The following is a 57553-nucleotide window of genomic DNA, read 5'->3' as shown; positions in this document are numbered from 1 at the left end:
CAACCGTGATGCCGGAGCGGGTGGCCCAGTAGAAGCCTGCATCCTTAAGGTTGTCCAGCGTTGCCGCCACCACAACCTTCGGGTAGCGCTCGGCGAGGTCGTTGACGATCTCGGAGAGCTGGCCCTTGTCGGCAACCTTCTCAACCCACGGGTAGTCGGCGGGCAGGGTCTCGTTGAAGATGACCTGTCCCAGCGACGTCGCCACGATGGCCGGCTGGCCGGCCTCCCAGCCTTCGGGGGCTTCCCAGCCCGCGTACGGCACGAAGTTCTCCAGGCGGATCTTGACCTGCGAGTTCAAGTGCAGCTCGCCGGCGTCGTGCGCCATGACGGCCTCGGCCGGGGTGGAGAAAATCCGACCTTCGCCCACGGCGCCAATGCGCTTGGTGGTCAGGTGGTACAGGCCGATGATCATATCCTGCGAAGGCAGGGTGACCGGGCGGCCGTCCGAAGGCTTCAGGATGTTGTTGGAGGACAACATCAGGATGCGGGCTTCAGCCTGTGCCTCGGGGCTCAGCGGCAGGTGCACTGCCATCTGGTCACCGTCGAAGTCGGCGTTGAAGGCGCCACACACCAGCGGGTGAAGCTGGATGGCCTTGCCTTCAACCAGCTGCGGCTCGAACGCCTGGATGCCCAAACGGTGCAGGGTTGGTGCACGGTTCAGCAGCACCGGGTGCTCGGTGATGATCTCTTCGAGAACATCCCACACCTGCGGGCGGAAACGCTCCACCATACGCTTGGCGCTCTTGATGTTCTGGGCGTGGTTGAGGTCAACCAGGCGCTTCATCACGAACGGCTTGAAGAGCTCCAGGGCCATCTGCTTGGGCAGGCCGCACTGGTGCAGCTTCAGCTGCGGGCCGACAACGATGACCGAACGGCCGGAGTAGTCAACGCGCTTGCCAAGCAGGTTCTGGCGGAAGCGTCCCTGCTTGCCCTTGAGCATGTCGGAGAGCGACTTCAGCGGGCGGTTGCCCGGCCCGGTGACCGGACGGCCGCGGCGGCCGTTGTCGAACAGCGAGTCAACGGCTTCCTGCAGCATCCGCTTTTCGTTGTTGACGATGATCTCCGGAGCACCCAGGTCAAGCAGCCTCTTGAGGCGGTTGTTGCGGTTGATCACACGGCGGTACAGGTCGTTCAGGTCCGAGGTGGCGAAACGGCCACCGTCGAGCTGGACCATGGGGCGCAGTTCCGGGGGGATCACCGGGACGGCGTCCAGGACCATGCCGAGCGGACTGTTGTTGGTGGTCAGGAACGCGTTGACAACCTTCAGGCGCTTGAGGGCACGCGTCTTGCGCTGGCCCTTGCCGTTCTGGATGATGTCGCGCAGGATCTCCGCTTCAGCAGCCATGTCGAAGGTCTCCAGGCGCTTCTTGATCGCCTCGGCACCCATGGCACCTTCGAAAAACATGCCGTAGCGGTCACGCAGTTCGCGGTACAGCGCCTCGTCGCCTTCGAGGTCGGCGACCTTCAGGCCCTTGAAACGGTCCCAGACCTGCTCGAGGCGGTCGATGTCCGCATCGGCGCGCTTGCGCACGTTGGCCATCTGGCGGTCCGCGGAGTCGCGGGCCTTCTTCTTGTCGGCTGCCTTGGCACCCTCGCCCTCGAGGCGCGCAATCTCGTTTTCGAGGTCGCGGGCAATCGTGGCGATGTCGGAGTCGCGCGTGTCAACCATGCGCTTCTTCTCCAGGTCGTGCTCGATCTGGAGGTTCGGCAGCTCGTCGTGGCGGGCTTCCTCGTCGACGCTGGTGATCATGTAGGCGGCGAAGTAAATGACCTTTTCCAGGTCCTTCGGCGCCAGGTCCAGCAGGTAGCCCAGACGGGACGGGACGCCCTTGAAGTACCAGATGTGCGTGACGGGCGCAGCAAGTTCAATGTGGCCCATGCGTTCGCGGCGCACCTTGGCACGGGTGACCTCAACGCCACACCGCTCACAGATGATGCCCTTGAAGCGCACGCGCTTGTACTTGCCGCAGTAGCATTCCCAGTCGCGGGACGGGCCAAAGATCTTCTCGCAGAAGAGGCCGTCCTTCTCGGGCTTGAGGGTGCGGTAATTGATGGTTTCCGGCTTCTTGACTTCGCCGTGCGACCAGTCGCGGATGTCTTCCGCGGTGGCCAGGCCGATCTGCATGAGGCCGAAGGAGGATTCGCTGGACATATGGGTCCTGTTCTCTCTAATTCTCTAAGTCTGAATGTCTCTACAGGCCCGGGGTCGAGGTTTGCCCGACCACCGGGCCACGGGTACGGAAAGAGGGGGAACGGCGGCGGCACGGCTGGGTGCCGCCGCCGGCTTCGCTAAACCTCTTCGACGGAGTTCGGCTCGGCCCGTGAGAGGTCGATGCCCAGCTCCTCCGCGGCCCGGAAGACTTCTTCATCCGAGTCACGCATCTCAATCGTGGTGCCGTCGGTGGAAAGGACTTCCACGTTCAGGCACAGCGACTGCATTTCCTTGATGAGAACCTTGAAGGACTCCGGAATGCCCGGCTCCGGGATGTTCTCACCCTTGACGATGGCCTCATAGACCTTGACGCGGCCGTGGATGTCATCGGACTTGATCGTGAGCAGTTCCTGCAGCGTGTACGCGGCGCCATAGGCCTCCAGGGCCCACACTTCCATCTCACCGAAGCGCTGGCCGCCGAACTGTGCCTTACCACCCAGCGGCTGCTGGGTGATCATGGAGTACGGGCCGGTGGAGCGCGCGTGGATCTTGTCATCCACCAGGTGGTGGAGCTTGAGGATGTACATGTAGCCAACGGACACCGGATCCGGGAACGGCTCGCCGGAGCGGCCGTCGAACAGGCGCGTCTTGCCCGAGGAATCGATCAGGCGGTCGCCGTCACGGGTCACGTTCGTGGAGTCAAGCAGCCCGGTGATCTCCTGGTCGCGGGCGCCGTCGAACACGGGGGTCGCAACCTTCGTCTGGCCGATCTCGCGCGGAAGGTTCGGCAGGTTCTTGATCCAGTCCGGTTCGCCTTCAACCTTCCAGCCGGTCTTGGCAGCCCAGCCGAGGTGGATCTCCAGCACCTGGCCCACGTTCATGCGCCCCGGAACACCCAAGGGGTTCAGGACGATGTCCACGGGGGTGCCGTCGGCCAGGAACGGCATGTCCTCGATCGGCAGGATCTTGGAGATGACGCCCTTGTTTCCGTGGCGGCCGGCCAGCTTGTCACCGTCGGTGATCTTGCGCTTGTTGGCCACGTATACGCGGACCAGCTGGTTCACTCCGGGGGGCAGGTCGTCGTCGGAGTCGCGGTCAAAGACGCGGACACCGATGACGGTGCCGGACTCGCCGTGGGGCACCTTCAGGGAGGTGTCACGCACTTCGCGGGACTTCTCACCGAAGATGGCGCGCAGCAGGCGTTCTTCCGGGGTCAGCTCGGTCTCGCCCTTGGGGGTGACCTTGCCGACCAGGATGTCCCCGGCCTCAACCTCGGCACCGATGTGGATGATGCCGCGTTCGTCCAGGCCGGCCAGGATTTCCTCGGAAACGTTCGGGATGTCCCGGGTGATTTCCTCGGCACCGAGCTTGGTGTCGCGGGCGTCGATCTCGTGCTCCTCGATGTGGATCGAGGACAGCACGTCTTCGGCAACGATGCGCTGGGAGAGGATGATGGCATCCTCGTAGTTGTGGCCTTCCCAGGACATGAACGCCACGAGCAGGTTCTTGCCCAGGGCGAGCTCGCCCATGTCCGTTGCGGGACCGTCGGCGATGATGCCGCCGACTTCCAGACGCTGGCCCTCGGAGGCGAGGACCCGCTGGTTGTAGGCGGTGCCCTGGTTGGAACGCTGGTACTTGGCGATCGGGTAGCTGGTCTCCGTGCCGTCGTCGTTCAACATCACCACGACGTCGGCGGAAACCTCGGAGACCACACCGGCCTTCTTGGCGATGACCACGTCACCGGCGTCAACAGCCGTGGGGCGCTCCATGCCGGTGCCCACGAACGGGGCCTCGGACTGGACCAGCGGCACGGCCTGGCGCTGCATGTTCGCACCCATGAGGGCACGGTTGGCGTCGTCGTGCTCCAGGAACGGGATCAGGGCGGTTGCCACGGACACCATCTGGCGCGGGGAAACGTCCATGTACTCGACCTCGTCGGCCGGGACCAGGACGGGCTCGCCGCCACCGCCGCGCTGGCGGACCAGGACGGTTTCCTCGGTGAAGCGGTTGTCGTCATCCAGCGGCGCGTTGGCCTGGGCGATGACAACGTCAACTTCGTCGTCAGCCGTCAGGTAGTCAACCTCGTTGGAGACGACGCCGTCCTTGACCCGGCGGTACGGGGTCTCGATGAAACCGAACGGGTTGATGCGGCCGTAGGAGGCCAGCGAACCGATGAGGCCGATGTTCGGGCCCTCAGGGGTTTCAATGGGACACATGCGGCCGTAGTGCGACGGGTGGACGTCACGGACTTCCATGCCCGCGCGGTCGCGGGACAGACCACCCGGGCCCAGCGCGGACAGGCGGCGCTTGTGCGTCAGGCCGGCGAGCGGGTTGTTCTGGTCCATGAACTGCGACAGCTGGGAGGTTCCGAAGAACTCCTTGATCGCAGCCACGACGGGGCGGATGTTGATCAGCGTCTGCGGCGTGATGGCCTCGACGTCCTGGGTGGTCATGCGCTCGCGCACAACGCGCTCCATGCGGGACAGGCCGGTGCGGACCTGGTTCTCGATGAGCTCGCCCACGGCGCGGATGCGGCGGTTGCCGAAGTGGTCGATGTCATCCACGTCAACGCGGAGGTCGACTTCGGCGCCGTCGCGGATGCCCTTGGTGGTCTTGCCGCCGGCATGCAGGGTGACGAGGTACTTGATCATCGCAACGATGTCATCGACGCTGAGGACGGAGGACGCCGGGTTGCTCAGCGGCATGTCGATGCCCAGCTTGCGGTTGATCTTGTAGCGGCCGACCTTGGCCAGGTCGTAGCGCTTGGCGTTGAAGTAGAGGTTGTTCAGCAACGCGTCGGCTGCGTCAACCGTCGGCGGCTCGCCCGGGCGCAGCTTGCGGTAGATGTCCAGCAGCGCATCTTCGCGGCCGGTGGTCGCGTCCTTTTCCAGCGTGGCGCGGATGGAGTCGAACTCGCCGAACTCCTCCAGGATCTGGCCCTCGGTCCAGCCCAGTGCCTTGAGCAGCACGGTGACGGACTGCTTGCGCTTGCGGTCAAGGCGCACGCCGACCTGGTCCCGCTTGTCGATTTCCAGCTCGAACCAGGCACCACGCGAGGGGATGATCTTGGCGGTGAAGATTTCCTTGTCGCTGGTCTTGTCTGCCGTGCGCTCAAAGTAGGCGCCCGGGGAACGGACCAGCTGGGACACAACAACACGTTCGGTGCCGTTGATAACGAAGGTGCCCTTGTCGGTCATGAGCGGGAAATCGCCCATGAACACGGTCTGTTGCTTGATTTCGCCCGTGAGGTTGTTCATGAATTCAGCCTTGACGTACAGGGGCGCCGCGTACGTGGCGTCGCGGTCCTTGCATTCGTCAACGGTGAACTTGGGATCGGCGAACTCCGGTTCCGTGAAGGACAGGGACATGGTGCCCTGGAAGTCTTCAATCGGGGAGATCTCTTCGAAGATGTCAGACAGCCCGGACGTGACGGCCACGCTGTCATCACCGGCGTTCACGGCGGCTTCCATGCGGCCCTGCCAGCGCTCGTTGCCGACGAGCCAGTCAAAGCTCTCGGTCTGGAGTGCGAGCAGATTCGGCACGTCAAGCGGCTCGTGAATCTTGGCGAATGAGAGGCGACTCTTTGCACCGTCAGTGCTGTTTGAATCGATAGCGGTTGCAGCGTTATTTACATTAGAGGTGCTCGAGGCGACCAAGAGGGATCCTTCCACAGACCTGCAGGCTAGTTCTTGTGAACCCTCACCCGATTCGCCGATTGGTCATCAAACCAAGACGAACGCTGGACAAAAGTTGCAAAAGCACCCGTGTTGGGAGTTGAATCTTCCCAAGACGCGAGCCGTTCCAACCTTTGACCGAAGCAAAGCCCACCGCTATATGAAGGCTGAAGGTTAAGAGGGATACGCAAAGATCTACACTACAGGCATATCTCCCGCGTGTCTACCTCACGCCGCGCAAATGCGCAAGTATGGATGTTCCGCTCCTCACACCGGCGCCGTCCCGGACCTCTCCGGCCAGGGCGGCGGCGGAAATTTCCGGCCCGCCCAAACTGTTAGATTCAATGTAAGGCCCGGCACAGGTCAAGGGTGATCTGTGCGGACAATGTGTAAGGAGCGCCTGCCATGACAGCACAAGAGAACCCGAACAATGTGGACAAAGCGGCCGAGGTCGTGATCCTGGCCGGGGCCCGCACCCCGCAGGGCCGGCTGAACGGGCAGCTGGCCGGGTTCACCGCCGTCGAACTGGGTGCCAAGGCCATTGCCGCAGCCCTTGAACGTTCCGGGGCCAGCGCCGCGGACGTGGACCAGGTGATCATGGGCCAGGTGCTGCAGGCCGGTGCCGGCCAGAACCCCGCGCGCCAGAGCGCGATTGGTGCCGGGATCAGCTGGAACGTGCCGGCGGTGACCATCAACAAGGTCTGCCTTTCGGGCCTGACGGCCGTGATTGATGCGGCCCGGCTGATCCGCAGCGGCGATGCCGAGGTGGTGGTGGCCGGCGGGCAGGAATCCATGACCCGGGCCCCGCACCTGCTCCCCGGTTCGCGCCAGGGCTGGAGCTACGGTGCTGTCCAGGCCCTGGACGTGGCCGCACATGACGGCCTCACCGACGCCTTTGACGGCGAATCCATGGGCCTTTCCACGGAGCGCGGCAACATCCGCCTGAACATAGGCCGCGCGGTCCAGGACGAAGTGGCGGTGGCATCCCACACGCGGGCCGCGGCGGCGCAGGACTCCGGCGTCTTCGACAACGAGATCGTGCCGGTCGCCGTTCCCCAGCGCAAGGGCGAGCCCGTGGTGCTGACGCGTGACGAAGGCATCCGGCCCCAGACCACCCTGGAAACCCTTGCCCCGCTCCGTCCGGCATTTTCGGCCGACGGCGCCATCACGGCCGGCAACTCCTCCCCCTTGTCCGACGGCGCATCCGCCATGGTGCTGTCCAGCCGGTCCTATGCCGAAGCCCACGGCCTCCCCTGGCTGGCGGTTGTCGGCGCACCGGGGCAGGTGGCCGGGCCGGACAACTCGCTGCATTCCCAACCCTCACACGCCATCCAGAGCGCACTAAAAAGGGCCGGCTGGAGCACCGAGCAGCTCGACTTCATTGAGATCAACGAGGCCTTTGGCTCGGTGGCAGTGCAGTCGCTGCAGGACCTGGACTACCCGTTGGAGAAGTGCAACATCCACGGTGGCGCCATCGCCCTGGGGCATCCGATTGGTGCGTCCGGCGCCCGCCTGGCCCTGCATGCCGCCACTGAGCTGGCCCGCCGTGGCACGGGACGGGCTGCCGTGGCGCTGTGCGGCGGCGGCGGGCAGGGCGAGGCGCTGTTGCTGTTCCGGGACGCCGAGTGAGCGCCGCCGGGGACGCTGAAACGCCGACCGGCCGGGCCCGGGTTGCCGCCGACGCGGCCGCCCGCGGCCTTGCCGTGGAGATCATCCCGCGCCCGGCCGCCGGTTCACTGGCCGAGGCCGCCGCGCTGATTGGCGTCGATCCGTCCGACATCGTCAAGTCGCTGGTGGTCAAGCGCAGCGACGACACCTTCCTGTTTGCGCTGGTGCCGGGCGGGCGCGCCATTTCCTGGCCCAAGCTGCGAGCCGTGGTGGGCGTCAACAAGCTGCAGATGCCCAAGCCCGACGTCGCACTGGCCGCCACGGGCCATGAGCGCGGCACCATCACTCCCCTGGGCAGCACGACGCCGTGGCCCGTGTTTGTGGACGAGAGCGTGGCCGGGCGCCGCGTCGCCCTGGGCGCCGGCGAACACGGCTACAGCATGTTCGTCGAGGCTGACGCCCTTATTTCCGCCCTGGACGCCACGGTCGCGGACATTTCAGCCCCTGAGTAGCCCCACCCCAACGACGGGGGCGTGCCATGCTGGCGGCGGCGTAGGAAATTTCACACGCCCTCGGCAGCATGGCACGCCCTCAGTGGGTCCGGTGAGTGTTTGGCACGCCCCGGGAATCAGGAAGGCCCCGCACCGTAGGGTGCGGGGCCTTCCTTGGAATGCGTCGGTGATTACTTGACGGTAACCGTGGCGCCGGCAGCTTCGAGGGCTTCCTTGGCCTTCTCGGCAGCTTCCTTGGTGGCGCCTTCGAGGACAGCCTTGGGAGCGGAGTCAACGACGTCCTTGGCTTCCTTCAGGCCGAGGGAGGTCAGGGCGCGCACCTCCTTGATGACTGCAATCTTCTTGTCGCCAGCAGCTTCGAGGATGACGTCGAACTCGGTCTTCTCTTCCTCAGCCTCGGCAGCTGCGCCGCCGGCCGGGCCGGCAACTGCAACAGCAGCAGCGGTAACTTCAAAGACCTCTTCGAACTTCTTCACGAACTCGGAGAGTTCAATGATGGTCAGTTCCTTGAAAGCTTCAATGAGCTCGTCGTTGGTGAGCTTAGCCATGGGTGGCGCTCCTTCTTTGTGTTCTTGCCCGGTGACGGGCGGATCTAAAAACCTAAGTCCTCATGGATTTAGGGAAAAACATGCGGGAGACAAGCCCCCATGAGGACTAGGCCTCGGTGGTCTCAGCTTCAGCAACCGGAGCCTCGTCAGCGGCGGGAGCCTCTTCGGCGGCCGGTGCTTCCTCAGCGGCGGGAGCCTCTTCGGCAGGTGCACCTTCGGCAAGCTTGAGGCGCAGGGCGTCGATGGTGCGCGCAGCGGCGGCCATCGGTGCCTTCAGCACGCCGGCAACCCTGGCCAGCTGCAGCTCGCGCGATTCCAGGGCGGCCAGTGCGGCAACCTCGGAAGCGTCAAGGGCCTTGCCTTCGAAGATGCCGGTCTTGATGATCAGCGCCTTGTTGGCCTTTGCAAAATCCGTCAGGCTCTTGGCTGCTGCAACAGCATCACCCTTGATGAAGGCAATGGCGGTAGGGCCGGAAAGCTGACCTTCGAAAGCGTCAACACCGGCTTCCTTGGCCGCAATGGCAGTCAGGGTGTTCTTGACGACCGAGAACTTGGTGTCCTGGCCGAGAGAAACGCGCAGCTCCTTGAGCTGGGCAACGGTGAGCCCACGGTATTCGGTTAGGACTGCTGCAGTGGAATCGCTGAAATCCTGCTTGATTTCTGCAACCGCAGCCACCTTTGTTGGCGTTGCCATAACCCTCCTTCCGGGAATTAATGCCGGTCCTTCCGGTCCTGCCCGCTGCCGTTTCCGGGAAGGAAGGCAAGTGGAAAACAAAACGCCCCGCACAGATGTACGGGGCGTTCGGGCAGCGGTTCCATGGACTTTCGTCCGGATCATTCGCTGCCTAAGCTTTGTGCACCTGCGCTGGCCGTCCTGGTTCAGGACTTTCGGATGAAAACCTTCCCGCTTCCACGCTGCACGACACATGATGCGCCTGGCACGTGGGGGTGGTTTCCATCGACCGACGGTCTTTGGTCCTCCCAGCCTACAGGAGCGGCGCCGCCCCTTCCAAATCGCGGGTCAGTCAGTCGCCGGGGTCAAAGGATTTCCGCCACTGCCCGGTCACGCCCGCCACGGTGAAGCCCATGCGGGCGTTGATCTCTATCAGGTGGGTGTCCTCGGCGGAGTTCCAGGTATAGATGGCATGCGGGTTCGGGTAGTCACGCGCCAGCAGTTGCAGGTTGGCCAGCTTCATGCGCAGCCCCAGCTCCCTGCCGCGGTGCCCGTCTTCCATGACGGTGTCGTCCTGGAAGACGACATCGTCGCGTTTGCCCAGCACGGAGATGGACGTGTAGCCGACCAGGCGGCCCGAGGCGCGGCTCTCGGCCGCTGTGACCAGCGTGTGCCGGCCTGTCGACTGGGAAATTTCCTCCGCTTCACGCATGTGTGCCACGTCCCAGGGCCCCTCGCCGGCCGGTTGGCCCATTTCTGCTTCCAGGCGGGCCACGTCCGCAGCCCATTCCTCGGGGCAGCTGTCCGTCCACTGGTGCACGGCATATTCGTCCCCGTGGGAGGCTGTGGCGGATTCCAGGAGTTCCGCCGCCCGTTCCGCCGGGAACGGCAGGGCACAGGAACTGAAGTGCTCCACCCGCTCCAGCTGGTAGCCGGCGTTGTGGGCAAAACGGGCCTGGCGGTTTTCCAGCGTCAGCGCGCCAGGCCCGGCGGCGGGATGCAGCAGCCGTTCGTCACCGCCGCCCTCCTGCTCCGACTGCAGCTCGGTGGCCGAGTGGTTCGTCTCCACCACCACAACCCGACGGTTTTCCCCGCGCACAAACGATTCAGCGGCTTCCAGCAGGCGCCTGCCCAGGCTGCGTCCTTCCGCGGAAGGCAGGACGTCGAGCGTGACGTGCGCCAGTTCGGTGTGGTCGTCCAGCGGCATGGCGATGCCCGCACGCCCCACGATCTGCCCATCCAGCCGGGCCACCAGCATCACGTACCACTCGTAGGGGTCGTGGCACAGCGCAAGCAGTTCCTCGCCCGTGTACGCAAGGTCGTCGTTGCCCCACGTGCCCACCCGCACCTGCCGGGAGACTTCCACGGCGCGCAGGAAGTCCGCGGCCCCCTCGCCGTCGAGGTTGTCGGGCACGTGCAACTGTTCGATCCGGATGTCAGTCATGTCCTGTTGCTCCTGAAACTAGCTTTGTACCGGCCGCACCATGACGTGGTCATGCTCCACCCGGTTCCCCAATTGAAATCTTTTGCTTCCAGCCACCCTGAAGCCATGCTTTTCGTAGAATTTCCTGGCCCTGGCATTTTCACCGTTGACGCCCAGCCACACCTGCTCCGCACCCCGCGTCGCCGCCCATGCCAGGCTGGCGGCCATCAGGCCGGCCGTCAGGCCCGTGCCATGGACGTGCGGGCGGGCATAGCACTTGCTCAGTTCCACGGCCGCACCGCCACCCACTGCGGCTGCCACATCCGCGTCCGACGGCGGGGCGTCCACCAACATGCTGTAGCCGGCCAGGCGTGCCCCTCGCCGTGCGGAACCACCGGGCGTGGCTGCTGCCGCGGGTCCGTGTTCCTCCGCGACAAACACGGCCCGTGACGGATCACCCAGGTAGCGGGCAAAACTTTCGGCCGTGAGATGGGTGGCGATGAACGCGGCAATGTCTTCCGGCGCGCTGCCGGGAGGGCAGGCCAGCGCGAACGTGACGGACGCAAGTTCCGCCAGGGCCGCGGCCTCTTCACTTGCCGCCTGCCGGATGGTGGTTCCCATGTGCTGCTCCCCACGGCCAACTGCGGCCTGTGTGCCGTTCAACGATATAAAAAAGGAGGGCCCCGCGTAGCAGATCGCTACACCGGGCCCTCCGATCAGGCAGCGTTCAAACGCATCGCCTATGCCTCGATGACAACCTTGGTCACGGCCGGGTCCACGGGGATGCCGGGACCGAAGGTGGTGGCCACGGTGGCCTTCTGCACGTAGCGGCCCTTGGAAGCGGACGGCTTCAGGCGAAGCACCTCTTCCAGTGCTGCCGCGTAGTTCTCCGCCAGCTTGGCCGCGTCGAAGGAGACCTTGCCGATGATGAAGTGCAGGTTGGCGTGCTTGTCGACCCGGAAGTCGATCTTGCCGCCCTTGATGTCGTTGACGGCCTTGGCGACGTCGTTCGTGACGGTGCCGGTCTTCGGGTTCGGCATCAGGTTGCGGGGTCCGAGGATCTTGCCCAGGCGGCCCACCTTGCCCATGAGGTCGGGGGTGGCAACGGCTGCGTCAAAGTCGGTCCAGCCGCCCTGGATCTTTTCGATCAGGTCGTCCGTGCCGACAAAGTCGGCGCCGGCGGCGATGGCGGCCTCGGCGCGGTCGCCGGTTGCGAAAACCAGGACGCGGGCGGTCTTGCCGGTGCCGTGGGGGAGGTTGACGGTGCCGCGGATCATCTGGTCCGCCTTGCGGGGGTCAACACCCAGGCGGAACGCAACCTCAACGGTGGCGTCGAACTTGGACGGGTTGGTGTCCTTGGCGAGCTTGATGGCCTCGAACGGTGCGTAAACCTTGTCCGCATCGATCTTGGCTACGGCTGCCTCATATGCTTTGCTGCGCTTTGCCATGCTGCTTGTTTCTCCTTGTGCAGTTGTGGTCGTAAGGACCGCGCGGGCCCTGCCACTACGTCCGCCGCCAGGCACCCGGGGGGCCGGCCGGCGTCGTTCTTGATGATGTTGGTGATGCTGTGGGGTCTCGACAGGCTCGACCCCAGGGTGTCCGAAGCCTAGGCCTCGACGGTGATGCCCATGGAGCGGGCGGTGCCGGCGATGATCTTCTCGGCGCCTTCGATGCTCGTGGCGTTGAGGTCGACCAGCTTCTGCGTGGCGATCTCGGTGACCTGTGCCTTGGTCAGCTGGGCAACCTTGACGGTGTGGGGGGTGGCTGAACCCTTGGCGACGCCGGCAGCCTTCTTGATCAGCTCGGCAGCCGGCGGGGTCTTGGTGATGAAGGTGAAGGAGCGGTCCTCGTAAACCGTGATTTCAACCGGGATGACGTTTCCGCGCTGGGATTCCGTGGCGGCGTTGTAGGCCTTGCAGAATTCCATGATGTTGACACCGTGCTGGCCAAGCGCGGGACCGATCGGAGGTGCCGGGTTGGCGGCGCCTGCCTGGATCTGCAGCTTGATAAGGCCGGTGACCTTTTTCTTGGGAGCCAATGTAGGGTCCTTCTCTCAATAACTTTCCTTCGACGACGGAGCGCGTCCAAGGTGGGTGGCCGGATGGCGTCCGGCCGGACACTGCGCGGCCGCCAAGCAAGCGGCCGTCCAGCGAAATCAGTGGTCCAACTAGATCTTGGTGACCTGGTTGAAGGCGAGCGTGACAGGGGTTTCGCGCTCGAAGATGGAGACCAGCACAACCAGCTGCTGGGATTCGGGCTTGATCTCGGAGATCGTGGCGGAGAGGGTCTCGAACGGGCCGTCCTTGACGATGACGGCCTCGCCGACCTCAAAGTCGATTTCCGCGTCGGCAGGGAGGTGGCGCAGCGGAACGCCGGTTTCCTCGGCCTGCTGCTCCTCGAAGACGGGGGCCAGCATGGAGAAGACCTCGTCCAGGCGCAGCGGGACCGGGTTGTGGGCGTTTCCCACGAAGCCGGTGACGCCGGGGGTGTGGCGGACAACGCCCCAGGAGGCGTCCGTCAGGTCCATGCGGACCAGGACATAGCCGGGAATGCGCACGCGGTTGACAACCTTTCGCTGGGCATTCTTGATCTCCACGACTTCTTCCATGGGGACCTGGACTTCGAAGATGTAATCTTCCATGTTCAGCGACAGGCTGCGGGACTCGAGGTTGACCTTCACGCGGTTTTCGTAGCCGGCGTAGGAGTGGATGACGTACCAGTCACCCTCCTGGCGGCGCAGCTTGGCCTTGAATTCCTCGGCGGGGTCCACTTCCGGTTCGGCCGCCACCGCGTCCCCGTCCGCTTCGGACACGGCAGCCCCGTCCTCGGATTCGGCTGCTTCTTCGGCTGCCGGGGTGTCCGTGGCTTCTGCGGGATCCGCAGCGGCGGCGTCGTCCATGGATGCATCAAGGTCAGCACTGATGGCAGCATCAGCAACCACAGTGTCCTGGTCCTGCTCACTGTACGTTGCCTCGGGCTCCTGCTCAGACACGAATTTCCTGCTTTCCTGGTGCGTTACTTAAATGGCTCAAACCGTCCCCCGTGTTCCAAGACACTATCGGGGCCGGCCAAAGTTGAGCGTTTAGTGCTCGACGTTTACGTTTCCGCCAAAGACCCAAAGCACGAGCTTTCCGAATCCCAGGTCCAGGACGGTAACAATACCCATCACGATGATAACGAACACGAGCACAACCGCGGTGTAGTTGAGCAACTCCTTGCGAGTGGGGGTGACAACCTTCTTCATTTCGCCGATGACCTGGCGCAGGAAAATGGCTATGCGTGCAAAGATGCCGGGACCCTTCGGCTTGGCGTTCTTCTTGGCGGGGCGGCCATTGGAGCGGCTTGCCGCGGTTTCGGTCACCATTGCCTCACTCATCATTAGTTGAAAAACACGCGAGCCCGCGCGGGCGGACCGTGTCATGTGCTTGTGTTCGCCAGGCTGGGCGGGACTTGTCCGCGGCCATTCCCGTTATCCCGGAATTGCCGCGGACCAACCCCGCTGCGCCTTGACGCAGGGCAGACAGGACTCGAACCTGCAACCTGCGGTTTTGGAGACCGCTGCGCTACCAATTGCGCCACTACCCTATGAAACTAACTGTTGTGCAACCCGGTGGATCGCACCGGAGCCGAAGGCCATGAAATAACTTACAGTCTTGGGCGGCCGTTTCCAAACCGTCGCAAGGCGTGCACCATCATGGTGTTTCAACACCGGTTGTCCATTCTACGCATTGTTGCCCGCCACGTCGAACCGGGGGCCGGATGCGCCTAAAGTAGGGGGTGGGGCCTGCACACGTCAACGGCCCCGCCGTGTCCCCGATGAGTTCCCGTCGAGTCCCGCCACCAAGGACCCCTGCGGGCCCGCCTTTCGAGAGAGAGTACAGAAGATGTCTGCCAACGTGAGCGCCGACCAAGCCGCCGCACGCCGGGTTTCGGCCCGCGTCGCCGCCATTGCCGAATCCGCCACCCTGGCAGTGGATGCCAAGGCCAAGGCCCTCAAGGCTGCCGGCCGCCCCGTCATCGGCTTCGGCGCCGGCGAACCGGACTTCCCCACCCCGGACTACATTGTGGAAGCTGCCATCGTCGCGGCCCGCCAGCCCAAGTTCCACCGCTACTCCCCCGCGTCGGGGCTGCCCGAGCTGAAGTCGGCCATCGCCGCCAAGACGCTGCGTGATTCCGGCTATGCCGTGGAGCCTTCCCAGGTGGTGGTCACCAACGGCGGCAAGCAGGCGGTGTACGAATCCTTCGCCACGCTGTTGGACCCGGGGGACGAGGTCATTGTCCCCACCCCGTACTGGACCACCTACCCCGAGGCGATCCGGCTTGCCGGCGGCGTGCCCGTGGAGGTCTTCGCCGGCCCCGAACAGGGCTACCTGGTCACCGTGGACCAGCTCGAGGCGGCGCTCACCCCGCGCACCAAGGTCCTGCTGTTCGTCTCCCCGTCGAACCCCACCGGCGCCGTGTATTCCCCGGAACAGACCCGCGAGATCGGCCAGTGGGCGGCCGCCAAGGGGCTGTGGGTCATCACGGATGAAATCTACGAACACCTGACCTACGACGGCGTGCCGTTCACCTCGATTGCCACCGCCGCCCCGGAGCTGGGCGACCGCGTGGTGGTCCTGAACGGTGTGGCCAAGACCTATGCCATGACCGGATGGCGGGTGGGCTGGATGATTGCCCCGGCCGACGTGGCCAAGGCCGCCACCAACATGCAGTCCCATGCCACCTCCAACGTGGCCAATGTCTCCCAGATGGCCGCCCTGGCCGCCGTCTCCGGCCCGCTAACGGCCGTGGAGGACATGAAGGTGGCCTTTGACCGCCGCCGCAAGGCCATGGTTTCGGCCCTCAACACGATAGACGGCGTGGAGTGCCCCACCCCGCACGGCGCGTTCTACGCCTACGCCGACGTCCGCGCCCTGCTCGGCCGTGACATTGGCGGCGTCCGCCCGGCCACGTCCGCCGAACTGGCCGCGCTCATCCTGGACAAGGCCGAGGTTGCCGTGGTTCCCGGCGAGGCGTTCGGCCCCAGCGGCTACCTCCGCCTCTCCTACGCCCTGGGCGACGACGACCTGGCCACCGGCGTCGGACGTCTCCAGGAATTCCTCGGCACCGCCAAGTAGGCGGGCCGGACTAGAGCAGGCGGCGGTCGGCGGCCCAGCGGGTGAGTTCGTGGCGGGAGGAGAGCTGCAGCTTGCGCAGCACGGCGGAGACGTGGGTTTCCACCGTCTTGATGGAGATGAACAGCGCCTTTGCCACCTCCTTGTAGGAGTATCCGCGGGCGATCAGGCGCATGACCTCCAATTCGCGGGCGGAGAGCTTGTCCAGCTCGTCCTCCACGGCCACCTCGGCGGTGCCGAAGGCATCCAGGACGAAGCCGGCCAGCCGGGGCGAGAAGACGGCGTCTCCCCCGGCGACCCGCCGGACGGCGTCGGAAATTTCGTGCCCGGAAATGGACTTGGTGACGTAGCCGCGGGCGCCGGCACGGATCACCGAGACCACATCCTCGGCGGAGTCGGAGACGCTCAGCGCCAGGAACTTCACCTGCCCCGGCAGCCCCGAACAGCCCGCAATCACCTCACGTCCGCCCTGGCCGCGGCCGCCGGGCAGGTGGACGTCCAGCAGCACCACGTCCGGGGTGTGGGCGGAGACCGCGGCAATGGCCTGTTCCACCGTGGCCGCCTCCGCCAGCACGTGGATGTCCGCGGCAAGATCGGCCTTCAGCCCCGAGCGGAAGATCGCGTGGTCGTCCACCACCACAACCCTGATGGGCTGTCCTGTCCCCGTCATTTCACGTCCTTTGTCATTTCTTGTCCCCACCGTTGGTGGCCTTGCCGTTTCCGGCCGGCGCGTCGGCCTGCGCCGGCCTGGCCGGCAGGTGCAGGCGCACCTCCGTGCCTTCCGTTGAGCTAATGATCGCAGCCGTGCCGCCGTTGCGCTGCATCCGGCCGACGACGGACTCCCTGACTCCCAGCCTGTCCGGCGGCACGGCGCCGGGATCGAAGCCGGCGCCCCTGTCCTTGACGAAAACGTCGACGCCGGACCCGGCCGCCTCCACGTACACGGACACCGCCGTTCCGCCGTGCCGGACTCCGTTGAGCACGGCCTCGCGGGTGGCCTGGGCCAGGGCCCGCGTGGCCTCGTCCAGTTCGGCGTCGCCCACGCTCACCACCTCCACGGGCAGCCCGTGCAGGTCTTCCACCTCTGCACAGGCGGCTTGGATGCCAGCCACGAGCTTCCCCGGGTCCTTGCCTTCGTCCTGGTAGATCCAGCTGCGTAGTTCCCGCTCCTGGGCCCGGGCCAGCCGGCTGACATCCTGCGGTGAGTCGGCCCGCTTTTGGATCAGGGCCAGGGTCTGGAGGACGGAGTCGTGGAGGTGCGCGGCAATTTCGGCCCGCTGGGTTTCGCGGATGCGCCCGGCCCGTTCATTTTGAAAGTCACGCCAAAATTTGAGCGCCCACGGGGCCAGCACCAGCCCGACGCCGGCCAGGACCGCCAGGGAGGCGACCACGGAGGCCCACACCAGCGCCCATGACCCCGAGCCCGTCACGATGATCAGGACGCCTGCCACCACCAGGACAATTCCTGCGGCGAACCGGGCGATCGACCAGGGCGTGTCCATCTTGGCCGCGTTGAGCAGGCCCACGCGGCGGGTGGCATCGAGCTGCATCCAGGCCAGGACGGCGCCGGCGGAAATCACGCCGAGGGGCACCACGGTCCCCAGGTCAAGGTTCACGCCTGTCCTCGCGCTGAACAGGACCAAGGCGAGGACCACCAGGGCTCCGCCGATGAGGATTTCCCGCAGTCCCACCGAAGCGCCTCTCGGCGCCGAAGCACTCCCGGCCGCGGGGGCTCCCCCGCCGGCACGGATCCCCCCGGCCGGTGCCGGGCGGAACAGCTTCAGGCGGGGGGCGCCGTCGTCGGCCGGCTGCGGCGTACCGGAAGGGTCGTCGTCGCCGGCCAGAGGGACCAGGATCCACAGCCACGCGTAGAAGACCAGACCGGCGCCGAACAGGAAGCAGGAGCCGGCCATGACGGCCCGGACCGTGCCCACGCGCAGGCCGAGGTGCCCGGCCAGGCCCGCACAGACCCCTGCCACCATGCGCTCCGGGGACCGGTACATCTTTACGCTCATGGTTCAATCCAAGCACGGCCCGGCCCCGGCGGCGGGATTGCAAGGGTTGCTTCAGGGTTGATTCAGGGTCACCCCGGATGGCGGGCGCCTGCCCTGGCACGACACGATTGAACCATGAATGACAGCCATGAAGACCAACAGCCCGGGCCGGCACCTGAACCGGCCCCCAACGACAAGCCTGGGCCGGCCGCCGGGTCCGAGGCCGGACACGACCGGCAGCAGCCGCCACCCAATGAACCGACATTTGGCCCGGGGCCCGAACCGCAGCGCAGCGCCCGCCCCTTCGTCTGGCTGCGGTCCCTCGGCGTCCGCCGCGGGAGCAGCCGCTGGGTGGGCGGGGTGTGCAGCGGCCTGGCGGACAAGTGGGGCATCGACCCGGTGATCGTGCGCGGACTGGCCGTGGTCCTGACGCTCATTTTCGGCATCGGCCTGCTGGCCTATGGCGTCGCCTGGGCGCTCCTCCCCGAGCCCGACGGCCGCATCCACGTGGAGCAGGTGGCCCGCGGCCACTGGTCCACGGGCATGACGGGCGCGGCGATTGCAACCTTCTTCGGATTGGCGGGCCCCGGGCAGAGCGTCGCCTGGAACTGGCATGGCGGCTGGTTCCCCTGGCCCGTGCTGTGGGTGGCGGCGATCGTTTGCTGCGTGGTCTGGGCCATAAACCGCGGCAAGGAAGGCCGGTCCGCCACGGGCCGGCCCCCGCGGCAGCAGTACTTCGGCGCACCCGCTGCACCGGGCGTGGCCGGCCATTCCCAAGACCATGTGCCGGCCCCCGCGGCAGGTCCGTACGGTCCGGTGCCGTTCCCCGCCGGCCGGCCCGGCTCCGGCGACCATCCCGCGGAACCGCTTGACAGCCGCACAGCCGCCTGGACCGGGCCGCTCGGCGCCCCCGGCCCCGTGGCCCTTCACGCCAGGCCGCGCCTGGGCGCCGCGGCCAGCCTGCTCTCGCTCGGCCTGGCCGTCATGGTCGGCGCCCTGGTGCTGATCCTCAATGCATCCGGCGTCCTGGACCTGCACGGCTACCAGGCCCCCGCGGCCGCCGCCGCAGCAGCGATCACGGCAGGCCTGGCCATCATGGCTTCCGGCCTCCGCGGCCGCACGGCGGATGGCGTGGGCACCTTTGCCGCGGCTGCCCTCGTGTTTGCCGGACTGCTGAGCATGGTCCCCCTGCATGCGCCGTGGACGTCCATGGCACATCAGTCCTGGGCCCCCGCCACCGCCAGCGCGGCCCAGGACGGCTTGTCCGTGGCCATGGCTGACGCCAGCATCGACCTGACCGGACTCGACGCCGGCACCGCACCGGGCGGCGACCTCCAGATCCCGGTGAACGTGATTGCCGCCAAGGCCGTGGTCAAGGTCCCCGAAAGCATCCCCGTCACGATCAAGAGCGAGCTTGTGGCCTCCAGCCTTGAAGTGCAGGGGCAGCCTGGCACCGACGGCAAGGCCGTGGTGCAGGCAACCACGACCCAGGTCAATCCCGGCAAGACAGGCAACGGGCTGGTGGTCACCCTGCAAGGCGCGGCCGCCAAGATCACCATCGTCCCCGTGGCCGGCAAGTAGCCGGCCGAAACGGTCCAACAGAGCAATGGGAGAAAACAGCATGAACAACCCAACGGAATCACTGGAATTTCCCGACGCGCCGAAGGGCGGAGCCGGGGACGCCGGCCCCGGCGCCTCCCGCGCAATGGACACGGCGCCGGCCGCAACGCGCCTCCCGGTGAGAGTAGGCACCGTGGTGTGGGGTGCCGTCGTTGTCGCCATTGGGCTGCTGGTCCTGGCCACGCGGCAGGCGGGCCTTCACCTGGACACCGGCCAGGCCGCCATGTGGCTGCTCTTGGGCGCAGGCCTGGCCATGGTGGCCGGCGGGGCGGTCAACGTACTGCGCAAAAAGTAGGGCAAAAAGTAGGGCCCGGGCCGCCTGTCCAGGGGCGGCCCGAAGTTGCCCCCGTCACACGAGCGTCTAGAATGTCCAAGAGAGGAGCTCAACGGTGCGCTCAAACCACACTGACTCCACTCCCCGAAGGACCCATACCCATGAAGATTGGAATTCTGACCAGCGGCGGCGACTGCCCCGGACTCAACGCGGTGATCCGCGGCGTCGTACTCAAGGGCATCAAGAGCTACGGCCACGAATTCGTCGGCTTCCGTGACGGCTGGCGCGGCGTGGTGGAGGGCGACATCATGGACCTGCCCCGCCAGATGGTCCGGGGCATCTCCAAGCAGGGCGGGACCATCCTGGGCACCTCCCGCACCAACCCCTTTGAGGGCAAAGGCGGCCCCGAGGTCATCAAGGCGCACCTGGACCGGCTGGGCATTGAGGCAATGATCGCCATTGGCGGGGAAGGCACGCTGGCTGCGGCCCGCCGCCTCACCGACGCCGGGCTGAAGATCGTGGGTGTGCCGAAGACGGTGGACAACGACCTCGACGCCACCGACTACACCTTCGGTTTTGACACGGCCGTCCAAATCGCCACGGAGGCCATCGACCGCCTGCGGACCACGGGCGAATCGCACCACCGTTGCATGATCGCCGAGGTCATGGGACGCCATGTCGGCTGGATTGCCCTGCACGCCGGCATGTCCACGGGAGCCCACGCCATCCTGATCCCGGAGCAAAAGACCAGCATGGACCAGATTGTTGAATGGGTGCAGGAAGCCCATGACCGCGGCCGCGCACCCCTCGTGGTGGTGGCTGAGGGCTTTGTGCCGGACCACCAGGACTCCGCGCACTCCGAACGCGGCCTGGACACGTTCGGCCGCCCCCGGCTCGGCGGCATCGGCGAGCAGCTGGCCCCCGAGATCGAGGCCCGCACCGGCATTGAAACCCGGGCCACGATCCTGGGCCACATCCAGCGCGGCGGCGTCCCCTCCAGCTTCGACCGCGTGCTGGCCACCCGGCTGGGCATGGCCGCCGTCGACTCCGTCGTGGAAGGGCGCTGGGGCACCATGGTCTCCCTAAAGGGGACGGAAATCGAGCATGTCCCGTTTGAGGCGGCGCTGGGCAACCTGAAGACCGTCCCGCAGCACCGCTATGACGAGGCCGCCATCCTGTTCGGCTGAGCCCACGCGCCCGAGGGGCCACGGCCGGCGCCCCGGCGCCGGGCGGGGAGGGCGTGGGTGGGGCCACGCGCCCGAGGGGCCACGGCCGGCGCCACGGCCGGCGCCCCGGCGCCGGGCGGGGAGGGCGTGGGGACTAGCCTTGATGCATGACCTTTGACCTGAGTTCGGCGCCCATCGTCCGGCTGGCCTGGGAACGGCACCTGGGCTTGCCCGCCGATTCACTTGTGGCCGGTTCGTCCGGCGGACGCATCACACAATCCGACGATTCGGGCTCGCTTTCCTTCCTGCGGCTCTGGGACCAGGGGGTCCTGACCGGCCCCGCCGAACTGCTCCGGGCTGCGGAAGCCTACAGCGACGACGAACTAAGCGACCACGCCACCATGCTCCGTCTCAGCCGTGGCCTTGGCGGGCGCGGCTGCGGCACGCAGGCGCTCTACTACGCCGACGACCTCCGCCTGAAGCAGCCGGAAGGAACCGTCATGGTCTCCCACGGCAATCCGGAGGCCGTGGCACTCGAGGCGCTGTGCCCGCCCGACGACGTCAACGACGTCGGGCTCTCCGGCCTCCCGCACAAGTTCACGGTGATGGATTCCGAAGAGCCCGGTGGCGGCCCGCTCGCCTGCGCCGCCTACGCCGAGTTCGCCGGGATGTTGGCGCAGCTGGGCACGCTGGTGCCGCCGAAGTTCCGGCGCAGGGGCCTGGGCAGGCGGGCCACCGAAATCGCCGCCCACGAGGCACTGGCCACCGGCCTGATTGCCCAGTGGCGCGCGGACGTCAACAACGCAGGCGCCCACGCACTGGCCATCTCAACCGGCTTTAGTGTGGCCGGCTTACAGACTTCGGTTGCCCTTCAGCCCCGTCAAAGTCCGCATAAATAGCGTCCACGGCCCGCGGCTTGGCGAAGAGGATTGCCATCACGCCGCCCACCAGGACCACCAGGGCCGGCAGGACCATGGACTGCCCCATGGCCGTAGAGAAGCCTGCACGAAGGAATTCGGGAAGCTGGCCGCTGGCACCGGCGGCACCCTGCGGGGCACCAGCGGGCATCTCGGCAGCCAGCCGTGCACCGATCAGGGCGGCTATGGCTGCCGAACCCAGCACCGAGCCGATCTGCCGGGTCGTGTTGTAGATTCCGGCGCCGGCGCCCGCCTCCCGCGGACCAAGGTTTCGGGTGGCTGTTGTTGACAGCGGCGCCCAAATCCCGGAGCTGGCAATGCCAAGCAGTCCGCTGGGCAGCAGGAACAGCCAGATCGGCGTGTCGGCATTCATCAGGGACGACGTCCACAGCAGGGAAACCGCCATCAGGATGAAGCCCGTCAGTGCCACGTAGCGCGGGTTGACGATGTCCACCAGCCTGCCCACAAACGGTGCCAGGACGCCGGAAAACAGTGCCATGGGGACCATCATCAGGGCCGATTGCGTCGGCGAGATGCCACGCACCAGCTGGTAGTAGAAGAACAGCGGCAGGCTCATGGCAGTGACCGTGAAACCCATGGTGGTGATGGCTGCGTTGGCGAGGGAGAAGTTGCGCACCTTGAACAGGTGCAGCGGCACCAGCGCCTCCCCCTTCGTCACTGCCTGCCAGACAATGAACAGGCCAAGGAACACGATCCCGGCGATGATCAGCCCCCACACCGAGATGGGGCCGGCAATGGTCCCCCAGTTGTACTTTTCGCCTTCCTGGATGCCGAAGACCAGCATGAACAGGCCGATGGAACTCAGCGCCACGCCCAGGAGGTCAAACTTGTGGTCGTGCGTCGCCAGGGTCGGCACAAGGCGCCAGGCCATGATGAACGCCACCACGCCCACCGGCACGTTGACAAAGAAGATCCATTCCCAGCCCAGCCCGTCCACCAGCACGCCGCCCAGGATGGGGCCCACCAGCATGGCGACGCCGGCCGTGGCGCCCCACAGGCCCATGGCGGGCCCGCGCTTGTCGGGGGCGAAGATGCGGGTGATCACGGCCATGGTCTGCGGCGTCATCAATGCCGCACCGAAACCCTGCACCGCGCGGGCCAGGATCAGCATGCCGATGCTGCCGGAGAGCCCGCACCACAGCGAGGCCAGGGTGAACACGCTCAGGCCGATCAGGTACAGGTTCTTGGGGCCGTACTTGTCACCGAGCCGGCCGGTGACAAGCAGCGGCACGGCGTAGGCCAGCAGGTAGGCGCTGGTCACCCAGATGACGGAGTTGATGTCCGTGTGCAGGCCTTCCATGATCTTCGGGTTGGCCACCGAGACGATGGTCGAGTCGACCAGGATCATGAAGAAGCCCAACACGAGCGCCCATAACGCGGGCCACGGTTTTGCGACGGTTTCCATGCAATGTTCCTTAAGGTTCGGTTGAAGCCGTTGTGTTGAAGGTTTCGGCCAGCCGCCAGGGCAGCGCACCGGCGGCGATGTCTGCGGACAGCTGGCGGATCCAGGCCAGTTCCGCTTCCGTCATGGCCTGCTGATACAAAAGTTCCAGCCAATACTGTTCCGGCACGCCCTTGGCCTGTGCCCCCTGCACGTCCGCCGCCAGCTCGGCGAGGCGGGCAGCCAGCGCCTCCATGCGTGTGCCCAGCAGTTCAAGCACGACGGCGGCCGGCAGGTTGTGTGCCTCGGCCACCGCCTGGGGGAAGCTGGGGTACTCGGCAGCCGGGCGTCCCAGCAGTTCCTTGAGCCGGGCTTCCAGGGCCTCACGCCCCGCCGGCAGGATCGCATAAGTGGTGCGTTCCGGGCGGTTGCCCTCCCGCTCGGTGCCAACCGCCTTGACAAGGTCGGCCGCGGCGAGCCTGCCCACCGTGTGGTACAGGGTGCCCGGCTTGACCTTCACCAGCCGGTCTTCGCGCCGGTGGATGAGCAGCTGGTACATCTCGTAGGGGTGCATGGGACGTTCGGCCAGCAGCCCCAGTGCCGCCACGCCGAGGGGTGTGAGGTGCTTCTCTCCCGTCATGCCTGCCGTCCTTCGCCCATTTAGTCCCCAAGAATTATTCCACGTGGACTATATGGAGAACAACATCGTCCCCCGGTTTGTTCCGTGGTGGTGTCCGGGGCCGGGAACGGCCCGCCCTACCTCGGTGCGCGCAGGAAACCGGTGGCGCGACCGACCACCTGGCCGGCGTCGGTGGCCACAATGGTTTCCTGGGCGGCCGTGTACTTTTCGCCGGCGTCGTCCACCACGAGCGCGGCGTCGGGGTCCACGGTGCGCTTGATCAAGGCCAGGGCGATGGGACCCATTTCATAGTGTTGTGCCACGCTGGTCACGACGCCCACCTTGCGCTCGCCCGCGAACACCCCGCTGCCCGGGGCCGGGATGGTGTGCTGGGATCCGTCCAGCTGGAGGAAGACGAGGCGGCGCGGCGGGTGGCCCAGGTTGTGGACGCGCGCCACCGTTTCCTGGCCCTTGTAGCACCCCTTGGCCAGGTGCACCGCCGTGCGCAGCAGGTCCAGTTCGTGGGGAATGGATTTGTCGTCGGTCTCTGCCCCGCGGCGCGGGCGCCAGGCGGCAATTCGCAAAGCCTCCGCCGCCCAGGCACCGGCCAGCGGCCGGGTGCCCACCGTGGCAACCAGGTCCGCGGCAGGGACCAGGTATTCGTGCCAGGGACGTTCCAGCCCGGGGTGGGCACCCTCTTCGACGGCGGCGTAACTCCAGCCGCCGGCGCCGATGTGCGGCCAGGGGTCGGTCCACACCACGAGTCCGTCCCATTCGGGGACCTCCACCACGGATCCCAGCACGGCCCAGCCTGCCGAGACATCCGTCACGTCGACCCGCAGCATGAACTTCATGGAGGTCAGCCATTCGGCCAGCGGCGCAGCCTCCCCGGCCTCCACAACCAGCCACGTGGTCCCCCCGTCGTCCACCACGCGGGCGTCGAATTCGATCCGCCCCTGCACGCTCAGCAGCAACAGCTCCGTGCCGGCCCCGGGGGCCAGGTGGGTGAGGCTTTGCGAGGAGAGCGTGTTCAGCCAGCTCAGCCGGTCCGGACCGGACACGGTGACCACGCCGCGGTGGGAAAGGTCCACGACGGCGGTCCCGGGCTTGCCAAGGTAGCCGGCCAGGAGGCGCTGTTCACGGAGGGGATCCCCGTAGTGTGCCGCCACCCCGGCATCCAGGCCGCCGGCCTGCACGGCGCCATGGCGGTTCAGCAGGGGACTCAAATAACTCATAACGTTTCCAACGCCTTCCGTGATACGCCTATTCCAGCCACCCTCGACGCCGGCGGTCGCCGATGCAGCCCACAGCGGGGCCGGGATTTATTACGCTGTTAAGCGACCTTGTGCAGGGCTGCGGAGGCGTGGGCTTCGAGGGACTTGCCCTGGGCGGCAACATCCCAGCGCCAGAAAAGGTCGCCGTTGACCAGGCCGAAGATGCGGGTGGCCGCCGTGTAGGCCTTGGCCCCGGCGTGCCGCATGACGGCGTCGGTGGAGAGCTGGATCTGCGGTCCCTTGATGCTGCCGTAGTACAGCTCGGAGATGCCGCCGGGGTGGACAATGCCAGCCATGATGTCAAAGCCGCCGTCGGCATTGCGCAGGGCCTCGACGTCGTCGGCCGTCCGCAGTGCGGGCACAATGTCGGCGGGGACCATGCCGGGGCCGCCGTCGGCGTCGTTCATGGGGCGGTCAAGCTGCCAAAAGCCCATTTCCACGGACAGGGGGCGCAGGATGGTGCCGTCCTCGTCCGTGAGCCAGGATTCGGCCGTGTACCGCAGGTACGGCAGCCCGTTGGCGCTGAACGTGGCGGTTTGGGTGAAGTGTTCGTCGTCCGCCTCACCGGATCCCAGCCGGCCGCGTCCCGTCCAGGTGCCCAGCAGCCAGGACAGCGGGACCAGTTCGGGTGTCAGGTCCGTGGGGATTTCAATGGCCATGGCGGCCTACTGCTGGCCCTTGAAGAGGCGCCACACCACCATGACGGCGAACCAGGCCATGGTGAGTCCGGCGAGGACCAGCAGGCAGATGAAGAAAATTTCCAGGGAAAGTACGCTCATGGAGCCATCCTATCGTGATCTTTTGGCGCTCAGGTCAACAGCAGTTTTTCCATGAAATACACCAGGGCGCCGAGCGCAAGGACCGGTGCCGCCGCCGCGGCCAGGCCTCCCGCAACATTGGGAACAGGCCCCGAGAGGGTGCGCAGGCGGTGGAAGCTGGCAATCACGGCCGCCACGAGCGCCCCGATCACGGCGGCAGGCACAATCCGCAGCTCGGAGACGAGCAGTGCCGCGAGCGGGCCGGCCAAGGCGGCCAGGACAATGGCCAGCGGCGCCAGGACCCTGTCCGGCCAGGGCAGCATGCCAATGACCAGGGCCACCCCCGCACCCGTGGCGGCAACCACGGTCATGCCGGGCTCGCCAAGGAAGCGGTAGGAGGAGACCCAGCCGGCGGCAAACCCGGCGATCAGGACGCCGGCCCCCGCACCCAGGGTGGACTCGAGCCGGTGTTCCTGGCCCGCGCCCCTCAGGAGCTGCACCACCATGACCGCGCCGAAGCCGAAGGCAATGAACACCGGCGTCCAGACCAGAAAGTTGGCATCGCGGGTCAGCCCGCCGGCCAGGGCCGCCCCTGCGCCGCTGAGGGCGATCACGGCACCCAGGGTCTTCTTCGCCGGAATGCCCAAATACTGCGGCCAGCCGTAGCCAAAACCAACGGAAAGCACCACGGCCACACCCACTGTCCAGCCCAGCCCCAAGGAGTGCCCGGCGACGATGGCTGCGAGCGCAACGATTCCAACAAGTCCGGCTATTGATGACTTCACACATCAATCCTGCCCTACTCTGGCGGTACACTGTGGAACAACCCCTGCCCCGGTGCGTTGTGCCACTGGCGCCGCTGCCCTGGCCCACGGTGCGATCAACCGGTCCCGGGGGTGACCGGTGGTTCATCGCTCAAAGATGCGCTTATCTACGCACTTTGGAGGAAGTCATGTCGCAGATCTTAATGCTGACCAACAACCAGGGCAGTTCCGTGGACGTCCTGCCTGCCTTGGAACTGCTCAGCCACTCGATCCACATCCTGCCCGCCGTCCCCACTGCCCTGCTGGACGCCAGGCCGACCGACCTGATCATGGTCGACGCACGCAAGGACCTGGCCGGCTCCCGGTCCCTGACCCAGTTGCTGCGTGCGACAGGCATCAGCGTGCCCCTGCTGCTGGTCCTGACGGAAGGCGGCATGGCCGCCGTCACGGCGTCGTGGGCGGCGGATGACGTCATTCTCGATTCAGCCGGTCCCGCGGAGGTGGAGGCGCGCATCCGGCTGGCCCTGACGCGGGTCTCCGACGCCGAGGACTCGGTGCACCAGGAAATCCAGGCCGCCGGCGTGGTGATTGACGAGGACAGCTACACGGCACGGGTCCATGGCAAGGCGCTGAACCTGACCTACAAGGAATTTGAGCTGCTGAAGTACCTGGCGCAGCATCCGGGCCGCGTCTTCACCCGTGCGCAGCTGTTGAATGAAGTCTGGGGCTATGACTATTACGGGGGCACCCGCACCGTCGATGTCCACGTCAGGCGCCTGCGTGCCAAGCTCGGCTCGGACCACGAGAGCCTGATCAGCACGGTCCGCAACGTCGGCTACCGCCTCACCATTGCCAACATGCCCGACGACGAACTGGCCGGGGCGTAACACAACACGCCACTCCGGGGCCGCGGCCGGCGGCGCCCCGGACGGCTGGCGCCAACATGAAAAAGGCCCGCTCCGTCATGGAGCGGGCCTTCGCCGTGGTGGAGGACATACGGGTCGAACGTATCGAGGACACCCCACTGGTGCATCCCCCTCGCAGTTGCTGCCCTCAAACTCTAGGGCAGCACCGGCGCCCATGGCAAACCGCCACACCCGTCCGGGCACCGGCTGGAGCGGATGCATGCCGGGTGCCCGCCGGATGGCCGTCGCCTGTCCACGGTGTGGCACCGGCATCCCGCAGGCGTCCGCAGCGCACGGGACATAAACCCAGCCGCCCCCACCCCATATCGTCTAGGCTGTGGTCATGAGCCCCGCAAAGACTGGCAGCTGGCCCGTGACAGTGGTCCCGGGCACCCCCGAACCCGACGTCCTGCACGACATCCTCGACCTGGTCGGCGATGCCGAGGACGAGGACGGCAATCCGCCGTTTTCCGAGCAGACCCTGGTGGAATTGAAGGCCCGGCAGGCCGGCCCGCATTCCGTCCTGGTCCTGCTGACCTATGCCCCAGAGGAGAATTCACCAACGGAAGGCGAAGACCTGGCGGGCGTGGCCGTCGTCGTGCTTGACGGCGGTGAGGGCGTCCTGGAGATTGCCGTGCACCCCAACTACCGCAACGAGGGCGTCGGCTCGATGCTGCTGGACAAGCTGGTGGAGGTCCGCGGGCTTCAGGGCATCCGGGCGTGGTCGCATGGGGACCACGAGGCGGCGGCGGACCTGGCCGCCAGCTACGGCTACCGTGCCATCCGTGAACTGTGGCGCATGCGCCTGGTGCGCCGGGCACCGGAGCCCGCCGCGGAGCCGCACCGCCCCCAGCTGCCCGACGGCGTGACCTTGCGGACCTTTGTGCCCCACCAGGACGAGGCCGCCTGGCTGTCGGCCAACGCCGCAGCCTTCGCCCACCACCCCGAACAGGGCGCGCTGACCCTTGAGGACCTCCAGGCCCGCATGGCCGAGCCGTGGTTTGATCCGGCCGGCTTCTTCCTGGCCGTGGACGGCTCCGGGGCGATCCTGGGCTTCCACTGGACCAAGGTCCATCCGGGGCGCGCGGGGCAGTCCCCCATGGGCGAGGTCTATGTCGTGGGTGTGACGCCGGCCGCCCAGGGCATGGGCCTGGGCAGGGTGCTGACCAGCCAGGGGATCGACTACCTGCAGGCGCAGGGGCTGCGGGCCATCATGCTGTACGTGGACGCCGACAACGAGGCAGCCGTGGCGCTGTACCGGAAGCTGGGCTTCACCAAGTGGGATTCCGACGTCATGTACGGCCCCGTCTCCCCCTCCTGACCGGCACATGGAACCTTGCTGCGCGCACTGCCCAGGCCCGCCGGGGGCTTGTAGTGTTGGAACAAAGCAGCACCAACTTTGAGGATTTATCGATGAAGCGCGAATACAAGGGACCGGTGCAGACCTCGGCGTCGCTGAACGGGGAACGTTTCGGTTCCGGCGAGATGCCCGCCGTGCGCGCCACGCAGGACCGGATCGACATCCCCGAGTTTGAGCCGAACCTTCTGCCGGCGGGCGACATCAGCCCCGACCGCTTCCTGGACCGGGAGCTGAGCTGGCTGGCGTTCAACGCCCGCGTCCTGGAACTGGCCGAGGATCCGGAGCTTTACCTGCTCGAACGGGTGAATTTCCTGTCCATCTTCGCCTCCAACCTCGATGAATTCTTCATGGTTCGGGTGGCCGGGCTGAAGCGGCGCATCGCCGCCGGCCTGGCCGTGCCGTCCCCCGCCGGGCTGAGCCCCATCGAGGTCCTGGAACACATCAGCGAGGAAGCGCACAAGCTGCAGGCGCGCCACGCCCATGTCTTTGCCAGCCAAATCCGCCCCGCCCTCGCCTACGAACACCTGCACCTGGTGCACTGGAACGAACTGGACGAGGCCGCCAAGGACCGGCTGAGCAAGATGTTCGCCGAAAAGATCTTCCCCATCCTCACCCCGCTGGCCGTGGACCCGGCCCACCCGTTCCCGTACATCTCCGGGCTCTCGCTGAACCTGGCCGTGGTGGTGCGCAACCCCGTCAGCGACAAGGAACTCTTTGCCCGCCTGAAGGTCCCGGACCTGCTCGAACGGCTGGTCTCCGTGGACGGCCCCCGCGCCGGGACCGTGCCCGGGCGCGTGGCCCGCTTCATTTCGCTCGAAGAAGTCATCGCCGAGCACCTCGACCAGCTCTTCCCCGGCATGGAGGTCATTGAGCACCACACCTTCCGGGTCACCCGCAACGAGGACCTTGAGGTGGAGGAGGACGACGCCGAGAACCTCCTCCAGGCGCTGGAGAAGGAACTGCTCCGCCGCCGGTTCGGCACGCCCGTCCGCCTGGAAGTGGCCACGGACATCGACCCGAACGTCCTGGCGCTGCTGGTGCGCGAACTCGACGTCGACGAGGCCGAGGTCTACAAGCTCCCGGCCCCGCTGGACCTGCGCGGGCTCTCCGTCATTGGGCACATTGACCGCAGCGACCTGCGCTACCCCAAGCACGTGGCCCACACCTCGCGGGACCTGAATGAATCAGAGACGGCGAAGGCCGCCAACGTGTTCGCTGCCATGCGCCGGCGCGACATCCTGCTCCACCACCCCTACGACTCCTTCTCCACCTCGGTGCAGGCGTTCCTGGAGCAGGCGGCCTCGGACCCCAAGGTCCGGGCCATCAAGCAGACCCTGTACCGCACCTCCGGAGACTCCCCCATCGTGGACGCCCTGGTCGACGCGGCGGAGGCCGGCAAGCAGGTGCTGGCCCTCGTGGAGATCAAGGCCCGCTTTGACGAGCAGGCCAACATCTCCTGGGCCAGGAAGCTGGAACAGGCGGGCGTGCACGTGGTGTACGGCATCGTGGGCCTGAAAACCCACTGCAAGCTGTCCCTGGTGGTGCGCCAGGAGCAGGACGGGCTGCGCCGCTACTGCCACATCGGCACCGGCAACTACCACCCGCGCACGGCCCGGTACTACGAGGACCTGGGCCTGCTGACGGCCGACAACCAGGTGGGCGAGGACCTGTCCAAGCTGTTCAACCAGCTCTCCGGCTACGCCCCCAAGTCCGAGTTTGAACGCCTGCTCGTGGCGCCGCGTTCGGTGCGTTCGGGCCTGATTGCCCGCATCGATGCCGAAATTGCCCACAAGAAGGCGGGCCTGCCGGCGCAGGTGCGCTTCAAGGTCAATTCCATGGTGGACGAGGCCATCATCGATTCGCTGTACCGCGCCTCCCAGGCCGGGGTGGACGTGGGCGTGGTGGTGCGCGGCATCTGCTCGCTGCGCCCGGGCGTTCCGGGGCTTAGCGAGAACATCACGGTCCGCTCCATTTTGGGCCGCTTCCTGGAGCATTCACGCGTGTTTACCTTTGCCAACGGCGGGAAGCCGGTGGTCTACATCGGTTCGGCGGACATGATGCACCGCAACCTGGACCGCCGCGTGGAGGCCCTGGTGCAGCTGTCCAACCCCGACCACATCGTGGAGGTCAACTCCCTCCTGGACCGCTACCTCGACGACCGCACATCCAGCTGGCACCTGGGCGAGGACGGCGAATGGACGCGCCACCACCTCGACGCCCAAGGCGATCCGCTCAGCGACGTCCAGTCCTGGCTGCTCGCCAGCCGTTCCCGACAGCGCTCCACCCTCCACCGTTGATGCGCAGCAGCGAGCATTTGGAGGACGTGGCAACCGACGGCACGGAAATTTCCGTGTACGCCGCCGGGGCGCTGTGCTGGCGGGTGAAGAAAAGGAAGCTGGAGCTCCTGCTCATCCACCGGCAGCGCTACGACGACTGGTCCTGGCCCAAGGGCAAGCTGGACAAGGGCGAAACGCTCGCGGAATGCGCGGTGCGCGAAGTCTATGAGGAAGTGGGGCTGCCCATCACCCTCGGCATCCCCCTGCCGTTCATCCGCTACGCCGTCAAGCCCGGCATCAAGGAAGTGCACTACTGGGCCTCCGAAGTGGACGACATGCCGCCCCTGCCCGACGGCAAGGAGGTGGACACGGCCGTCTGGTGCTCCCCCACCAAGGCGAGGGGCCTGCTGTCCAACCCGTCCGACGTCGAACCCCTGGACGCGCTGCTCGCCGCCCATGAGGCGGGTAGCCTGCAGACCTGGCCCCTGGTGGTGATCCGGCACGCCAAGGCCAAGCCCCGCTCGGCGTGGACCCGGGCCGAAGGCGAGCGGCCGCTGGCGGCCACCGGCAAGCGGCAGGCGCTCTACCTCCAGCGGCTGCTGATGGCCTGGCACCCGGGAAAGGTCATCACCAGCGGCTGGATGCGCTGCATTGCCACCATCTCCCCCTACGCCCAGGCCACAAAGGCCAAGGTCAAGGTGGTGCCGGCACTGACGGAAGCGGACCATAAGCGGAATCCGGACAAGGCCGCCGCAGCCGTTGAAAAGCTGCTCGCCAAGTCCAAGGCCGCGGCGCTCTGCACCCACCGGCCCGTGCTGCCGACTGTCCTGAAGACGCTGGCCACGCACATGGACGCACCGCTGGCGGCCACCCTCCCGCTGGGCGACCCGCACCTGGCCCCGGGCGAGGTCCTGGTGGCGCACGTGTCCGTCAGCGAGCCTGGACGCATCGTGGCCCTGGAGCAGCACCGGCCCTACGAGGACTGACGGCCGGGCACGTAGACTGGTGGGCGTGACTATCCTGACCCCGTATGAGGACATGCTCCGGGACGTGCTGGCCAACGGCACCCATAAATCGGACCGCACCGGCACCGGGACCCGCAGCGTTTTTGGCCGGCAGCTGCGCTTCGACCTTTCCGAGGGCTTCCCCCTCATCACCACCAAGCGGGTGCACTTCAAGTCCGTGGCCCTGGAGCTGCTGTGGTTCCTGCGCGGCGATTCGAACGTGCGCTGGCTGCAGGAGAACGGCGTGAAGATCTGGAACGAATGGGCGGACGACGACGGCGAGCTGGGCCCCGTTTATGGCGTCCAGTGGCGCTCGTGGCCCACGCCGGACGGCGAACACATCGACCAGATTGCCGCCGTGATGGAGTCGCTGCGCAGCAACCCCGATTCCCGCCGGCACATGGTCTCCGCCTGGAACGTGGGCGAGCTGAAAAACATGGCGCTGCCGCCGTGCCACGCGTTCTTCCAGTTTTACGTCGCCCCCACGGAAGACGGCCGCGGGAAACTCAGCTGCCAGCTGTACCAGCGCTCGGCCGACTCCTTCCTGGGTGTCCCGTTCAACATTGCCTCCTACGCCCTGCTGACCATGATGGTGGCGCAGCAGCTGGACATGGAGCCGGGCGAGTTCATCTGGACCGGCGGCGACGTGCATATTTACGACGACCACATCCAGCAGGTGGCCGAACAGCTTTCGCGTGAGCCGTACCCGTATCCGCGGCTGCGGTTTACGCGTACGCCGGATTCGATCCTCGACTACAAGTTCGAGGACTTTGAGCTGGTCGACTACCGCCACCACCCGACGATTAAGGCACCGATCGCCGTATGAACCCTAAGCCAGCTTCCCCCGAACAGCCCGGGTACTACCGCTTCACCGAACCGATCATCGGCATGATCTGGGCGCAGACCAACCAGGGCGTCATTGGCGCCGACGGCGGCATGCCCTGGCACCTGCCCGAGGACCTGGCCCACTTCAAGCGCGTCACCTCCGGCCACCCGGTGGTCATGGGCCGCAAGACCTGGGACTCGTTCCCGGCGAAGTACCGGCCGCTGCCGGGGCGCACCAACATCGTGGTGACCCGGCAGGAAGGGTGGGGCTCAACGCCGGGGGCGGGCGGCGCCGTCGTGCTTGACTCCGTGGAACACGCACTCGTGGAGGCCCAGCTCTCCCCCGGTGGCAACGAGGTGTGGGTCATTGGCGGCGCGCAGGTCTTTGGGGAACTGCTCGAGGACTGCAACGTGGCCGTCATCACCGTTATTAACACGGACGTGCCAGGTGACACGCAGGCGCCCGTGCTCGGTGCGGAGTGGTCGTTCCGCGGGGCCACACCGGGCGAAGGCTGGAACACCGCAAAGAACGGCACCGAATACCGCTTCACGCTGTGGGCCAGGGGCGCAACGGAGTTTCAGGCGCCGGAGTAGGCCTGCCAAAAGCGGCCCGGCAGCGTTCACGCAGTGAAACGGACTTCGGCCGATTTGCCTCCCCGCCCTAAACTGGACTCATGACTTCTCACAGCGTTCCCCCCGCCGGCGTTCCTTCAGTTGGCCTGGTTGGCTGGCGCGGCATGGTCGGTTCCGTCCTGATGCAGCGCATGCAGGACGAAGGCGACTTCGCAGGCATCAACCCCGTCTTCTTCTCCACCTCCAACGCCGGCGGCAGCGCCCCCGCGTTCGCGCCGGGGGCCGGCAGGCTCGAAGATGCCTTTGACATTGACACGCTGGCAAAGCTGCCAATCATTGTCACGGCCCAGGGCGGGGACTACACCAAGCGTGTGCACACCGAACTGCGCGGCCGCGGGTGGGACGGGCTGTGGCTGGATGCGGCCTCCACGCTGCGCATGAACGACGACTCGATCATCGTCCTGGACCCGATCAACCGCGACGTCATCGACAAGGGCCTGGCCAACGGCACCCGCGACTTCATCGGCGGCAACTGCACCGTCTCCTGCATGCTCATGGGCCTGGGCGGCCTGTTCAAGAACAACCTGGTGGAGTGGGGCACGGCCATGACGTACCAGGCTGCCTCCGGCGGCGGCGCCCGCCACATGCGCGAGCTCCTCACCCAGTTCGGCACGCTCAACTCCGAGGTGTCCAGCGAACTGGACGACCCGGCGTCGGCCATCCTGGACATTGACCGCAAGGTCCTCGCCCACCAGCGCGAGGGCATCGACTCCAGCCAGTTCGGCGTGCCGCTGGCCGGCTCGCTGATCCCCTGGATCGATTCCGACCTCGGCAACGGGCAGTCCCGCGAGGAGTGGAAGGCCGGGGTGGAGACCAACAAGATCCTGGGCACCGGCGCCGACAACCGCGTCATCATGGACGGGCTGTGCGTGCGCATCGGCGCCATGCGCTCCCACTCCCAGGCACTCACGCTCAAGCTGCGCGAGGACCTCCCCGTGGCCGAGATCGAGTCACTGCTGGCCAACGACAACGAGTGGGCGAAGGTGGTGCCGAACACGAAGGAGGCATCCATGGCGGACCTCACCCCGGTGGCCGCCTCCGGCACGCTGGACGTGCCCGTGGGCCGCATCCGCAAGATGGAGATGGGCCCGGAGTACATCAGTGCGTTCACGGTGGGCGACCAGCTCCTCTGGGGCGCCGCGGAGCCGCTGCGCCGCATGCTGAACATCGCCACCGGCACGCTCTAGCCCCGGCGGCCGGGCCCGTCGAGACCCCTTGCTAGGTGCCGATGAATTTGGCGTACGCCTTCGCCGACTTTTCCAGCGACTTGTGCTGGTTGGGGCCAAGGTCCGTAAAGCATTCCGGGACCACGATGCCGGCCGGCGGCCGTTGCTGCCCGGCAGCGCCGCGGGCTTTCCGCCAGGTTCCGGCCACCTGGCCGCCGGCCACCACGGTCGCCTTGAACATTCCGTTGTTGCCGGGCACTGTAAGCGGTGCGTGTCGCGGCGCCAGGGCCGCGCTCCTGTCCGTGTAGCCGAGCAGGTATTCATCAAAGCCCGGCAGCAGGAGCACCGAGCGCGCCCCGGGCGGCCCGCCGGGCGTGCTGCCGCCCAGCAGGTCCGCGGTTTCGGGGGCAAGCCAGTACGTGTCGCCGCCACATTCCACCGCTTCGAGCTGTTCCTTCGCGTATTCCAGGCCGGCCTTGATGTCCGCGAGGGTCAGCTTGGACCACCACTGGAAGTCCCGGACGGTGGACGGGCCGTGGCCGCGGAAGTAGCGCAGGGCCAGTTCGGCGAGGGCCTCCCGGCGGTCCAGGGTGCGGGGATTCCTGATCCACTGCGCGGAGTTGACATAAAACTGGCTGTTGCCATTGCCGGCGCTCCCGTTGACGGGGCCCTGGACCAGCGTTCCGTCCAGGGACAGCAGGAACAAAAGGTGATAGCCGCGCTGGGCCCTGGTCCCCTGGCCCGCCTGTTCAAAGGCGGCGAACAGTTCCTCGCGCGTGGCCCTGCCGCCCGACTGTTCCAGCAGCGCAAGGGCGAGGCCGCGCACCTGCTCCACGTCCGGCGTCGTAATGTCCAGCTGGCGGTGCCGGGCGGCCTGGCCCGCCATCATGCGCTCCGCGGTCAGTGACAGGATCCAGCCAAGGTCCTGCGCCACGGTGACGTGGAGCGTGCCGCGCAGGGGGCAGGAGCGCACCAGCTCGCCGCGGTTGAAGGCGGCCTCGACATCCGAGCGGGTGGTGCCGGGCGCACGCAGGCCGATGGACCACAGGGCGCCGGGAAAGTCCTGTCCCTGCAGGGCCGTCAGCCGGCGCACCGCGTCCACCGGCCCGGGGGCGGGGGCGGAGGACGCGGGCAGGATCCATTGTGCTGCGAGGCGGAGCCGGGCCAGCTTGGCTGGTGTGAGGCTGGGGGTCATGGACCCAATCTAGTGCCCACGTCCCGGCAGCGTCGACGCTTTAGCGGGCGGATCGGAGCTGGGCGGTGATGGGGCACTCGAAGGGGTCGCGCTGGCCCAGGCCCACGCGGTTCAGGTAGCGCATAACGATCATGTACGACCGGCCCAGTGTGGTTTCCGTGTACGTGATGTTCCGCTCGGCGCAATAGGCCCGGACCATGGGCTGGACGGCCTTGAGGTTCTTGGAGGACATGGTGGGGAAGAGGTGGTGCTCGATCTGGTAGTTCAGCCCGCCCATGCCGGCGTCCACCCACCACCCTCCGGAGATGTTGCGGCTCATCAGGGTCTGGCGGCGCATGAAGTCGATCTTGACGTCCTTGGGAACCAGCGGCATGCCCTTGTGGTTGGGGGCGAAGGAGCCGCCCATGTAGAGGCCCAGCGCCATGACCTGCACGGCGATGAAAGCCAGCCCGAGGCCCCAGCCAAGGAACCAGACGGTAAACGCCGGGAGGATCACGAGGCGGACCACCAGCATGGCGATCTCGGCCTTGCGTTCGGGCACAATCTGCTTGCGGTCCACCACGCGGCGGACGGCGGAGATGTGCAGGTCCAGCATGGCCAGCGTCAGCAGGGGGAAGAAGAACGCGCCCTGGCGGCGGGCGAACCACTTGGCAAAGCCGGTGCGCTTGGCGGCGTTTTCCGGGTCAAACACGAGGGCGCCGGGGTCGATGTCGCCGTCAACGCCGATCTTGTTCGGGTTCAGGTGGTGCTTGCCGTGCTTGTTCATCCACCAGCCGTAGGACAGCCCCACGAACAGGTTGCCGGAGATACGGGCCAGCCACGCGTTTTTCTTGGCGGAGGCAAACACCTGGCGGTGTGCGGCGTCGTGCGAGAGGAAGGCGGTGTGCGTGCACAGGAACGCGAACAGCACGGCGGTGGCCAGCTGCCACCAGCTCTGCCCCAGCGTCAGGAACAACGCCAGGACGGCAAGGTAGCCGATCCCCTGGCGGACGAAGCGGCCCACGTACCATTTGATGTCGCGCTCCATGAGCCCGGCGTCGCGGACCTGCTCGCACAGCTGGATGAAGTCGGTGACGTGGCGGTCCCGTGCGGGGCGCTTGCGCACAGGCCGGACGGCGGGTGCCCCGTCCAGCAGGTCCGTGCTGTCAAGTGTTGCGGATGACATGGTGCTCCTCCAGTTGCCTCACGGATGCCCAATCATCACGTAAAAGTAAAAAGTCTCGATCTGACTTCTACGTTATGTAAAAAGGACACCCGGCCACATCACACCCGGGAGCGGTCTTGACCCCCTACCGCGGTAGGGGTGCGCCGCCGGAAGTGAGGGAGCGTCAGGAAAAACACCCCCGATTGCGCGGGAGCGACGGCGAAAACACCCCCGATTGCGCGGGAGCGTCTGAGGGGTCAGAGCCGGCAGCCCACCAGCACCGGCTCCGGGTGCAGGGTGATGCCGAACTGGCGCACGACGCCGTCCCGCACCTTGCGTGCGACCCCCAGCACGTCGCCGGCCGTGGCCCCGCCACGGTTCGTGATGGCGAGGGTGTGTTTGGTGGACAGGGAAGCGCGGGCCGGGGTCCCGGCGTCGTCCTTCCCCCCGTCCAGGGCCAGGCCGTAGCCCTTGGAGAAGCCCGCGTGCTCAATGAGCCAGGCGGCGCTGAGCTTGGTCAACCCGTCCGCCGCGGGATAGCGCGGGGCGTCGGCGGGCAGCGCGTCCGCCACCGGGGCGGCAACGATCGGGTTGGTGAAAAACGAACCCGTGGAGAAGGTGTCGCGGTCGCCAGGGTCCAGCACCATGCCCTTGGCTGCGCGCAGTTCCAGGACGGCGCGGCGCAGCTCCAGCGAATTCGCACGCCTGCCCACCTCCACACCCAGGCGGCGGGCCAGCTCGGCGTACTTCACCGGGGCGCTCATGCGGCCCAACAGCAGCTGGAATTCCACCGTCAGGACCACGTAGCGCGGTGAGCCGTCGGCCGTGGTTTGCTTGATGATGGAGTCGCGGTAGCCAAACTTCAGTTCCGAATTCGTGAAGGTGCGGACGGCGTTCCTTTCCCGGTCCCAGGTCCGCACGGCGGCAATGGTCTGGGAAACATCGGCACCGTAGGCGCCCACGTTTTGCACGGGGGTGGCTCCGGCGAGGCCGGGAATGCCGGAGAGCGCCTCGAGCCCGCTCCAGGCGTGGAGCACGGACTGGTGGACAAAGTCATCCCAGTCGTGGCCGGCCTGGACCACCACGGACGCCCCGCCGCAGGAGTCTTCGGCGGTGGCCGTAAAGCCCTGGCTGGCGATCTTCAGGACCGTGCCGTCAAAGCCGTCGTCGGAGACCACCAGGTTGGAGCCGCCGCCCACAATCAACAGGTGCTCGCCGGCGTCGTCCGCGGAACGGACGGCGGCGATGATTTCGGCCTCCGTCGCCGCCTCGGCATAGTTGCGTGCGGGGCCTCCCACGCCAAGGGTGGTCAGGGAACTCAGCAGCACGTTTTCACTCACGCTTCAACAGTAGTGCCTTCGCGGGCGATGGCCGCCGCGGGTTTGCGGACCACCGGCGTCAGCACAAAGGCGACCACCAGCATGGCCAGGACGGCCAGCAGGGAATGCAGCACGCCCACGTGCTCGGCCAACAGGCCCAACAGCGGCGGGCCGCCCAGGAATGCACCGTAGCCGATCGTGGAGACCACGGAGACGCGGGCCGCTGCGTGGTCCGGGTCATCCGATGCCGCGGACATGCCCACCGGGAACCCGAGGGCGGAGCCCAGGCCCCAAAAGACGAGGGCGGCCAGGGCGACCTCCGGGCCCGGGGCAAACACAAAGACGGCCAGTCCGGCGACGGCCAGGGCCGCGCTGGCCCGCAGCGTGGCGACGCGGCCGTAGCGGTCCAGGACCCAGGTGCCGGCGAAGCGGCCCACGGTCATGGCGGAGACAAAGATGCCGTAGCCGAGCGCGCCGGTGGCGTTGGAGGATCCGTAGCCGTCAGCCATCGCCAGCGCCACCCAGTCCCCTGCGGCGCCTTCGGCCAGGGCCAGGCCCAGCACCAGCACACCGATGAGCAGGGTGCGGGGGTCCCGCCAGGCGGCGGCAATCTTGGCCTTGCCGTCGAGCTTGGCCCGGGCCAGCCTGCTGCTTTCCGCGGCCAGGGCGGCGGCGGCTTCGGCCGCAGGGTCGGGCGGGCCCGCCCGCCTGGCAGGGGAACCCGGCGTCGTGCCCGGCTTGACGAGGGGAATGGGGCCGGTGCCCGGCACGGAGTCGAGCTCGCCCAGCCGGACGGCGCCCTGGCCACGCCCCGCCTCCGCCGCACGCCGGTCCGCCTGGTAGTGGCGGGTGGCAAACCAGATGGCGGTCCAGACGATGGCGGCCATGACGGCGACGTGGATGGCCACGGGCAGGTGCACGGAAGCGGCCAGGGCGCCCAGCCCGGCGCCCACGACCGTGCCGATGCTGAAGGAGCCGTGCAGGCGCGGCATGATGTGCCGGCCCAGCGCCCGCTCCACCGCCGCGCCCTCGATGTTGGAGGCGGTGTTGAAGCTGGCGGTGCCCAGGCCCACCACGACCAGCCCGCCGCCCACCACCAGCGGGTTGACAAAGACGCTGGCACCCACTCCCATGACCACCAGGCCCGCGGCCTGGATGGTGGTGCAGGTCCGGGTGGTCAACCGGGAACCGAGCCGGAGAACCACCAGCCCGGAAACGGCCACCGACACGAACGACCCCAGCGACATGCACAGCAGGATCAGGCCCACCTTGGCCGGCGTCAGGTGCAGATCGTCGCGGATTGCCGGGATGCGTGAGACCCAGGTGGAGAAGACCAGCCCGGAACCGGCGTAGGCGGTGACCACGCCGTTGCGCCAGGCCTTGACGCTGCGTGAGTCGCTGCCGGAGCTGTTGGCAGGGGAGCTGCTGCTCACGCCACCCGGACCGTGGCCTGGGCCTTGATGAGCACCTTTTGGCCGTCCAGGGTGACGGCCAGGTCGATCCGGGCCGTGCGGGCCACGGCGTCAAGGGCGCCGATGGTGCCGGACACCTCGACGACGGCTCCCGGGGCCCCGTCCAGGTCGGCCACCGGCACCGGCTTGGTGAAGCGTGTGCCGTAACTGACGACGGCGGCGGGGTCGCCCGCCCAGTCGGTCACCAGCTGCACGGCCGCCCCCATGGTGAACATGCCGTGGGCGATGACGCCGGGCAGCTCCACCTCCCGGGCAAAGCGTTCGTTCCAGTGGATGGGGTTGAAGTCCCCGGAGGCACCGGCATACTTCACCAGGTCCGCCCGGGAGATTTCAAGGGTACGGGTACCGATTTCCTGGCCCGTTGCGAGTTCTGCAAAGTTCATTACTGCCCTTCCCCGCGCACCAGGATGGCGGACACTGTCGTGGCAACGGCGTCCCCGGCCACGGTGGATATTTCGGCGCGTGTGGTGATCATGGCGCCACCGCCCATGGCCCGGACCGTGTCGACGTGGAGTTCGGCCACGAGGTCGTCGCCGGCCACGATGGGGCGATGGTGGGTGAATTTCTGCTCCGCATGGACCACGCGGGAAAAGTCGATGCCGGACTCGGGATCGTTGATCAGCTGGGCGTCGGCGCGCTGCGCGACGATGATGGCGTAGGTGGGCGGCGCCACGAGGTCGCCATGGCCCAGCGCCCGGGCTGCGGCAACGTCAAAGTGGGCTGGGTGGACGGCCTTGACGGCACGCGCAAATTCACGGATGGACTCGCGGCCCACGCTGTAAACATCGCCGGCCGGATAGCTGCGGCCCTGCAATTTGGGGTTGATGGTCATGCTCCAAGCCTACCGGCCGAGTGGCCCGCACATGGGTCCACTGAGGTGCGGCCCGCCGCGGGCGTGCGAAAGGTGGGAGGCGCCGGGAATGTCAGGTCCGGGCACCGGAACCCATGCGCCCGACCACCGCCAGCAGCGACTGGACATCGACGCTCCCCTCGGGTCCGGCGTCGGCCCCGGCATGGGCCGGGAGGCCGAAGAGTGCCGCGTTGTAGTACAGCCCGTCGCCAATGAGCAGGACGGCCCGGGCCACCGCGGCGTCCTGGATGTCGCCGAGGATGAGCTGGTACCAGCGTTCGTGCATTTCGGTAAAGGCGGCCCGGACGGTGGATTCTTCGCCCTGGGCCAGGCGCATCGCGGCGACCACCGTGCGGTCAAAGGTGGTGCCGCCGAAGACGCTGGTGCGCACGTAGTAGTTGGCGCAGCCGTCCGGGTCGTGGGCCATGCGGGCAAAGTCGACTTCGGCCAGTTCGCGCATCTTTTCCACCAGGCCGGCGGTCAGGGCTTCCTTGCTTTTGAAGTGGTAAAGGAGCCCGCCCTTGGACACTCCTGCTGCCGCTGCGACCGCATCCAACGTGGCCGCGCGGGGTCCGTCGTTGATCAGCAGGTCCTCGTACGCCTGCAGGACCCTCGCTCGCGCGGACGGTTGTGTAGTCATGGAACAAGACTACAAGAAGTGATGAACTACACCGTCCAGCCGGTTTACTGTACCGACTAGACGGTTTAGAATGGAATGCATGGCTTTCATCCTTGACACTCCGGTCCCGGGCGCCACTGCGGCCCGCGCAGGGACGCGCGCGTGGATCGCGCTGGCCGTGCTCATGCTTCCCGTGCTGCTTATCTCGGTTGACAACACGGTGCTGAGCTTTGCCGTCCCTTCCATCTCGCTGGCCCTGGTCCCCTCGGCCAACGAGCTGCTGTGGATCATTGACGTCTACCCTCTGGTGCTCGCCGCGTTGCTGGTCCCCATGGGCAGCCTGGCCGACCGCTTTGGCCGCCGCCGTCTGCTCCTACTGGGAAGCACCGGTTTTACCGTGGTGTCGGTACTGGCGGCCTTTGCGCCGTCGGCCGCGGCCCTGATTGGCTGCCGGGCGCTCCTGGGCGTATTTGGCTCAATGCTGATGCCGTCGACGCTTTCGCTGATCCGCAACTTGTTCGTTCACCAGGACCAGCGCCGGACGGCCATCGCCATCTGGGCTGCCTGCTTTTCGGGCGGTGCCGCACTGGGTCCCATTGTGGGAGGGTTCCTGTTGGAACATTTCTGGTGGGGAGCGGTTTTCCTGCTCTCGATCCCGGTCATGGTGCTGCTGCTGATCCTGGCGCCGGTCTTTGTTCCGGCGTCAAAGGACCCCGCCCCGGGAAAAATTGACCCCTTGAGCATTTTGCTGTCCTTTGGCGCCATGGTCCCGACCACCTTTGGCATCAAGGAGATCGCGCAGGGCCGGCCCTGGTTTGTCAATGGTGCCCTGATTGTTGTGGGCGTGGCGCTGGGCCTGGTCTTTGTGCGGCGCCAGCTGGCGCGCACCAACCCCATGCTGGACGTGCGGCTGTTCCGGAATCCGGTCTTCAGCGGCGGCGTGCTGGCCAACCTGCTGAGCATCTTCTCCCTTGTTGGATTCCTGTATTTTGTCACCCAGCACCTGCAGCTCGTGGTGGGACTCTCCCCCACGGCGGCCGCGTTTGTGCTGGTGCCCGGACTGGTCATTTCGATTATGACGGGCTTGCTGGCCGCGTCCCTGGCGAAGTTCTTCCGCCCTTCCAGGCTGGCGGCTGCAGGGCTGCTGCTCAACGCGGTGGGATTTGGGATTGTGTGGCTGAACACGGGCGGCTCCGTCGCCGGTGTTGTTGCTGCCTTTGCCGTGCTCGGTGCCGGCGTGGGGATAGCCGAGACCATCTCCAACGATCTCATCCTCAGCGCCGCACCGCCCGCCAAGGCAGGGGCCGCGTCAGCCATTTCCGAGACCGCCTACGAAGTTGGGTCCGTCCTCGGCACGGCCCTGCTGGGCAGCATCCTGGCGGCCGCCTACCGGTTGAACGTGGTCCTGCCCGCTTCGCTCACTGCGGCTGACAGGCACGCCGCCGGGCAGACATTGGGCGGGGCGATCGATGTTGCGGGGACGCTGCCTGCCGGCCAGGGCACTGCACTGCTGGCATCGGCCCGGCAGGCCTTTGATTCCGGTTCGGGGCTGGTGTCCCTGGTAGGTGTCGGCTTGATGCTCGCGGCGGCACTCATGTGCCTGCGCACACTTCGTGCCGCAGATTCGAGGGGAGGGCCTGGAACCAGTGGACGTGCAGGGCGCTGACGGGGACCGGCCACACTTAGGTCAACGCACTGGGGACTGGGTAGTGGCCGCGGGGAGACAGGGAGGCCGCCCACGGCATCTTGCCGTTCGGGCTGGCCACCCGCGCTACGTCACCGCCCGTTGCTGCGCTTCTCCGCTTCCTTGAGCGCCTTGCGGACGGAGCGGCCACGGATTCCAAGAGACGTCATGTGGGCAAGGAGCCCCACGCCAATGAACGGCAAACCCACGAACGTCAGTTGCGGTGTGGAAGTCACCGCACCGACCACAATGATGATGATGCCGATCGTGGTCAGGGCCATGCCGCCGAAAACAGCGTATTTGTACGCAGGAGGAGCGGTTTCCCAAAAGTCATTAAGCACACCCCAAGTCTAATGGAGCAAAATCCGGGCTCCGTCTCGGGAACGGCCATGCCGGATTCGGTCCGCTGCCAACCTGGAGCATGACGCATCTTTGAGACTGGTTTGGGCCGTTTTTGTGTGGTGGGGTCTCCACAGGGAATGTGTGTTCTAGGGTTGTCAACATTCGCGGGTTTCCCGTGAATGTTTGTCGGTGGCTGGTTGTAGCGTGGTGTGCATGGAGAGAACGGCAAGGGTGCCGGGCCCGGGAGGCACCGGCACGGCGGCAGGGACGGCGGCAGGGACGTCGGTGGCCGGCGGGCCTATCCGCCGCCTGCTCAGCCTGGCCGCCGCCCTTACCGCGGCCGCGGCCCGTGCCACCAGGGACGCGGAAACGGGTTCAAAGCCGTCGACCCCTGCAGTGCCCAGGAAGTCCCGTACCGTGCCAGCCGCGGCGGCATTGGCGGCCTCGAGTTCCGCCCCGGGCCTGGGCTGCAAAAGGGCGGCAAATTTTGCGGTCCCCCGGACGAATTGTGTCAGTCCCAGCCCGGCGGACACGGCGTCCTCCAGTACCCGCACCACTGAGCCGTCGCGGGCATGCGCGACGTACCGGGCGACGATGGCCCCCTGCTCGGCCAGCCGGCTCCATTTGCTTCGCTGGGACGCGGTGCCGACCTTGACGGTGCCGTCGGCAAAAGTGGCGACATACAGCCAATGCGGCTGGGCCAGATAAGCTTTCAGGCCGGCCGGCCCAATGCCGCTGCGGTGAAAGTCATGCATGAAGCGAAAGTCGTCCCGGGCGAAGCAGGCACCACACTGGAACCCTCGCTCGGCCGCCTGGTGCGCTGGGCAGCCGTGATGCACAGCGTCCTCGGGGCCATTCACCACTGAATACCCGAGGCAGTACCGGGACGGCACGTCGGCCCCGGCCCCGGCGCGGAACCGCAGCCAAAGCCCGGGTCCCAGCGCGAGGCGGGAATCGCCGTCGTCCGTGGACAGCGAAAGGGCGGGTCCGTCCGGGGACCACGTGACCCCGCGGACCAGGGCGGGTCCTTGGACCGAGGGCCCCGGCTCGACCACCGGGATTAGACCGCCGGCTGGACGCCGTACGCCACGGCAAGCTTCATGATCTTCTCCGCGCGACCCAGGCGGGGCAGGTCCGAACCGTCACGGATCACGCCGCCGCGGGCCTCAAAGTCGTTCATGAAGTCAGTGGCCCAGGCAACGTCGGTCGGCGTGGGGCTGATGACCTCGTTGATGATGGTGGTCTGGTCCGCTTCCAGGCACAGCTTCCCGGTCATGCCCATGGAGACCGTAATGGCGGACTGTTCACGCAGGATCGGGTGGTTGGTGCCCACCGTCGGTCCGTCAATGGGTCCGGGCAGGTTGCCGACGCGGCTGGCCACGACGAGTTTGGCGCGCGGGTAGGCCATGGCCTCACGGTCGGCGGCCATGCCGGTGTCGCGACGGAAGTCGCCGGAGCCGAATGCCAGGCGGAAGGCGCCTTCGGCACGGGCGATGTTGTTCGCTTCCTCGATGCCCAGCGCTGATTCCACAAGCGCCAGCACCCGGGTCTTGCCGTCGAGGCGGTGGTACGTTTCCTTGACCTGTTCGGCATTTTCAGTCTTGGCCAGCATCACGCCGAGCAGGTTCGGAATGTTGCGCAGGCCCGCCACATCGTCGGCCCAAAAGTCAGAGTGGACGTCGTTGATGCGGACCCAGGCCTTGCCGCCGTTGCGCAGCCACGCAATGACGTCTGCACGGGCCCCGTCCTTCTTCTTCGGATCCACGGCATCTTCAATGTCCAGCACGATGGCGTCTGCGCGCGACCGTGCAGCGTCATCAAAGATTTCCGGGCGGGTCGCGGGCACCAGCAGCCAGGAACGGGCAATTTCCGCCGGAATGTTGCGGTTGCGCGGCGGCTTGGACACGGCATCGGTGTGAACGGTACTAGACATACATCTACCGTATACGTACTCGGCGCCGGAATCCCTGTCCCCTCCTACAAGACGCGCCGCCAATGGCTGGTGGAATGCGCCAGTGGGGCCTGCGGCCTACATGGCTCCGCAACGTTCCTTTCAAGGCCTTCGCCGCGAACCGTTTCCGGGTAGGCCGCCGCTCACTCGGGCATGATCATGGTGCGCAAATCAAGCTGCCTGAGCACCCTGTCTGCCGCTTCCGGATCGGTCTCGGGCTCATTGCGGGCCGTAATGATTTCCTGCCGTGCAGCGTCGAGTGCGATGGTCTGCACGGCGATGGCCAGCTGGCGTCCGCGACGGCGCCGCTCATCGATGCTTTCGTCCTTCAGGCTGCCGTCCAGCAGTTCGGCCTGCAGGCGCGACATCCTGGACTTGACCAGCTCAACTTTCTCCGGCGGGAGGTTTTTGATGCGGTCGTTGCTTCGCAGAGCGGCCACAGCCGCCTCCTGGGCGCGCAGGGCCAGGAGCCTGGCAGCCTCACGTTCCTCGACGCCGTCGTCCGTGGCATTGAGCACGCGCATGAGCCATGGCAGCGTGAGGCCGGGCAGCACCAGCGTGGCCAGCAGCACGGCACAGGCGATCACGATGATCTCGTGCCGGCCCGGAAACGGGAGCCCGGAGGGCAGCACCGAGGGCAGCGCCAGCGCCAGCGCCAAGGTGGCCAGCCCCCGCATGCCGCACCAGGTGAGGACCACCACATCCTTGAAACTGGCGGGCGGAAGTCCTCCAACGGTCTTCCTCGAAAGGAGCGCCAGCAGCCCGAACCACAGAAAGCGGACAGCAATGACCAGCACGCTGACGCCGACCGCTGCGGGGACCATGCCCCAAATGGCCGCGCCCTCGGCCTTGATGACACCGCGGACTTCCAGCCCGACCAAGCCAAAGGCCAGCCCCGTGACGAGCAGTTCCACCACGTCCCAGAAGGCGGCGCGCGTGACACGTTCGGTCGCATCCTCAGCGCGGGCATGCCGCTTGATCTCCAGCGCCGTCACCACCACCGCAATCACACCGGAGGCATGCACTTCCTCGGCCAGGATGTAGGCCGCAAACGGCACCACCAGGGTCACCGCGCTGCGCGCCACCGAGGAGGTAATGAACCTGGTGATCAGGCCGGTCACCCACCCCATGAACACGCCGATGACAATTGCGGCGATGGCACCCAGGACAAACATGGCCGTCACACCGACCCCGAAGGGCTTCCCGTCCATGGCACTGGCCACCGCTGCCTGGAAGATGACGATTGCGGCGGCGTCGTTGAACAGGCCCTCACTCTGCAGCACGGTGACGAGGCGGCGGGGCATGTGCACCCTGCCGGACACCGATTCCACGGCCACCGGGTCCGGCGGGGCAGCCATGGCGCCCAGGGCAACGGCTGCGGGGAGGCCAATCCCGGGGACCATCAGCCAGGCGGCGCCGGCCGCCACCGCGGTGGAGGCCACCACGAGGGCTACGGCCAGCAGGATAATGGTGCGCCACCGGACCCGGAACACCGACCAGGAGCTTTTTTGCGCCGTGGCGAAGAGGAGTGGCGGGAGGAAGATGGGCAGGATCAGTTCGGGATCGATCCCCAGGTCCGGAAATCCCGGGATGAACGTCATCGCACCGGCCATGATGAGCATGAGCACCGGATACGGCAACCTGAGCCTGTCCCCCAGGCCGACGGCGACGACGGTGGCGAAAAGGAGTCCGATGATGATGACGAGCTGTTCCACCGTTCCTGCCCTACGGGTTCAGTGCCTGGGCGACCCGCACGTTCCCGTCGGTGAATTCGATGGTGCGGCCCACCGTGTCCGGGCGTTCCAGGACGGCCGCGGCGACGAGGGCGACATTGGCACGGGAGGTGTTGCGGTGTGCGGCATCCGTGTCGGTGGCAATGGTTCCCGTGGGCGCGTCCAGGGTCAGGGCCCCGGGCCCCAGGATGGTCCACGCCAGGCCGGAGCTGCGCAGGTGAAGATCTGCGGCCGCCTTGGCTTCGGCATAGGCGAAAAAGCTGTCCCCGGGCCCAACGCCGTGGTCCGTCCGCGCACCCAGGTAGGACACCATGATGTAGCGGCCCACCCCGGCCTGCTCAGCAGCGTCCATGGAACGGATGGCGGCATCCCGGTCGACGGCATAGGTGCGGTCCGGATTTCCGCCGCCGGCACCCGCTGACCAAATGACGGCGTCCTGGCCGGCCAGCAGCCCTGCGAGCTCCTCCACGGAGGAGGAGACGACGTCGTGCACCACCGGTGTTGCGCCTGCCGCGGCAACGTCGTCGATCTGTGCGGCGTTGCGGATCATCCCGGAGACTTCCCAGCCGGCCGCTTTCAGCAGTGGCGCCAGCAGCAGCGCAATCTTCCCATGCCCGCCAATGATCATGACCTTGCCCATGTGTTGCCCCTTCGTCACGGCCCCGCACCGGACCCTTCCGCCGGCGTCTTCCCAGTACACACCGGGCGCGGCCCCTGCGCCAGCCCGGGCGGTCCCCGGCGGGGCGGACACGAAACAAAAGACCCGTGGTCCCGGCTGTCAGCCGGGACCACGGGTCTTTTTTGTGTAGCGGCGGGGAGGCTCGATCTCCCGACCTCACGATTATGAGTCGTGCGCTCTAACCAACTGAGCTACGCCGCCATAAATGAGTTTGGCCCGTGCTGCCGGCCAAAACCGTCTTGACACGAGCCTCCTCATTTGCGAGCCCCCCACCGGAATCGATCCGGTGACCTCGTTCTTACCAAGAACGCGCTCTACCACTGAGCTAGGGGGGCAACGAGAAAATACTTTACCAGCGGATTTGCTGGATGCGAAATCGGAAATCCCCTCCCCCGGCGCGAGGTCCGAAATCAGCTTCAATTCTGCCATTTGAAGCTGTTCACACGGCGCCGGAACGGCCCCGAAACCGCCACATTCCGGCACTTCGGAACGCCTCAAATGATGTGTGTCACACCCGCCCAGAAGGGGGGCCCGGCGGGCCCGCGGCGTGGGGACCCGGGACGACGGCGGCTGTGCGGACAGGGCAGCAGAAAGGGGCGGGCCATGAATTGGCCCGCCCCTTTTTACGGGACGTCGTTACGGTGTGTCAGCTCCCCGGCAGCGCCCGGGGCCGGTGGCAGGGACCGCCCGCCCGGCAGCGCAGCGAAGGGCTGGTTACCACTTGCCCTTGCTGTTGAAGCTCTGGCCGCCTTCGTGACGGGGGCGGCGGTCGCCACCGCCGTGGCCGGTGTGGCCCTGGCCGCCGCCCTGGCCACGGTCGGAACCGAAGCCGCGGTCCCGGTCCCCACGGTAGCCGCCGCGGTCGCCGTCGTACTTCTTCTTGAAGCCGCCTTGGCCGCGGTCCTCACGGCCCTTGTATCCCCCGCCGGAGGAGGGACGGCGTCCCTTGTCCAGTTCGAGGTTGATCAGCTCGCCGCCGATGCGGGTCTTGCTCAGCGCGCGCCACTGATCCTTGCTCAGTTCAGCCGGAAGCTCCACCAGGGTGTGGTCGGAGCGGATGTCGATCCCGCCAATCTGGGACGAGGACAGGCCGCCCTCGTTGGCGATGGCACCAACAATGGAGCCGGGCATGACGCGCTGGCGGCGGCCCACCGCGATGCGGTACGTGGCGTTGCCCTCGGTCAGGGCGCGGGTCGGGCCGCGGGAGCCGAAGCCGTCCTTGGAGCGCTCGCGCTTCTGGTACTCCGGTGCCGCAGGCAGGTCCTGGACCAGCAACGGCTGGCCGCCCTGGGCCATGACGGCCAGGGCCGCGGCGATTTCCGAGGCGGGAACATCGTGTTCTTCTTCATAGCTGGCGATCAGGTCGCGGAACTTCGCCACGTCCTCGCTGGCCAGCGTCTCGGTGATCTTCTCGGCAAACTTGCCCAGGCGCAGCGTGTTGATGGTCTCGGCGGAGGGCAGGTGCATCTGCTCCACCGGCTGGCGGGTGGCCTTTTCAATGGCGCGCAGCAGGTACTTTTCGCGCGGGGTCATAAACAGGATCGCGTCGCCGGAGCGCCCGGCGCGGCCCGTGCGGCCGATGCGGTGCACGTACGACTCGGTGTCATGCGGGATGTCGTAGTTGATGACGTGCGAGATCCGCTCAACGTCCAGGCCGCGGGCGGCCACGTCGGTGGCGACCAGGATGTCAAAGCGGCCGTCGCGCAGGCCCTCGATGGTGCGCTCGCGCTGCTGCTGCGGAATGTCGCCGTTGATGGCGGCAGCCTGGAAGCCGCGGGACTTGAGCTTGTCGGCCAGGTCCTCGGTGGCCATCTTGGTGCGCACGAACGCGATGACGCCGTCGAACTCTTCCACCTCGAGCACGCGGGTCAGGGCGTCGAGCTTGTGCGGGCCCATGACCTGCAGGTAGCGCTGGCGGGTGTTGGCACCGGTGGTGGTCTTGGACTTGACCGTGACCTCGGCCGGGTCGTTCAGGTATTGCTTGGAGATGCGGCGGATCTGGCCTGGCATCGTGGCGGAGAACAGGGCAACCTGCTTTTCCTCCGGCGTCTGGGACAGGATCTGCTCCACGTCCTCGGCGAAGCCCATGCGCAGCATCTCGTCGGCCTCGTCCAGCACCAGGTACTGCAGGTGAGAGAGGTCCAGGGAGCCCTTGGACAGGTGGTCGATCACACGGCCTGGCGTGCCGACAACAACCTGGGCGCCGCGGCGCAGGCCGGCCAGCTGGGGGCCGTAGGCCGAGCCGCCGTAGACGGGAAGGACGGTGAAGTTCTCCATGTACTTGGCGTAGGACGTGAACGCCTCGGCAACCTGCAGGGCCAGCTCGCGGGTCGGCGCCAGCACCAGGATCTGGGTGTTCCGGGTGGGGCCGTTCAAGTCCATCAGCTCGGCCATGCGGGACAGGGCGGGGACGGCGAATGCGGCCGTCTTGCCGGTTCCGGTCTGGGCCAGGCCCACCACGTCGCGGCCTTCAAGCAGCAGCGGGATGGTGGCGGCCTGGATGGGCGAGGGCTTCTCGTAGCCGACGTCGCTAAGGGCCGACAGCACGCGGCCGTCAATGCCGAGTTCGGCGAAGGTGATTTCCGGCGCGTCTTCCTTGTTGATGGTGACGGCGTCCGGGGAAGTCTGGGTAAGGTTTTCGGGCATGGTTAGTAGTCCTCATTCATAGGGCCAGGCGGCCTGTGACAGCCGCATTACAAAGAAATCCAGCCGCTACATACCATCCCGTGGCAGGACTTCGGCACCATTGCTGTGCGTTTTGACGCGCACTTGCAGGCGTCAGCGGGTGCCGGCGCCACATGGCGTTTTCTTTGCCGGCAATCCCCTATGAACGCTTTACTGCCCGCCCAACATGCTTTGCGGGCCCCATACACTTCAGGCTCCTGCCTCAAAAATTGGGCAGAAATAATAAGGAGATACCGGAGTGGGGGATATTTAAATTGTAGGGCATACGCTACACAATCCCCAGGGCAAAAGTCGACGGCACCCCGTGAGTTTGGGCACACGGGGCCGCAGCATGCCCTGTGGAGGGAGGGCCCGACGGTGCCCGCCCTCCCGTAAACGCGGAACCCCGCCCCGGAGACGGGCTTCCGGGGCTAGGACACTGCTGATTAGTCCAGCGTGTTAAGGAGCGCCTGCTGGACTTTGGCTATGGATCGTTAGGACCTTGTTTTATGCAGGGTCGTGATGATGGGCAGCGGGAAATCCTGGATGTTGAGGCGCTGGCCGGGGACCTTTTGGACCCGGGCAGCGTCTTCGCGTTTCTGGCTGGGCACCGAGGGGAGTTGTTCCCGCCGTCGATGTTTGAGGATCTGTTCCCGTCCGGCAGGGGACGGCCCTCGATTCCGGCCGAGGTCGTGGCCACGGTGCTGGTCCTGCAGGCGTTGAACGGGCTCTCGGACCGCGAGGCCGCGGAAGCGGTGACTTTTGATCTGCGCTGGAAGGCGGCCTGCGGGTTCGCCGTGACCACGAAGGCATTTCATCCGACGACGTTGACGTACTGGCGCAAGCGACTGGCCGCCAGCGGCCGCCCGGACCGGATCTTCCAGTCCGTCGCCGCCGTGGTCGCCGAGACCGGCGTGCTGAAATCCAGGACGCGGCGGGCGCTGGATTCGACCGTCCTCGATGATGCGGTTGCCCGCCAGGACACCGTCACCCAACTGATCGCCGCGATCCGCCGGGTCGGCCGGGAAGTGCCCGGCGTGGACGCGCTGGTCCCCGCGGTCTGCACCGGCTATGACTACACGCAGCCGGGCAAACCCCGGATCGCCTGGGATGATCCCGCGGCCCGGGACGGACTGTTCTCCGCCCCGGTCACGGATGCCCTGGCGCTTCTGGCCGCTATCGACACCGCCGATCTGGAAGGGCAAAGCCGCGGATGCTGTGGCCCTGCGGGCACTGGTTGCCGGGCAGGGCGTCGAGCCCGCAGAAGGCTCCGATGGTGCCGACGGACGATGGCGGATTGCCCGGAAAACCGCCTATGACAGGGCAATCTCCACTATTGACCCGGAGGCCCGGCACGCCCACAAGACCCAGGCCAGGCGCCAGGATGGGTTCAAGGCACATATCCGTGATCGAGCCCGATACCGGGACCATCACCGCGTCCGCCCTGACCAAGGCATCCGGACCGGGCAATGGCATCCGGACCGGGCAATGGCGACGCGGCCGTCGGCGCGGACCTGCTGGGCAAGGAGACCACCATCGGGGCTGCGCCGGTGGAAGTGCTCGCCGATTCGGCTTACGGCACCGGGGAGATGCTCGCCGCCGTCGCTGCGGCCGGACACACCCCGGTGATCAAGCCCTGGCCGCTGCGCCCAGCCGTGGCCGGAGGGTCCACCCTCGATGATTCCAGCGTCGATGAGGCCGCAGGCACCGTGACCTGCCCGAACAACGTCACCCGGAACATCAGCCCCAAACGGAACGCCACTTTCGGTGCCGCCTGTGCCGGCCGCCCGTTCAGGAACCCGTGCACCACCGCCCGGGACGGCAAGTCCCTGACCCTACATCCCCACGATGCACTCCAGCGCGAACACCGGGCCCGAGCCCAGGAACCCGCCCTCATCCAGACCTACCGCCGCCACCGTCCCATGGTCGAACGCTCCATCGCCTGGCTCACACGCGGCAACCGGCGCGTGCCCTACATCGGCGTCGCCAGGAACAACACCTGGCTCACCCTGCGCACTGCCGGGCTGAACCTGCGCCGCATGGTCAATCTCGGACTTGCCAACATCAACGGGACCTGGGCCGTCAACTAAAAGCCCCCGCTGAGCCGGCCGGCACCGGCGCCCGCGGCACACCCACACCACAGCGGCCCCAAAAAGCCATTCCACAAACCCTCCCGGCTCCGCCCAAGGAAACCCGGAACCGCCACCAACCAGACGCCCAAACCGCCATCAACCCGCCACCAGCGAGCACTGCCAGCCAAATCGGCCTTTGTTCAGCGGTGTCCTAGGCGTTGTCCAGGATGCGCCGGAAGTACTTGCCGTAGTGGGCGCTCAGGGTGAGTTCGCCGGCGTCGTGCAGTGCCTGCAGGGTGTGGACGTCCGCCACGGTGGGGTGGGAGAAGAACCTGCCCACCGTGATGCCGTGGGCCGGGGCCGGCTCCACCGTGATGGTGTCCCCTGCCTGCACCTTGCCCTTGCGCAGCACCCGGAAATACACGCCGACCCGTCCTGCCTCCGTGAACCGCCGGACCCACTGCCGCTCGCCCATGCGCTCTGCGAAGGTGGCGCACGGGACGCGCGGGTTCGTCACCTCCAGGAGCAGGTGCCGTCCCACGCGCCAGCGCTGGCCAATGACCGCCCCCGTGGTTTCCACCCCCTGCGTGCGCAGGTTTTCGCCAAAAAGCCCGGGCGGGATGTCGCGGCCCAGTTCACGGCCCCAATAGTCCGCATCTTCCTGCGAGTACGCGTAAACGGCCTGGTCCGGGCCGCCATGGTGTTCCCGGTCCCCCTGCACGTCGCCGAAAACGCCGAAGGTGCGGACACTGACGGCCCCCGCCACAGGCCGTTTGTCGATCCCGGTGATGCCGAAGCCCGTCATGGTGCGCGCTGTCTCGTGGACACGGCACAGGGCCAGGACGGTGCCATCAGGTGAATCGGTCATGGTCCCAACTTACTGGAGCGGTGCCCGGTCCTGCGCACCCTGGGAAGCGGGGGAGGAAGGCTATGCCGAGAAGCCGCCGTCGGCCTTGATCAGCTGCCCGCTCACCCAGCGCCCGCCGGGGGACAGCAGGAACGCCGCCGTCGGGGCCACGTCGGCGGGGGTGCCGAGGCGGCCGCCGGGTTGGCGCGCGGACAGTTCCGCCCGGAGGGCATCGTCCATCCAGCCGGTGTCGACGGGGCCGGGGTTGAGCACGTTGGCGCTGATCCGCTGCCCGCCCAGTTCGCGCGCGGCCGCAATGACGATCCTGTCCAGGGCCCCCTTGGACGCCCCATAGGGCAGGTTGAAGGCCGTGTGGTCGCTGGTCAGCGCAACCAGGGCTCCGCCGTCGGGCCCGGCCTGCCGCGCAAATGCGGCGATGAGCTGCCAGCTGGCGCGCGCATTCACGGCAAAATGCCGGTCAAAGCTCTCCAGCGAGGTGTCCAAAATGGCGGAGTCCACCGACTCGCAGTGGGAAAGCACCATGCCCTCCAGGGTTCCGGCCTCCGTGGCGATCCGGGCAAAAAGGCTGCCGACGGAGGACGGCTCGGCAAGGTCGGCCGGCATGGCCCAGACGCGGGTGCCCGCGGCGGCGAGTTCGGTGGTGAGGGTGCGGACGTCGTCGGGCTGCTCGCCCCACGGCATCCGGGCGTCGTAGGGCTGCCAGTAGTTGAGGACCAGGTTCCAGCCGTCGGCCGCGAGCGCCCGGGCAATGCCGGCACCGATGCCAACGGTGCGGCCCACGCCGGTGACCAATGCGGTTTTGCGGTTCATGCACCCACCCTACGGCGATGACCGGCGATTCGCAGGCGGGGGCGGTAAGTTGGTGATTGGGCCCTCCGCCCGCCGGAAATCCGCCGCGAGACCGCGTGCATGCATTGAAAGGCCGCCATGTCCCCCACCTTGCCCACTCCCAAGCCCGGCTTCGTCCCGGGCCGCGTGACCAAGCCGGCCACCCCCGCAAGGCCCGGAGGCAAGGGCGGCAAGCCCGGAGGCAAGGGCGGAGGGAAGCCCGCCCGGCCGGCGGTGGACACCGCCTCGATCAGCGCCGCCATCCGCGAAGCCGCCGACGCCGCCAAGAAGCGCGTGCTGGCCATCACCAACGGCCATGTGGTGCCGATCGACGGCGAACCCTTTGACGGCACGGTGTTGGTGGATGGCGGGAAAATCCTGGCCCTGGGCGCCTCGGTGCAGGTGCCCGCGGGGGCGGAAGTGGTGGATGCCAAGGGCCAATGGCTGCTGCCCGGGTTTATCGACGCCCACGTCCACCTGGGCATGCACCCCGAGGGCGAGGTGGGCTCCACCAGTGATGCCAACGAGATGACCGACCCCGTCATGGCCGCGGTCCGGGCCATCGACGCCGTCGACCCCTTTGACCCCGGCTTCAACGACGCCCTGGCCGGCGGCATCACGGCCGTGAACGTCAATCCCGGCTCCGGCAACCCGATCGGCGGCCTGGCCGTGGCACTGCACACGCACGGGAGGTATATCGAGGAGATGGTGCTGCGCTCCCCCAGCGGGCTGAAGTCGGCCCTCGGCGAGAACCCGAAGCACGTTTATGGGGAAAAGAAGCAGACGCCCTCCACCCGGCTGGGCACCGCCCTCGTGATCCGGCAGGCGTTCATGGCTGCGCAGAATTGGCTCGCCAAGCCCGAGCCGCGCCCCCGCGACGCCCAGATGGAGGCGCTGGCCATGGTGCTGCGCCGCGAAATTCCGTGGCGCCAGCATTGCCACCGCGCCGACGACGTCGCCACCGCCCTGCGCCTGGCGGAGGAATTTGACTATGACCTGGTCATCGATCACGGCACGGAGGCCCACGTCCTGGGCGACGTGCTGGCCGCCCGCGGCGTCCCCGTCCTCATCGGCCCGCTGTTCACCACGAAGTCCAAGCCGGAACTGCGCGGGCGCTCGCTGGCCAATCCGGGCAAGCTGGCCGCGGCGGGCGTGGAAATTTCCATCATCACCGACCACCCCGTGGTGCCCGTCAACTTCCTGGTCCACCAGGCCACCTTCGCCGTGAAGGAGGGGCTGGACCGGCGCACGGCCATGCGCGCGCTGACCATCAACCCCGCCAAGGTGCTGGGGCTGGACGGCAGGATCGGTTCCCTCGCCGTGGGCAAGGACGCGGACCTGGTGCTTTGGAGCGGCGACCCCCTGGACGTCATGCAACGTGCCCTGAAGGTGTTCATTGGCGGCAAGCCCGTCTACACGTACGACGCCGTTGCCCACGTGGGTGCCGTGGCCCCCCGAGGGTAGGCCCCCTTCCCGCTTCACTGCGGGGCCGGACGGGCGTGGATGCAGCAATGGACCGTGGAGGCTGAATGATCAGCCTCCACGGTCCATTTCAGTATCATGCGGAGGTGCCTGCGCGGGGAACTGCCTACGCCGGGAGCTGCAGGACGGCACCCGTGAAGATCAGGTCGGGGTGGATCACGGTGTCCGCGTTCGCCTGGTACAGGGCTTCCCAGCCGCCCTTGATGCCGAGCTTCTGGGCAATGCCGCTCAGGGTGTCGCCGGACTTGATGGTGTAGGTCTTGCCGCTGAGCTCAGCGGAGACGGGGGCCGGGGCCTGCTGCACAGGCGCCTGCTGGACCGGAGCCTGCTGGACGGGGGCTTGCTGCACCGGCGCCTGCCGGACGGGAACCACCGTGGAGGACTGTGCCGTGACGGGGGCCGGCGCCGGAACGGCTGCCGGTGAGTAGGCCTGGCCGCCACCGCCGGAAAGGCCCAGCTTCGCGGCGCATGCGGGCCAGGCGCCCCAGCCCTGGCCGGCCTGGACGCGCTCGGCCACGGCAATCTGCTGTGCCCGGGTGGCGTTCTCCGGCGCGCCGGTGCCGCCATAGGCCGCCCAGGTGCTCGGGGTGAACTGTAGGCCACCGGAGAAGCCGTTGCCGGTGTTGATGGACCAGTTGCCGCCACTTTCACACTGCGCCAGGGCATCCCAGGTGCTGCCGGAGGCCGCGTTCGCGCCCGTTCCCGCTACGGCCAGGCCGGCGCCTGCAATGGCGGCGACGGCGAGTCCGCGGCTGATGTTGCGCGTAAGTCTTGAATTCTTCATGGATGCGTGCTCCCAAAGGCCACCTTCGCTCCATCCGTCCCCGGACATCTGCGCGCCACCGTCGATCCTGTTGGTATGGAGGTCGTTTCCGTGGCCTGCCGCATGACGGTGTGAGGTGTTGGCAGACCCGGGCATTCGTGGGCCGCTGGAGACGCGGCCGGCCCCTAAGGGCATGGTCAACGCTAATCCGAAACCAAATCGATATGCAAATCAGCCAAACGTGTCCTAATTGTCACTGAAATTTACAGATTGATGGTGTATTTTAAACAGCCGGTTCGCTGTTCCGGCCCTTCCCGCACGCCTGTTCGGCCCCGTACCGCCACCCTTTGCAAGGCAATTTCGCCACGGATTGCCTCCGCCCGCCCTCACCCTTGCGAACCGGTGGCAGCTTCCGCATTCCGTAACCAGCGTGAGCCCGGGCCCTCCGTCGCTGCCTCGTCCCCGGGGTTGAACAGGACGCATTTTCCCAGTGACAGGCAGCCGCAGCCGATGCATCCATCCAGCGACGTCTGCAGGATTTCCAACTGCCGGATCCGCTGCGCCACGGTCTGCGCCCACCGGGTCCCCATGCGGGTCCATTCACGCTGCGTCGGCGCCCTGTCCGCAGGCATGTCGGCGAGCGCCGCCATGATTTCCTGCAGGGTGAGGCCCACGCGCTGCCCCGCGGCCACGACTGCCAGGCGGCGCAGCGTGTGGCGCGGGAAGAGCCGTTTGTTGCCCGGAGTGCGTTCCGAACGGATCAGCCCGCGCTCCTCGTAGTAACGCACCGTGGGCACGCTGACACCTGCCCTGCGGGCAAGTTCGCCGATGGGGAGCAGTTCGTTGGGGGCAATGTGGGGCATGCGTTGAATGCTGCCACAGCCCGGGCTTGACCTCAAGCTAACTTGAGCTAGTTGGCTGGGGGTGTCCGCCACCACTTCCACTGCCAAGGAGCCCCATGAGCGCCCCGTTGTTCCCCGCCACAGCCACGACGACCATCAAGGCCGATCCCGCGCCCGGCCGGCCGCTGCTTCCCGCCGCCGGTTCCCGCGGAGGTGCCATGCCCGGGGCTGCTGCCGCGGGCTGCCAAGCTGCCGCACACGTCCCGGTGACCCGTCGCAGGCTCTTCCGCCTGAGGCGGCAGGCAGTACATCGCCGGACAGAGGCCCGAATGCGGGAGGGGCGCCCGCACGAATCAGTGCCGCTTCTGTGGGCAGGGCACCTGTC

The 57553-nt window shown here is 67.1% G+C and carries 50 protein-coding genes, 3 tRNA genes and 1 pseudogene (1 of these 54 only partly in view); 17 read left to right on the top strand and 37 right to left on the bottom strand.

Going from position 1 to position 57553, the window contains the following annotated elements:
• Both G6035_RS00545 and rpoB read right to left on the bottom strand, forming a co-directional pair.
• Positions 1-2152, bottom strand: the 5' portion of a protein-coding gene (locus G6035_RS00545) for a DNA-directed RNA polymerase subunit beta' (protein WP_176615126.1). 1751 nt of this gene lie to the left of the window's left edge; 2152 of the gene's 3903 nt are visible here — the first part of the coding sequence; its start codon is at positions 2150-2152; its stop codon lies beyond the left edge, outside the window.
• A 137-nt stretch (positions 2153-2289) separates the two neighbouring features.
• Positions 2290-5808 carry a DNA-directed RNA polymerase subunit beta gene (rpoB, locus tag G6035_RS00540; protein ID WP_176615125.1) on the bottom strand — a complete coding sequence of 1173 codons (3519 nt, stop codon included), beginning with the start codon at positions 5806-5808 and terminating at the stop codon, positions 2290-2292.
• A gap of 423 nt (positions 5809-6231) precedes the next feature.
• Here rpoB and G6035_RS00535 point away from each other — a divergent pair, with 423 nt between their 5' ends.
• Both G6035_RS00535 and G6035_RS00530 read left to right on the top strand, forming a co-directional pair.
• Positions 6232-7455: an acetyl-CoA C-acetyltransferase gene (locus tag G6035_RS00535; RefSeq protein WP_176615124.1), complete on the top strand. Its 1224-nt coding sequence runs from the start codon at positions 6232-6234 to the stop codon at positions 7453-7455.
• On the top strand, positions 7452-7946 hold the full coding sequence (locus tag G6035_RS00530; RefSeq protein ID WP_176615123.1) for a YbaK/EbsC family protein: 495 nt from the start codon (positions 7452-7454) through the stop codon (positions 7944-7946). Before G6035_RS00535 ends, G6035_RS00530 begins: the two co-directional genes overlap by 4 nt.
• Positions 7947-8116: 170 nt before the next feature.
• Here G6035_RS00530 and rplL read toward each other — a convergent pair whose 3' ends face one another.
• The 9 genes from rplL to G6035_RS00485 all read right to left on the bottom strand — a co-directional run bounded on the left by rplL (position 8117) and on the right by G6035_RS00485 (position 14175).
• Positions 8117-8494, bottom strand: coding sequence for a 50S ribosomal protein L7/L12 (gene rplL, locus G6035_RS00525; protein ID WP_113719175.1), 378 nt, complete (start codon positions 8492-8494; stop codon positions 8117-8119).
• 106 nt (positions 8495-8600) lie between these two features.
• The gene (rplJ, locus tag G6035_RS00520; RefSeq protein WP_176615122.1) at positions 8601-9188 is read right to left on the bottom strand and encodes a 50S ribosomal protein L10; all 588 of its coding nucleotides are present in this window, start codon (positions 9186-9188) and stop codon (positions 8601-8603) included.
• 331 nt (positions 9189-9519) lie between these two features.
• Positions 9520-10611 carry a GNAT family N-acetyltransferase gene (locus tag G6035_RS00515; RefSeq protein ID WP_176615121.1) on the bottom strand — a complete coding sequence of 364 codons (1092 nt, stop codon included), beginning with the start codon at positions 10609-10611 and terminating at the stop codon, positions 9520-9522.
• A gap of 18 nt (positions 10612-10629) precedes the next feature.
• Complete coding sequence (locus tag G6035_RS00510; protein ID WP_176615120.1) at positions 10630-11211, bottom strand: GNAT family N-acetyltransferase; 582 nt, start codon at positions 11209-11211, stop codon at positions 10630-10632.
• A 119-nt stretch (positions 11212-11330) separates the two neighbouring features.
• Positions 11331-12038 carry a 50S ribosomal protein L1 gene (gene rplA, locus G6035_RS00505; protein WP_176615119.1) on the bottom strand — a complete coding sequence of 236 codons (708 nt, stop codon included), beginning with the start codon at positions 12036-12038 and terminating at the stop codon, positions 11331-11333.
• Between the two features lie 158 nt (positions 12039-12196).
• On the bottom strand, positions 12197-12628 hold the full coding sequence (gene rplK / locus G6035_RS00500) for a 50S ribosomal protein L11 (protein WP_026555792.1): 432 nt from the start codon (positions 12626-12628) through the stop codon (positions 12197-12199).
• 129 nt (positions 12629-12757) lie between these two features.
• The gene (nusG, locus tag G6035_RS00495; protein ID WP_176615118.1) at positions 12758-13582 is read right to left on the bottom strand and encodes a transcription termination/antitermination protein NusG; all 825 of its coding nucleotides are present in this window, start codon (positions 13580-13582) and stop codon (positions 12758-12760) included.
• A gap of 90 nt (positions 13583-13672) precedes the next feature.
• Positions 13673-13966 (bottom strand): preprotein translocase subunit SecE, encoded by a 294-nt coding sequence (gene secE / locus G6035_RS00490; RefSeq protein WP_176615199.1) that lies wholly within the window; start codon positions 13964-13966, stop codon positions 13673-13675.
• A gap of 136 nt (positions 13967-14102) precedes the next feature.
• Positions 14103-14175: transfer RNA gene (locus tag G6035_RS00485), tRNA-Trp, on the bottom strand.
• A 299-nt stretch (positions 14176-14474) separates the two neighbouring features.
• Between G6035_RS00485 and G6035_RS00480 the strand changes: the two genes are divergently transcribed.
• Positions 14475-15707, top strand: coding sequence for a pyridoxal phosphate-dependent aminotransferase (locus tag G6035_RS00480; RefSeq protein ID WP_176615117.1), 1233 nt, complete (start codon positions 14475-14477; stop codon positions 15705-15707).
• Positions 15708-15717: 10 nt separating this feature from the next.
• Here G6035_RS00480 and G6035_RS00475 read toward each other — a convergent pair whose 3' ends face one another.
• Together G6035_RS00475 and G6035_RS00470 are read right to left on the bottom strand one after the other, a co-directional pair.
• Positions 15718-16374, bottom strand: a complete 657-nt coding sequence (locus G6035_RS00475) for a response regulator transcription factor (RefSeq protein WP_176615116.1) — start codon at positions 16372-16374, stop codon at positions 15718-15720.
• A gap of 13 nt (positions 16375-16387) precedes the next feature.
• Positions 16388-17719, bottom strand: coding sequence for an ATP-binding protein (locus tag G6035_RS00470; RefSeq protein WP_176615115.1), 1332 nt, complete (start codon positions 17717-17719; stop codon positions 16388-16390).
• A gap of 114 nt (positions 17720-17833) precedes the next feature.
• On the opposite strand from G6035_RS00470, the gene G6035_RS00465 reads away from it, so the two are divergent.
• From G6035_RS00465 to G6035_RS00450, 4 genes are all read left to right on the top strand, one after another.
• Positions 17834-19279, top strand: coding sequence for a PspC domain-containing protein (locus tag G6035_RS00465; RefSeq protein WP_176615114.1), 1446 nt, complete (start codon positions 17834-17836; stop codon positions 19277-19279).
• A 40-nt stretch (positions 19280-19319) separates the two neighbouring features.
• Positions 19320-19613, top strand: a complete 294-nt coding sequence (locus G6035_RS00460) for a hypothetical protein (protein ID WP_256127636.1) — start codon at positions 19320-19322, stop codon at positions 19611-19613.
• A 140-nt stretch (positions 19614-19753) separates the two neighbouring features.
• Positions 19754-20779: a 6-phosphofructokinase gene (locus tag G6035_RS00455; RefSeq protein WP_176615113.1), complete on the top strand. Its 1026-nt coding sequence runs from the start codon at positions 19754-19756 to the stop codon at positions 20777-20779.
• Positions 20780-20925: 146 nt separating this feature from the next.
• Positions 20926-21657: a GNAT family N-acetyltransferase gene (locus G6035_RS00450; RefSeq protein ID WP_176615112.1), complete on the top strand. Its 732-nt coding sequence runs from the start codon at positions 20926-20928 to the stop codon at positions 21655-21657.
• Here the strand turns inward: G6035_RS00450 and G6035_RS00445 are convergent.
• From G6035_RS00445 to G6035_RS00425, 5 genes are all read right to left on the bottom strand, one after another.
• Positions 21596-23101, bottom strand: coding sequence for a DHA2 family efflux MFS transporter permease subunit (locus G6035_RS00445; RefSeq protein WP_176615111.1), 1506 nt, complete (start codon positions 23099-23101; stop codon positions 21596-21598). The genes G6035_RS00450 and G6035_RS00445 overlap by 62 nt on opposite strands.
• A 10-nt stretch (positions 23102-23111) precedes the next feature.
• On the bottom strand, positions 23112-23717 hold the full coding sequence (locus G6035_RS00440) for a PadR family transcriptional regulator (RefSeq protein WP_176615110.1): 606 nt from the start codon (positions 23715-23717) through the stop codon (positions 23112-23114).
• Positions 23718-23833: 116 nt separating this feature from the next.
• Complete coding sequence (locus G6035_RS00435; RefSeq protein WP_176615109.1) at positions 23834-24931, bottom strand: folate-binding protein YgfZ; 1098 nt, start codon at positions 24929-24931, stop codon at positions 23834-23836.
• Between the two features lie 98 nt (positions 24932-25029).
• Complete coding sequence (locus G6035_RS00430) at positions 25030-25629, bottom strand: FABP family protein (RefSeq protein ID WP_176615108.1); 600 nt, start codon at positions 25627-25629, stop codon at positions 25030-25032.
• A gap of 149 nt (positions 25630-25778) precedes the next feature.
• The gene (locus G6035_RS00425) at positions 25779-26513 is read right to left on the bottom strand and encodes a permease (protein ID WP_176615107.1); all 735 of its coding nucleotides are present in this window, start codon (positions 26511-26513) and stop codon (positions 25779-25781) included.
• 167 nt (positions 26514-26680) lie between these two features.
• Between G6035_RS00425 and G6035_RS00420 the strand changes: the two genes are divergently transcribed.
• The 7 genes from G6035_RS00420 to asd all read left to right on the top strand — a co-directional run bounded on the left by G6035_RS00420 (position 26681) and on the right by asd (position 34682).
• Positions 26681-27379, top strand: a complete 699-nt coding sequence (locus tag G6035_RS00420; RefSeq protein WP_176615106.1) for a response regulator transcription factor — start codon at positions 26681-26683, stop codon at positions 27377-27379.
• Positions 27380-27740: 361 nt separating this feature from the next.
• Positions 27741-28718 carry a mycothiol synthase gene (mshD, locus tag G6035_RS00415; RefSeq protein WP_176615105.1) on the top strand — a complete coding sequence of 326 codons (978 nt, stop codon included), beginning with the start codon at positions 27741-27743 and terminating at the stop codon, positions 28716-28718.
• Between the two features lie 164 nt (positions 28719-28882).
• A complete protein-coding gene (locus G6035_RS00410; RefSeq protein WP_371130756.1) occupies positions 28883-31054 on the top strand; it encodes an RNA degradosome polyphosphate kinase in 2172 nt (723 codons plus the stop codon).
• On the top strand, positions 31054-32019 hold the full coding sequence (locus tag G6035_RS00405; protein ID WP_176615197.1) for an NUDIX hydrolase: 966 nt from the start codon (positions 31054-31056) through the stop codon (positions 32017-32019). The genes G6035_RS00410 and G6035_RS00405 overlap by 1 nt, the downstream gene beginning before the upstream one ends.
• Before the next feature lie 25 nt (positions 32020-32044).
• Entirely contained in the window at positions 32045-32863 is an 819-nt protein-coding gene (locus G6035_RS00400; protein ID WP_309145230.1) for a thymidylate synthase, read from the top strand.
• A complete protein-coding gene (locus G6035_RS00395) occupies positions 32860-33456 on the top strand; it encodes a dihydrofolate reductase (RefSeq protein WP_218062839.1) in 597 nt (198 codons plus the stop codon). The genes G6035_RS00400 and G6035_RS00395 overlap by 4 nt, the downstream gene beginning before the upstream one ends.
• Positions 33457-33536: 80 nt before the next feature.
• A complete protein-coding gene (asd, locus tag G6035_RS00390; RefSeq protein ID WP_176615104.1) occupies positions 33537-34682 on the top strand; it encodes an aspartate-semialdehyde dehydrogenase in 1146 nt (381 codons plus the stop codon).
• Between the two features lie 31 nt (positions 34683-34713).
• On the opposite strand, the gene G6035_RS00385 is transcribed toward asd, so the two are convergent.
• The 7 genes from G6035_RS00385 to G6035_RS00355 all read right to left on the bottom strand — a co-directional run bounded on the left by G6035_RS00385 (position 34714) and on the right by G6035_RS00355 (position 41281).
• Entirely contained in the window at positions 34714-35856 is a 1143-nt protein-coding gene (locus tag G6035_RS00385; protein ID WP_176615103.1) for a winged helix DNA-binding domain-containing protein, read from the bottom strand.
• Between the two features lie 40 nt (positions 35857-35896).
• The gene (locus G6035_RS00380; RefSeq protein WP_176615102.1) at positions 35897-37021 is read right to left on the bottom strand and encodes an acyl-CoA desaturase; all 1125 of its coding nucleotides are present in this window, start codon (positions 37019-37021) and stop codon (positions 35897-35899) included.
• A 236-nt stretch (positions 37022-37257) separates the two neighbouring features.
• Complete coding sequence (locus G6035_RS00375; protein WP_371130744.1) at positions 37258-38340, bottom strand: UDP-N-acetylmuramate dehydrogenase; 1083 nt, start codon at positions 38338-38340, stop codon at positions 37258-37260.
• A complete protein-coding gene (locus tag G6035_RS00370) occupies positions 38337-39752 on the bottom strand; it encodes an MFS transporter (RefSeq protein ID WP_176615101.1) in 1416 nt (471 codons plus the stop codon). Before G6035_RS00370 ends, G6035_RS00375 begins: the two co-directional genes overlap by 4 nt.
• Positions 39749-40174, bottom strand: a complete 426-nt coding sequence (locus G6035_RS00365) for a MaoC family dehydratase (RefSeq protein ID WP_176615100.1) — start codon at positions 40172-40174, stop codon at positions 39749-39751. Before G6035_RS00365 ends, G6035_RS00370 begins: the two co-directional genes overlap by 4 nt.
• Positions 40174-40623, bottom strand: a complete 450-nt coding sequence (locus G6035_RS00360; protein ID WP_176615099.1) for a MaoC family dehydratase N-terminal domain-containing protein — start codon at positions 40621-40623, stop codon at positions 40174-40176. The genes G6035_RS00365 and G6035_RS00360 overlap by 1 nt, the downstream gene beginning before the upstream one ends.
• Before the next feature lie 91 nt (positions 40624-40714).
• Positions 40715-41281: a TetR/AcrR family transcriptional regulator gene (locus G6035_RS00355; RefSeq protein WP_176615098.1), complete on the bottom strand. Its 567-nt coding sequence runs from the start codon at positions 41279-41281 to the stop codon at positions 40715-40717.
• A 70-nt stretch (positions 41282-41351) separates the two neighbouring features.
• On the opposite strand from G6035_RS00355, the gene G6035_RS00350 reads away from it, so the two are divergent.
• Positions 41352-42926: an MFS transporter gene (locus tag G6035_RS00350; protein ID WP_371130743.1), complete on the top strand. Its 1575-nt coding sequence runs from the start codon at positions 41352-41354 to the stop codon at positions 42924-42926.
• 110 nt (positions 42927-43036) lie between these two features.
• On the opposite strand, the gene G6035_RS00345 is transcribed toward G6035_RS00350, so the two are convergent.
• The 8 genes from G6035_RS00345 to G6035_RS00310 all read right to left on the bottom strand — a co-directional run bounded on the left by G6035_RS00345 (position 43037) and on the right by G6035_RS00310 (position 50295).
• Complete coding sequence (locus tag G6035_RS00345; protein ID WP_176615096.1) at positions 43037-43285, bottom strand: DUF3188 domain-containing protein; 249 nt, start codon at positions 43283-43285, stop codon at positions 43037-43039.
• Between the two features lie 156 nt (positions 43286-43441).
• Positions 43442-44041: a hypothetical protein gene (locus G6035_RS19710; protein WP_256127635.1), complete on the bottom strand. Its 600-nt coding sequence runs from the start codon at positions 44039-44041 to the stop codon at positions 43442-43444.
• 305 nt (positions 44042-44346) lie between these two features.
• Complete coding sequence (locus G6035_RS00335) at positions 44347-45219, bottom strand: CoA ester lyase (RefSeq protein WP_176615095.1); 873 nt, start codon at positions 45217-45219, stop codon at positions 44347-44349.
• Between the two features lie 161 nt (positions 45220-45380).
• The gene (locus G6035_RS00330) at positions 45381-46952 is read right to left on the bottom strand and encodes a Na+/H+ antiporter (protein ID WP_176615094.1); all 1572 of its coding nucleotides are present in this window, start codon (positions 46950-46952) and stop codon (positions 45381-45383) included.
• A 10-nt stretch (positions 46953-46962) separates the two neighbouring features.
• Positions 46963-47610, bottom strand: a complete 648-nt coding sequence (locus G6035_RS00325; RefSeq protein WP_176615093.1) for an NAD(P)H-binding protein — start codon at positions 47608-47610, stop codon at positions 46963-46965.
• Between the two features lie 166 nt (positions 47611-47776).
• Positions 47777-47850: transfer RNA gene (locus G6035_RS00320), tRNA-Met, on the bottom strand.
• 62 nt (positions 47851-47912) lie between these two features.
• Positions 47913-47984 (bottom strand) — tRNA-Thr (locus G6035_RS00315).
• A 379-nt stretch (positions 47985-48363) separates the two neighbouring features.
• Positions 48364-50295 (bottom strand): DEAD/DEAH box helicase, encoded by a 1932-nt coding sequence (locus G6035_RS00310; protein ID WP_176615092.1) that lies wholly within the window; start codon positions 50293-50295, stop codon positions 48364-48366.
• A gap of 527 nt (positions 50296-50822) precedes the next feature.
• Between G6035_RS00310 and G6035_RS00305 the strand changes: the two are divergent.
• Positions 50823-52403, top strand: a pseudogene (locus G6035_RS00305) (IS1182 family transposase).
• A gap of 193 nt (positions 52404-52596) precedes the next feature.
• Here G6035_RS00305 and G6035_RS00300 read toward each other — a convergent pair.
• Together G6035_RS00300 and G6035_RS00295 are read right to left on the bottom strand one after the other, a co-directional pair.
• Positions 52597-53253 (bottom strand): MOSC domain-containing protein, encoded by a 657-nt coding sequence (locus G6035_RS00300; protein WP_176615091.1) that lies wholly within the window; start codon positions 53251-53253, stop codon positions 52597-52599.
• A 60-nt stretch (positions 53254-53313) separates the two neighbouring features.
• Entirely contained in the window at positions 53314-54063 is a 750-nt protein-coding gene (locus G6035_RS00295; RefSeq protein WP_176615090.1) for an SDR family oxidoreductase, read from the bottom strand.
• A gap of 117 nt (positions 54064-54180) precedes the next feature.
• Here G6035_RS00295 and G6035_RS00290 point away from each other — a divergent pair, with 117 nt between their 5' ends.
• Positions 54181-55545 carry an amidohydrolase gene (locus tag G6035_RS00290; RefSeq protein WP_176615089.1) on the top strand — a complete coding sequence of 455 codons (1365 nt, stop codon included), beginning with the start codon at positions 54181-54183 and terminating at the stop codon, positions 55543-55545.
• Between the two features lie 124 nt (positions 55546-55669).
• Here G6035_RS00290 and G6035_RS00285 read toward each other — a convergent pair whose 3' ends face one another.
• The gene (locus G6035_RS00285; RefSeq protein ID WP_176615088.1) at positions 55670-56347 is read right to left on the bottom strand and encodes a transglycosylase family protein; all 678 of its coding nucleotides are present in this window, start codon (positions 56345-56347) and stop codon (positions 55670-55672) included.
• Between the two features lie 365 nt (positions 56348-56712).
• Positions 56713-57189 (bottom strand): redox-sensitive transcriptional activator SoxR, encoded by a 477-nt coding sequence (gene soxR / locus G6035_RS00280; protein WP_176615087.1) that lies wholly within the window; start codon positions 57187-57189, stop codon positions 56713-56715.
• Between the last annotated feature and the right edge of the window lie 364 nt (positions 57190-57553).

The organism is Arthrobacter sp. SDTb3-6, from assembly GCF_013376095.1.
In the GTDB taxonomy this organism is placed as follows: Bacteria; Actinomycetota; Actinomycetes; order Actinomycetales; family Micrococcaceae; genus Specibacter.
Note: the sequence above shows the minus strand (reverse complement) of the source record. Positions and strands in the feature narration are given on the sequence as shown.

Coding starts and splice junctions, on each gene's coding strand:
- G6035_RS00535 (WP_176615124.1), top strand. CDS start 6,232: ATGACAGCACAAGAGAACCCGAACAATGTGGACAAAGCGGCCGAGGTC.
- soxR (WP_176615087.1), bottom strand. CDS start 57,189: ATGCCCCACATTGCCCCCAACGAACTGCTCCCCATCGGCGAACTTGCC.
- G6035_RS00405 (WP_176615197.1), top strand. CDS start 31,054: ATGCGCAGCAGCGAGCATTTGGAGGACGTGGCAACCGACGGCACGGAA.
- G6035_RS00440 (WP_176615110.1), bottom strand. CDS start 23,717: ATGACGGGAGAGAAGCACCTCACACCCCTCGGCGTGGCGGCACTGGGG.
- rplL (WP_113719175.1), bottom strand. CDS start 8,494: ATGGCTAAGCTCACCAACGACGAGCTCATTGAAGCTTTCAAGGAACTG.
- G6035_RS00310 (WP_176615092.1), bottom strand. CDS start 50,295: ATGCCCGAAAACCTTACCCAGACTTCCCCGGACGCCGTCACCATCAAC.
- G6035_RS00410 (WP_371130756.1), top strand. CDS start 28,883: ATGCCCGCCGTGCGCGCCACGCAGGACCGGATCGACATCCCCGAGTTT.
- G6035_RS00335 (WP_176615095.1), bottom strand. CDS start 45,219: ATGTCTAGTACCGTTCACACCGATGCCGTGTCCAAGCCGCCGCGCAAC.
- G6035_RS00420 (WP_176615106.1), top strand. CDS start 26,681: ATGTCGCAGATCTTAATGCTGACCAACAACCAGGGCAGTTCCGTGGAC.
- G6035_RS00385 (WP_176615103.1), bottom strand. CDS start 35,856: ATGACCCCCAGCCTCACACCAGCCAAGCTGGCCCGGCTCCGCCTCGCA.
- G6035_RS00470 (WP_176615115.1), bottom strand. CDS start 17,719: ATGAGCGTAAAGATGTACCGGTCCCCGGAGCGCATGGTGGCAGGGGTC.
- G6035_RS00360 (WP_176615099.1), bottom strand. CDS start 40,623: ATGACCATCAACCCCAAATTGCAGGGCCGCAGCTATCCGGCCGGCGAT.
- mshD (WP_176615105.1), top strand. CDS start 27,741: ATGAGCCCCGCAAAGACTGGCAGCTGGCCCGTGACAGTGGTCCCGGGC.
- asd (WP_176615104.1), top strand. CDS start 33,537: ATGACTTCTCACAGCGTTCCCCCCGCCGGCGTTCCTTCAGTTGGCCTG.
- rplJ (WP_176615122.1), bottom strand. CDS start 9,188: ATGGCAACGCCAACAAAGGTGGCTGCGGTTGCAGAAATCAAGCAGGAT.
- G6035_RS00465 (WP_176615114.1), top strand. CDS start 17,834: ATGAATGACAGCCATGAAGACCAACAGCCCGGGCCGGCACCTGAACCG.
- G6035_RS00365 (WP_176615100.1), bottom strand. CDS start 40,174: ATGAACTTTGCAGAACTCGCAACGGGCCAGGAAATCGGTACCCGTACC.
- G6035_RS00455 (WP_176615113.1), top strand. CDS start 19,754: ATGAAGATTGGAATTCTGACCAGCGGCGGCGACTGCCCCGGACTCAAC.
- G6035_RS00300 (WP_176615091.1), bottom strand. CDS start 53,253: ATGACCGATTCACCTGATGGCACCGTCCTGGCCCTGTGCCGTGTCCAC.
- rplA (WP_176615119.1), bottom strand. CDS start 12,038: ATGGCAAAGCGCAGCAAAGCATATGAGGCAGCCGTAGCCAAGATCGAT.
- G6035_RS00450 (WP_176615112.1), top strand. CDS start 20,926: ATGACCTTTGACCTGAGTTCGGCGCCCATCGTCCGGCTGGCCTGGGAA.
- G6035_RS00350 (WP_371130743.1), top strand. CDS start 41,352: ATGGAATGCATGGCTTTCATCCTTGACACTCCGGTCCCGGGCGCCACT.
- G6035_RS00445 (WP_176615111.1), bottom strand. CDS start 23,101: ATGGAAACCGTCGCAAAACCGTGGCCCGCGTTATGGGCGCTCGTGTTG.
- G6035_RS00285 (WP_176615088.1), bottom strand. CDS start 56,347: ATGAAGAATTCAAGACTTACGCGCAACATCAGCCGCGGACTCGCCGTC.
- G6035_RS00395 (WP_218062839.1), top strand. CDS start 32,860: ATGAACCCTAAGCCAGCTTCCCCCGAACAGCCCGGGTACTACCGCTTC.
- G6035_RS00290 (WP_176615089.1), top strand. CDS start 54,181: ATGTCCCCCACCTTGCCCACTCCCAAGCCCGGCTTCGTCCCGGGCCGC.
- G6035_RS00480 (WP_176615117.1), top strand. CDS start 14,475: ATGTCTGCCAACGTGAGCGCCGACCAAGCCGCCGCACGCCGGGTTTCG.
- G6035_RS00460 (WP_256127636.1), top strand. CDS start 19,320: ATGAACAACCCAACGGAATCACTGGAATTTCCCGACGCGCCGAAGGGC.
- G6035_RS00295 (WP_176615090.1), bottom strand. CDS start 54,063: ATGAACCGCAAAACCGCATTGGTCACCGGCGTGGGCCGCACCGTTGGC.
- G6035_RS00380 (WP_176615102.1), bottom strand. CDS start 37,021: ATGTCATCCGCAACACTTGACAGCACGGACCTGCTGGACGGGGCACCC.
- G6035_RS00355 (WP_176615098.1), bottom strand. CDS start 41,281: ATGACTACACAACCGTCCGCGCGAGCGAGGGTCCTGCAGGCGTACGAG.
- G6035_RS00510 (WP_176615120.1), bottom strand. CDS start 11,211: ATGGGAACCACCATCCGGCAGGCGGCAAGTGAAGAGGCCGCGGCCCTG.
- G6035_RS19710 (WP_256127635.1), bottom strand. CDS start 44,041: ATGCATGACTTTCACCGCAGCGGCATTGGGCCGGCCGGCCTGAAAGCT.
- G6035_RS00475 (WP_176615116.1), bottom strand. CDS start 16,374: ATGACGGGGACAGGACAGCCCATCAGGGTTGTGGTGGTGGACGACCAC.
- G6035_RS00325 (WP_176615093.1), bottom strand. CDS start 47,610: ATGGGCAAGGTCATGATCATTGGCGGGCATGGGAAGATTGCGCTGCTG.
- secE (WP_176615199.1), bottom strand. CDS start 13,966: ATGAGTGAGGCAATGGTGACCGAAACCGCGGCAAGCCGCTCCAATGGC.
- G6035_RS00435 (WP_176615109.1), bottom strand. CDS start 24,931: ATGAGTTATTTGAGTCCCCTGCTGAACCGCCATGGCGCCGTGCAGGCC.
- G6035_RS00515 (WP_176615121.1), bottom strand. CDS start 10,611: ATGACTGACATCCGGATCGAACAGTTGCACGTGCCCGACAACCTCGAC.
- G6035_RS00430 (WP_176615108.1), bottom strand. CDS start 25,629: ATGGCCATTGAAATCCCCACGGACCTGACACCCGAACTGGTCCCGCTG.